This window comes from Streptomyces sp. NPDC002787, assembly GCF_053592095.1.
Genome location: NZ_JBSFVC010000012.1, coordinates 112,944 through 167,382, shown reverse-complemented (window position 1 = coordinate 167,382; position 54,439 = coordinate 112,944). Strand labels below are relative to the sequence as shown.

At 69.9% G+C, this 54,439-nt stretch carries 55 protein-coding genes, 1 tRNA gene and 2 pseudogenes (2 of these 58 only partly in view); 26 read left to right on the top strand and 32 right to left on the bottom strand.

From position 1 onward, the window contains the following. The 9 genes from ACWD26_RS18570 to ACWD26_RS18530 all read right to left on the bottom strand — a co-directional run. On the bottom strand, positions 1–1,244 hold the 5' portion of the coding sequence (locus ACWD26_RS18570; RefSeq protein ID WP_451271480.1) for a replication initiator. 43 nt of this gene lie to the left of the window's left edge; 1,244 of the gene's 1,287 nt are visible here — the first part of the coding sequence; it begins with the start codon at positions 1,242–1,244; its stop codon lies beyond the left edge, outside the window. Between the two features lie 155 nt (positions 1,245–1,399). Then, on the bottom strand, positions 1,400–1,645 hold the full coding sequence (locus ACWD26_RS18565) for a SpdD protein (RefSeq protein WP_451271264.1): 246 nt from the start codon (positions 1,643–1,645) through the stop codon (positions 1,400–1,402). Between the two features lie 25 nt (positions 1,646–1,670). Continuing rightward, the gene (locus ACWD26_RS18560; protein ID WP_451271262.1) at positions 1,671–1,865 is read right to left on the bottom strand and encodes a hypothetical protein; all 195 of its coding nucleotides are present in this window, start codon (positions 1,863–1,865) and stop codon (positions 1,671–1,673) included. Positions 1,866–1,889: 24 nt separating this feature from the next. Then, positions 1,890–2,081: a mobile element transfer protein gene (locus tag ACWD26_RS18555; protein WP_107417542.1), complete on the bottom strand. Its 192-nt coding sequence runs from the start codon at positions 2,079–2,081 to the stop codon at positions 1,890–1,892. Then, entirely contained in the window at positions 2,081–2,266 is a 186-nt protein-coding gene (locus ACWD26_RS18550) for a hypothetical protein (protein WP_451271260.1), read from the bottom strand. Before ACWD26_RS18550 ends, ACWD26_RS18555 begins: the two co-directional genes overlap by 1 nt. A 3-nt stretch (positions 2,267–2,269) precedes the next feature. Further along, complete coding sequence (locus ACWD26_RS18545) at positions 2,270–2,935, bottom strand: DUF2637 domain-containing protein (RefSeq protein WP_451271258.1); 666 nt, start codon at positions 2,933–2,935, stop codon at positions 2,270–2,272. An 87-nt stretch (positions 2,936–3,022) separates the two neighbouring features. Next, a complete protein-coding gene (locus ACWD26_RS18540; protein WP_451271256.1) occupies positions 3,023–4,399 on the bottom strand; it encodes an FtsK/SpoIIIE domain-containing protein in 1,377 nt (458 codons plus the stop codon). Further along, positions 4,399–4,755: an SCO3933 family regulatory protein gene (locus ACWD26_RS18535; RefSeq protein WP_451271254.1), complete on the bottom strand. Its 357-nt coding sequence runs from the start codon at positions 4,753–4,755 to the stop codon at positions 4,399–4,401. The genes ACWD26_RS18540 and ACWD26_RS18535 overlap by 1 nt, the downstream gene beginning before the upstream one ends. Before the next feature lie 168 nt (positions 4,756–4,923). Further along, positions 4,924–5,712 (bottom strand): GntR family transcriptional regulator, encoded by a 789-nt coding sequence (locus ACWD26_RS18530; RefSeq protein WP_451271252.1) that lies wholly within the window; start codon positions 5,710–5,712, stop codon positions 4,924–4,926. A gap of 107 nt (positions 5,713–5,819) precedes the next feature. On the opposite strand from ACWD26_RS18530, the gene ACWD26_RS18525 reads away from it, so the two are divergent. Genes ACWD26_RS18525 through ACWD26_RS18515 form a run of 3 tightly spaced genes read left to right on the top strand, consistent with a single transcriptional unit; the run spans position 5,820 to position 7,082 of the window. Next, complete coding sequence (locus ACWD26_RS18525; RefSeq protein ID WP_451271478.1) at positions 5,820–6,227, top strand: NUDIX hydrolase; 408 nt, start codon at positions 5,820–5,822, stop codon at positions 6,225–6,227. 46 nt (positions 6,228–6,273) lie between these two features. Continuing rightward, positions 6,274–6,702: an ATP-binding protein gene (locus ACWD26_RS18520; RefSeq protein WP_451271250.1), complete on the top strand. Its 429-nt coding sequence runs from the start codon at positions 6,274–6,276 to the stop codon at positions 6,700–6,702. After that, positions 6,696–7,082 (top strand): hypothetical protein, encoded by a 387-nt coding sequence (locus ACWD26_RS18515; RefSeq protein WP_451271248.1) that lies wholly within the window; start codon positions 6,696–6,698, stop codon positions 7,080–7,082. Before ACWD26_RS18520 ends, ACWD26_RS18515 begins: the two co-directional genes overlap by 7 nt. Positions 7,083–7,153: 71 nt before the next feature. Here ACWD26_RS18515 and ACWD26_RS18510 read toward each other — a convergent pair whose 3' ends face one another. Then, entirely contained in the window at positions 7,154–7,549 is a 396-nt protein-coding gene (locus tag ACWD26_RS18510) for a hypothetical protein (protein ID WP_383894424.1), read from the bottom strand. A 1,802-nt stretch (positions 7,550–9,351) separates the two neighbouring features. On the opposite strand from ACWD26_RS18510, the gene ACWD26_RS18505 reads away from it, so the two are divergent. Further along, the gene (locus ACWD26_RS18505) at positions 9,352–10,074 is read left to right on the top strand and encodes a DUF6414 family protein (RefSeq protein WP_451271246.1); all 723 of its coding nucleotides are present in this window, start codon (positions 9,352–9,354) and stop codon (positions 10,072–10,074) included. 59 nt (positions 10,075–10,133) lie between these two features. On the opposite strand, the gene ACWD26_RS18500 is transcribed toward ACWD26_RS18505, so the two are convergent. From ACWD26_RS18500 to ACWD26_RS18490, 3 genes and pseudogenes are all read right to left on the bottom strand, one after another. After that, a complete protein-coding gene (locus tag ACWD26_RS18500; RefSeq protein ID WP_451271244.1) occupies positions 10,134–10,880 on the bottom strand; it encodes a TIR domain-containing protein in 747 nt (248 codons plus the stop codon). A 243-nt stretch (positions 10,881–11,123) separates the two neighbouring features. Beyond that, the gene (locus tag ACWD26_RS18495) at positions 11,124–11,717 is read right to left on the bottom strand and encodes a hypothetical protein (protein WP_451271242.1); all 594 of its coding nucleotides are present in this window, start codon (positions 11,715–11,717) and stop codon (positions 11,124–11,126) included. A gap of 272 nt (positions 11,718–11,989) precedes the next feature. Beyond that, positions 11,990–12,358: pseudogene (locus ACWD26_RS18490) on the bottom strand (site-specific integrase); the annotation flags it as partial. A gap of 215 nt (positions 12,359–12,573) precedes the next feature. On the opposite strand from ACWD26_RS18490, the gene ACWD26_RS18485 reads away from it, so the two are divergent. Continuing rightward, the gene (locus tag ACWD26_RS18485; RefSeq protein WP_451271476.1) at positions 12,574–12,900 is read left to right on the top strand and encodes a GYD domain-containing protein; all 327 of its coding nucleotides are present in this window, start codon (positions 12,574–12,576) and stop codon (positions 12,898–12,900) included. Positions 12,901–13,412: 512 nt separating this feature from the next. Here the strand turns inward: ACWD26_RS18485 and ACWD26_RS18480 are convergent. Then, positions 13,413–13,661 carry an SCO4226 family nickel-binding protein gene (locus tag ACWD26_RS18480; RefSeq protein ID WP_451271240.1) on the bottom strand — a complete coding sequence of 83 codons (249 nt, stop codon included), beginning with the start codon at positions 13,659–13,661 and terminating at the stop codon, positions 13,413–13,415. Between the two features lie 141 nt (positions 13,662–13,802). Between ACWD26_RS18480 and ACWD26_RS18475 the strand changes: the two genes are divergently transcribed. Beyond that, entirely contained in the window at positions 13,803–14,252 is a 450-nt protein-coding gene (locus tag ACWD26_RS18475; protein ID WP_451271238.1) for a hypothetical protein, read from the top strand. Between the two features lie 116 nt (positions 14,253–14,368). On the opposite strand, the gene ACWD26_RS18470 is transcribed toward ACWD26_RS18475, so the two are convergent. Together ACWD26_RS18470 and phoU are read right to left on the bottom strand one after the other, a co-directional pair. Then, a complete protein-coding gene (locus ACWD26_RS18470) occupies positions 14,369–14,530 on the bottom strand; it encodes a hypothetical protein (RefSeq protein WP_451271236.1) in 162 nt (53 codons plus the stop codon). A gap of 301 nt (positions 14,531–14,831) precedes the next feature. Then, complete coding sequence (phoU, locus tag ACWD26_RS18465; protein ID WP_451271234.1) at positions 14,832–15,539, bottom strand: phosphate signaling complex protein PhoU; 708 nt, start codon at positions 15,537–15,539, stop codon at positions 14,832–14,834. Between the two features lie 265 nt (positions 15,540–15,804). Between phoU and ACWD26_RS18460 the strand changes: the two genes are divergently transcribed. Both ACWD26_RS18460 and ACWD26_RS18455 read left to right on the top strand, forming a co-directional pair. Beyond that, positions 15,805–17,112 (top strand): sensor histidine kinase, encoded by a 1,308-nt coding sequence (locus ACWD26_RS18460; RefSeq protein WP_451271232.1) that lies wholly within the window; start codon positions 15,805–15,807, stop codon positions 17,110–17,112. Further along, positions 17,109–17,789, top strand: a complete 681-nt coding sequence (locus ACWD26_RS18455; protein ID WP_009340348.1) for a response regulator transcription factor — start codon at positions 17,109–17,111, stop codon at positions 17,787–17,789. Before ACWD26_RS18460 ends, ACWD26_RS18455 begins: the two co-directional genes overlap by 4 nt. A 348-nt stretch (positions 17,790–18,137) precedes the next feature. On the opposite strand, the gene ACWD26_RS18450 is transcribed toward ACWD26_RS18455, so the two are convergent. After that, the gene (locus ACWD26_RS18450; protein WP_451271230.1) at positions 18,138–18,827 is read right to left on the bottom strand and encodes a copper chaperone PCu(A)C; all 690 of its coding nucleotides are present in this window, start codon (positions 18,825–18,827) and stop codon (positions 18,138–18,140) included. Between the two features lie 621 nt (positions 18,828–19,448). Between ACWD26_RS18450 and ACWD26_RS18445 the strand changes: the two genes are divergently transcribed. The 6 genes from ACWD26_RS18445 (at position 19,449) to ACWD26_RS18420 (ending at position 26,155) form a co-directional block, all read left to right on the top strand. After that, the gene (locus ACWD26_RS18445) at positions 19,449–19,931 is read left to right on the top strand and encodes a CarD family transcriptional regulator (RefSeq protein ID WP_003953493.1); all 483 of its coding nucleotides are present in this window, start codon (positions 19,449–19,451) and stop codon (positions 19,929–19,931) included. Positions 19,932–20,268: 337 nt separating this feature from the next. Beyond that, on the top strand, positions 20,269–21,033 hold the full coding sequence (gene ispD, locus ACWD26_RS18440) for a 2-C-methyl-D-erythritol 4-phosphate cytidylyltransferase (RefSeq protein ID WP_451271228.1): 765 nt from the start codon (positions 20,269–20,271) through the stop codon (positions 21,031–21,033). After that, positions 21,023–21,529 carry a 2-C-methyl-D-erythritol 2,4-cyclodiphosphate synthase gene (gene ispF, locus ACWD26_RS18435; protein ID WP_451271226.1) on the top strand — a complete coding sequence of 169 codons (507 nt, stop codon included), beginning with the start codon at positions 21,023–21,025 and terminating at the stop codon, positions 21,527–21,529. The genes ispD and ispF overlap by 11 nt, the downstream gene beginning before the upstream one ends. A 286-nt stretch (positions 21,530–21,815) precedes the next feature. Next, entirely contained in the window at positions 21,816–23,219 is a 1,404-nt protein-coding gene (gene cysS, locus ACWD26_RS18430) for a cysteine--tRNA ligase (protein WP_451271224.1), read from the top strand. Between the two features lie 99 nt (positions 23,220–23,318). After that, positions 23,319–24,257, top strand: coding sequence for a 23S rRNA (guanosine(2251)-2'-O)-methyltransferase RlmB (rlmB, locus tag ACWD26_RS18425; protein ID WP_451271222.1), 939 nt, complete (start codon positions 23,319–23,321; stop codon positions 24,255–24,257). A 110-nt stretch (positions 24,258–24,367) separates the two neighbouring features. Next, entirely contained in the window at positions 24,368–26,155 is a 1,788-nt protein-coding gene (locus tag ACWD26_RS18420) for a DoxX family membrane protein (protein WP_451271220.1), read from the top strand. A gap of 251 nt (positions 26,156–26,406) precedes the next feature. On the opposite strand, the gene ACWD26_RS18415 is transcribed toward ACWD26_RS18420, so the two are convergent. From ACWD26_RS18415 to ACWD26_RS18405, 3 genes are all read right to left on the bottom strand, one after another. Then, positions 26,407–27,138, bottom strand: a complete 732-nt coding sequence (locus ACWD26_RS18415) for a nucleotidyltransferase family protein (protein WP_451271218.1) — start codon at positions 27,136–27,138, stop codon at positions 26,407–26,409. Between the two features lie 232 nt (positions 27,139–27,370). After that, on the bottom strand, positions 27,371–27,820 hold the full coding sequence (locus ACWD26_RS18410; RefSeq protein WP_451271216.1) for a hypothetical protein: 450 nt from the start codon (positions 27,818–27,820) through the stop codon (positions 27,371–27,373). A 240-nt stretch (positions 27,821–28,060) separates the two neighbouring features. After that, positions 28,061–29,197, bottom strand: coding sequence for an ABC transporter ATP-binding protein (locus tag ACWD26_RS18405; protein ID WP_451271214.1), 1,137 nt, complete (start codon positions 29,195–29,197; stop codon positions 28,061–28,063). A 233-nt stretch (positions 29,198–29,430) separates the two neighbouring features. On the opposite strand from ACWD26_RS18405, the gene ACWD26_RS18400 reads away from it, so the two are divergent. Then, positions 29,431–29,504, top strand: a tRNA-Thr gene (locus ACWD26_RS18400). Between the two features lie 54 nt (positions 29,505–29,558). On the opposite strand, the gene ACWD26_RS18395 is transcribed toward ACWD26_RS18400, so the two are convergent. Next, complete coding sequence (locus ACWD26_RS18395) at positions 29,559–30,446, bottom strand: aminoglycoside phosphotransferase family protein (protein WP_451271212.1); 888 nt, start codon at positions 30,444–30,446, stop codon at positions 29,559–29,561. Positions 30,447–30,563: 117 nt separating this feature from the next. Here ACWD26_RS18395 and ACWD26_RS18390 point away from each other — a divergent pair, with 117 nt between their 5' ends. Next, positions 30,564–31,976: an NAD(P)/FAD-dependent oxidoreductase gene (locus ACWD26_RS18390; protein WP_451271210.1), complete on the top strand. Its 1,413-nt coding sequence runs from the start codon at positions 30,564–30,566 to the stop codon at positions 31,974–31,976. A gap of 90 nt (positions 31,977–32,066) precedes the next feature. Here the strand turns inward: ACWD26_RS18390 and ACWD26_RS18385 are convergent, their stop codons facing one another. Both ACWD26_RS18385 and ACWD26_RS18380 read right to left on the bottom strand, forming a co-directional pair. Continuing rightward, the gene (locus ACWD26_RS18385; RefSeq protein WP_451271208.1) at positions 32,067–33,038 is read right to left on the bottom strand and encodes a zinc-binding dehydrogenase; all 972 of its coding nucleotides are present in this window, start codon (positions 33,036–33,038) and stop codon (positions 32,067–32,069) included. A 126-nt stretch (positions 33,039–33,164) separates the two neighbouring features. After that, positions 33,165–34,424 (bottom strand): FAD-dependent oxidoreductase, encoded by a 1,260-nt coding sequence (locus tag ACWD26_RS18380; RefSeq protein ID WP_451271206.1) that lies wholly within the window; start codon positions 34,422–34,424, stop codon positions 33,165–33,167. Positions 34,425–34,575: 151 nt separating this feature from the next. Between ACWD26_RS18380 and ACWD26_RS18375 the strand changes: the two genes are divergently transcribed. Then, positions 34,576–35,244 (top strand): pentapeptide repeat-containing protein, encoded by a 669-nt coding sequence (locus ACWD26_RS18375; protein WP_451271204.1) that lies wholly within the window; start codon positions 34,576–34,578, stop codon positions 35,242–35,244. 266 nt (positions 35,245–35,510) lie between these two features. Here the strand turns inward: ACWD26_RS18375 and ACWD26_RS18370 are convergent, their stop codons facing one another. Then, on the bottom strand, positions 35,511–36,011 hold the full coding sequence (locus ACWD26_RS18370) for a hypothetical protein (protein WP_451271202.1): 501 nt from the start codon (positions 36,009–36,011) through the stop codon (positions 35,511–35,513). 7 nt (positions 36,012–36,018) lie between these two features. On the opposite strand from ACWD26_RS18370, the gene ACWD26_RS18365 reads away from it, so the two are divergent. Next, on the top strand, positions 36,019–37,539 hold the full coding sequence (locus ACWD26_RS18365; RefSeq protein ID WP_451271200.1) for a M1 family metallopeptidase: 1,521 nt from the start codon (positions 36,019–36,021) through the stop codon (positions 37,537–37,539). A 20-nt stretch (positions 37,540–37,559) separates the two neighbouring features. Here the strand turns inward: ACWD26_RS18365 and ACWD26_RS18360 are convergent, their stop codons facing one another. After that, on the bottom strand, positions 37,560–38,594 hold the full coding sequence (locus ACWD26_RS18360; RefSeq protein WP_451271474.1) for a GNAT family N-acetyltransferase: 1,035 nt from the start codon (positions 38,592–38,594) through the stop codon (positions 37,560–37,562). 110 nt (positions 38,595–38,704) lie between these two features. Between ACWD26_RS18360 and ACWD26_RS18355 the strand changes: the two genes are divergently transcribed. Continuing rightward, positions 38,705–39,514, top strand: a complete 810-nt coding sequence (locus ACWD26_RS18355; protein WP_451271198.1) for a hypothetical protein — start codon at positions 38,705–38,707, stop codon at positions 39,512–39,514. Here ACWD26_RS18355 and ACWD26_RS18350 read toward each other — a convergent pair. After that, positions 39,504–40,079 (bottom strand): TerD family protein, encoded by a 576-nt coding sequence (locus ACWD26_RS18350; RefSeq protein ID WP_451271196.1) that lies wholly within the window; start codon positions 40,077–40,079, stop codon positions 39,504–39,506. The two genes, ACWD26_RS18355 and ACWD26_RS18350, sit on opposite strands and share 11 nt — an antisense overlap. Before the next feature lie 204 nt (positions 40,080–40,283). On the opposite strand from ACWD26_RS18350, the gene arfB reads away from it, so the two are divergent. Both arfB and ACWD26_RS18340 read left to right on the top strand, forming a co-directional pair. Continuing rightward, positions 40,284–40,712, top strand: coding sequence for an alternative ribosome rescue aminoacyl-tRNA hydrolase ArfB (gene arfB, locus ACWD26_RS18345; protein ID WP_451271194.1), 429 nt, complete (start codon positions 40,284–40,286; stop codon positions 40,710–40,712). A 192-nt stretch (positions 40,713–40,904) separates the two neighbouring features. Continuing rightward, positions 40,905–41,805 (top strand): annotated as a pseudogene (locus tag ACWD26_RS18340) (sigma-70 family RNA polymerase sigma factor). A 157-nt stretch (positions 41,806–41,962) separates the two neighbouring features. Here the strand turns inward: ACWD26_RS18340 and ACWD26_RS18335 are convergent. Then, complete coding sequence (locus ACWD26_RS18335) at positions 41,963–42,472, bottom strand: flavin reductase family protein (protein WP_451271192.1); 510 nt, start codon at positions 42,470–42,472, stop codon at positions 41,963–41,965. A gap of 659 nt (positions 42,473–43,131) precedes the next feature. Between ACWD26_RS18335 and cdgB the strand changes: the two genes are divergently transcribed. Further along, positions 43,132–44,904: a diguanylate cyclase CdgB gene (cdgB, locus tag ACWD26_RS18330; RefSeq protein ID WP_451271191.1), complete on the top strand. Its 1,773-nt coding sequence runs from the start codon at positions 43,132–43,134 to the stop codon at positions 44,902–44,904. A 213-nt stretch (positions 44,905–45,117) separates the two neighbouring features. Beyond that, entirely contained in the window at positions 45,118–46,095 is a 978-nt protein-coding gene (locus ACWD26_RS18325) for a CBM35 domain-containing protein (RefSeq protein ID WP_451271189.1), read from the top strand. Between the two features lie 27 nt (positions 46,096–46,122). Here the strand turns inward: ACWD26_RS18325 and ACWD26_RS18320 are convergent, their stop codons facing one another. The 3 genes from ACWD26_RS18320 to ACWD26_RS18310 form a co-directional block, all read right to left on the bottom strand. Continuing rightward, the gene (locus ACWD26_RS18320) at positions 46,123–47,049 is read right to left on the bottom strand and encodes a 1-phosphofructokinase (RefSeq protein ID WP_451271187.1); all 927 of its coding nucleotides are present in this window, start codon (positions 47,047–47,049) and stop codon (positions 46,123–46,125) included. 199 nt (positions 47,050–47,248) lie between these two features. Continuing rightward, complete coding sequence (nagA, locus tag ACWD26_RS18315; RefSeq protein ID WP_451271185.1) at positions 47,249–48,445, bottom strand: N-acetylglucosamine-6-phosphate deacetylase; 1,197 nt, start codon at positions 48,443–48,445, stop codon at positions 47,249–47,251. 71 nt (positions 48,446–48,516) lie between these two features. Beyond that, positions 48,517–49,455 carry an ROK family protein gene (locus ACWD26_RS18310; protein ID WP_451271183.1) on the bottom strand — a complete coding sequence of 313 codons (939 nt, stop codon included), beginning with the start codon at positions 49,453–49,455 and terminating at the stop codon, positions 48,517–48,519. Between the two features lie 237 nt (positions 49,456–49,692). On the opposite strand from ACWD26_RS18310, the gene ACWD26_RS18305 reads away from it, so the two are divergent. The 3 genes from ACWD26_RS18305 (at position 49,693) to otsB (ending at position 52,270) form a co-directional block, all read left to right on the top strand. Next, positions 49,693–50,913 (top strand): extracellular solute-binding protein, encoded by a 1,221-nt coding sequence (locus ACWD26_RS18305; protein ID WP_451271472.1) that lies wholly within the window; start codon positions 49,693–49,695, stop codon positions 50,911–50,913. A 251-nt stretch (positions 50,914–51,164) separates the two neighbouring features. Then, positions 51,165–51,392, top strand: a complete 228-nt coding sequence (locus ACWD26_RS18300) for a DUF3263 domain-containing protein (RefSeq protein ID WP_451271181.1) — start codon at positions 51,165–51,167, stop codon at positions 51,390–51,392. A gap of 17 nt (positions 51,393–51,409) precedes the next feature. Further along, positions 51,410–52,270, top strand: coding sequence for a trehalose-phosphatase (gene otsB, locus ACWD26_RS18295; RefSeq protein WP_451271179.1), 861 nt, complete (start codon positions 51,410–51,412; stop codon positions 52,268–52,270). A gap of 108 nt (positions 52,271–52,378) precedes the next feature. Here otsB and ACWD26_RS18290 read toward each other — a convergent pair whose 3' ends face one another. After that, positions 52,379–53,812: an alpha,alpha-trehalose-phosphate synthase (UDP-forming) gene (locus ACWD26_RS18290; protein WP_451271177.1), complete on the bottom strand. Its 1,434-nt coding sequence runs from the start codon at positions 53,810–53,812 to the stop codon at positions 52,379–52,381. Positions 53,813–54,013: 201 nt separating this feature from the next. Further along, positions 54,014–54,439, bottom strand: the 3' portion of a protein-coding gene (locus tag ACWD26_RS18285) for a glucosyl-3-phosphoglycerate synthase (protein ID WP_451271175.1). 546 nt of this gene lie beyond the right edge of the window; 426 of the gene's 972 nt are visible here — the last part of the coding sequence; its start codon lies off the right edge, out of view — the gene reads right to left on this strand; it ends in the stop codon at positions 54,014–54,016.

Below are 54,439 nucleotides of genomic sequence, written 5' to 3'. Positions count from 1 at the left end.
AGGGATGCGGCAAGCCAGGCTTCGCTGTCGGAGAGTCCGGTTCCGGCGAAGACCCAGTGCGCGAGGACGTACGTCGTAGCTGTCTCGTGTTCTGTTGCCGGGGTGTGGTGTTGTGCGCGGCGCCATTCGGCGCGGGCGTCGCGGAGGGCGCCGAGGGTGGTGGAGTAGCGGCGGGACTTGGTGGAGAAGTGGCCGCGGAAGCCGAGCATGTGGGCCCAGGCGCGGAGGCGGAGGTGTTCGAGGCTCTTGCGTGCGCCGAGGGTCCATGCGGTTCGGATGAGTCGGCGGGCGTGGTCGCTGATGTCGAGCTGAGCGAGTTCGGCGGCGAACTTCAGCGGGCGGTCGAGAGCTCCGGTGGCTGTCTCGGCGCCCTTGGTGGCGTATTTGGCGATGTACGCGGCGACCGTGCGTTCGGTCAGCTCTTGGCCGTCGTTGAAGTCGGCGGAGCGGATGGTGCGGACGTCGAGTTGGCGGCCGAAGGTGAAGGTGTGGGTGCGTCCGTCGATGGCCGGGCCGTCCACGCGGACCTTCGCTGCCGCTGTCTTGATGGCGTCGGTGAGGAGTTCGGCGGTGGCCCAGGCCGGGGGTGGGGTGTCGCCGCCGGTGGGGCCGTCGATGCGGATGACGGCGTGGAAGTGGACGGCGCCGCGTTTCTGGTACTCGGCGACCTTGGCGAAGGAGACGCGTGCGTGGTCGCGGAAGCGGCGTTGTGACAGGCCCGCTCGCTTGGCGACTTCCCGGCGGAGGTAGGTGGAGAAGCGTCGCCAGAGCGGACCGGCGTGGGCGTTCCAGAGAACGGCCGCTTCGTAGTCGTAGGTGTCTGGGTCGAGGGCGGTGCCGAGTTCGGCGTCGTCCTGGTCGTGGCGGGTGCCGCAGCGGCAGGGCCGTCCGCTGGAGGGTCGGTTGTGGACCGGGCCGAAGCTGGGTGCGGTGAAGGTGGCGAAGACGCGGGGGTGTGTGGCGACGTGTTCGGGGGTGCCCTTGCCGCCGCGCAGGCCGGAGGTGATCAGGTGGAAGGTGTCGCGGCGGTAGACCTCGGAGCAGGCCGCGCAGCGGGTGGTGCGGCGGTTGTTGCAGCGGACGAGGAGTTGGCCGGCCGGGAGGTCGGTGGAGTCGAGGTGGTGGAGGACGCGGCCGATCTCGCCGGTCGTGGTGTCGACGTCGTGCTCGGTGCGGTGGCCGTCGAGGCGGATCGGGTTGGTGCAGCCGCCGAGGCCGGAGAGTTGGCGGAGGATACCGGGCAGGGTGCCGTGCTCCGCGAGCTTCGCGAGTTCCGGGAGCGGGGGCGGTGTGGTGCGGGTGAAGATGGCGGTTCTCCTTCTGACTGGCTCGGTCAGGAGTGATGGCCCCGGGGCGGCGGATGCCTGGTCGTGTGCGCCGCCCCGGGTGTCGTGCGCGTTCAGCGCCGGTTCTGCTCGCGGATCAGGGAGCGCAGGACCACGGCCGCGATGGCGACGGAGACGGCCGAGACGGCGACGGCGGCCAGGAGCGCGGTGAGGACGACACCGCCGACGAGCACGGCCGCCACGGCCCCGGGACTGATGTGGACCGCCGGGAGCGAGCGCCGTATGGGCGCCGGATCGGCCGGGGTGTGGGTGTGTGCGGGCGGCGGGGTGGGGCTGTCGGGGTACTTGGGCAGGAACACGGTCGGACTCTCCTCATCTACTCGTCTAGGCATGTTGGCCGTTTATGACGTCCACGCCGGAGCGCGTGCCGGGCTCGATGGCGAGGGCGAGGAAGGTCTGCGAGAGGTAGAAGCCGAAGAGGGCGATCAGTACGACGACCCAGGTGCGGACGCCAAGGAACTTGACCGCTCCCCAGGCGAAGAAGCCGAGGACGACGACGAGCGGCAGGCTGACGGTCACGGTGTACGAGGTCCCTTCGGAGGATCAGCGGACGGGGCAGCGGTGGGTGCGGGCGGCCAACTCGGCGGCGGCGCGGCTGTCGTAGTCGGCGGAGAAGCCGCAGCGCGGAGCCGTACAGGCGGCGGTGTGCTTCTCACGGCCCCGGCCGTCGTAGGACGTGGCGACCTGGACGGGACCGATGCGGGTGCCGTTGCGGAAGCGGCGGTTGGGCATGATCAGTCCTCCTGTCGCAGGCTGGGGCCAGGGAAGTCGTGCAGGATGCGGGCGGCTTCGGCGGGGTCCGTGACGCGGTCGGCGGCTTCTTCGGCGAGGAGCCGGGCCAGCGTGGTCCGGCCGCTGAGGGCCATCTCGCGGGCCGCTTCGAGGTAGTCGGCGGCGGTGTTGAAAGAGAAGAGGGGCACGGGTCAGCTCCCGGTCGGGGCGAGGTGGGCGGCGATGGCTTCGGCCATGGGCGCGGCGACGCCGAGGCGAGCCCGGAGGGTGGGGGTGTCGATGGGTGTTCCGGTGCGGGTGTGGTGTTCGGCGGCGACTTTGCGGGCGTGTTCGACGAGGGCGGCCGGGACGGGCACGGCGGGCCGCTCGGGCGGCGGTGGCTCGATGGCCGGTGGTGTCGGTGGCGGTTCCTCGAGGGCGAGTTCGGGCGCGTGCTCCTGGTCCACGGTGTCGTCCGTGTCCTCGGGGCCCTTGTGGTCTTCGTCGGTTGTCGCGGGGGTGGTGTGGGCGAGGAGTGTTCCGCCGAGGAAGGCGACGGCGGGCCAGCCCGCGACGAGGATGCGCAGCCAGGCCGGTACGTCGTTCAGGTCGAGGAGGCCGGCGGTGGCGACGTTCGCTCCGAGCGAGGCGGCGAGGGCGATGACGAACCAGCACCACCCGGACGCTTTCGCCTCACCGGAGCGCAGTCGGCGCCAGGCGGCGACGAGCAGCAGGTCCACCGAGACCGGGTAGGCCCACGCTTTCCACCCGTCCTGACCGGCAGCCGAGGCGATGTCGTGCAGGTGGGCGAAGGACAGCGCGGCGGCGATGAGCGCCTGGACGAGCACCGCGTCGACACGGGCCAGTTGGGCGCGCATGATGCAGCTCCTTCCGGATTCAGGCATGACAGGGGTAGGAAGTTGGCGCGAGGCGGTCACGCCGACCGGGTGAGGGATGGATGAACGTCAGTCGGTCACCGGGTGCGGCTGCACTGCCGGGGCCGAGGACTCCACGGGCCGTACGGGGGTGTCGGGCTGGAACGGCTTCAGCGCGGGCAGGTCGGGCACCAGGCGGGCCGAGTCCCGGCAGATCTCGGCGGCGGCGCCGAGGGAGAGGTACGGCGTGCGGATGCGGGACCAGCCGCCGGAGGTGTCACCGGCCACGGCCAGGCCGGGCAGTTCGGGAGCGATGGCGCAGGCGGCGGAGACCGCTTCGGGGGCGATGTCGCCGAGGGCCATCTTCGCGGAGGCTTCGTCGTTGACGCGGTGGCAGACGCGTCCGGTGAGCTGGGCGCGGAGCATGGTGGCGCCCTTGCCCAGTTCGGCGCCGAAGCGCTGTCCGCAGACCTCCAGGTAGATGCCGGCGGCGCGGCCGAGCTGGGCGAGGCGGATGAGCTGGGTGACCATCTCGTCTCGGCGTTCCTCGTCCTTCTTCGTGGCGACGAGGAAGAGTTCGGCCACCTCGTCGACGAACAGCACGATCGGCACCGGGCGTTCGCTGTCGGGCAGGCCCCAGATGTCGGAGGTGATCTCTTCGTCGGGGGTGCCGGGGGCGATGCCCTGTCGGGCCTTGATCAGGTCGTAGCGGTCCTCCATTTCCTTAACGAGTACGGGCAGCAGCTCGGCTGCTTCGTCGGGGTCGGTGGCAAGGGCCGAGAGCCGGGAGGCGAACGGCGCCAGCTCCACACCGCGCTTGCAGTCGATACCGACCAAGGCGACGGGTTGCCGGGCAAGTCCGCTGATCAGGTGGCGCAGGTACATGGACTTGCCGGACAGCGTGGCGCCGAGGGTGAGCTGATGGGGAATGGTGCGGTAGTCGCGGACGAACGGGGTCGCGTCTTCCCGCAGCGCCACGGGCACCTTGAGGAGTTCGGCGGTGGCTTTGCGCGGCATCCGCACGTTCCGCAGCACGTCGAAGCCGACAAGGCGCAGTTCGACCACGCCCGGCTTGACCGTCGTCACGTACACGGCATGGACGCCCCAGGCATGCCGCAGCCGTTCGGCCGAGGCAGCGACATCGGCAGGTTCCTGCCCAGGGGCGAGCCGGAGCCGAATCCGCAGCCCGGTCGAGGTAGGTCGGATGATCCCCCGCCGGGGCGGCACCGGCCGGACCTCCCGCCGGGTCGTGGCCTTGACGGCGAGGACTCGCAGCCGGGACGGCGCCACGGTCAGCCCGCACGCCTCCATGACCGAACCGTACGAGCCGAGCAGCCGCGCGGTGGATATCGGCAGACCGACTGTGGACCAGTACACGCGGGGGTGCTTGGCCCGGGTGTAGGCGGCCCCGCCACCGAGCGCGGCGACAGGACCACCCACCTCCAGAAGAGTCACCAGATCGGACATCAGGCGGTGGCTCCCATGGCGGCCGGGAAGGCGGCCGGAGTCACGGCGGCGGCACGGAAGGCGATGCCATGCCGCTGCTGCCCGTTGAACACGCTCTCCCACGGCCGGGCAACCAGCCCCGGCAGCGAGACCGGCGCCCCCAGCGCCAGCCCCTCAGCCACACCGCCCTCAGGAACGGTGATCTTGACCAGCGACGACTCCCCGTCCTCGATGTAGACGACGCCGAGCGTCATCAGCGCCTCACCGCTGACGGCGTCCTTGGCGATCTCGCCCGTCTGCCGGTCCCGGACCTTGGGCTCAGGAGCCTCGGTCAGCAGGATCGTCGCGGCCGAGGTCTCAACACGAATGGTGCGCAAGGCAGTTCACCCATCTACTCGTCTATACATGATGCGGTCTGCGAACCCGATTGCCGGGCTCACGCGGACCACCCTGCCACACCACTTGCCCACTCGTCTATACGAGTATGCCTGTTGGGGTGTACGAGTCGGAGAAGCGCCCCCCGCGCACCACCGCAAATCACCTCATCACGTCGCCGGAAGCTGATACGACAGCACGTACGCATCCGCCGCCATGACCGTGTCGCAGACCTCCACGGCCCGCCCTTCGGCGTCGAAGGCGGTACGGATCAGGTGGATCACCGGCACACCGGAGGCCAGCCGGAGCGTCTTCACCTCAGCGGGCGAGGGCATCCGCGCACGGATCTCCTCCTCGAAGTGGTCAAGGCGGTGACCCAGCTCTTCGAGACGGGCGTAGATGCCACCGGGCCCGGGGTTCGGCTCAGCGATCGGCGTACCGCGCGCGATGTCGAGCGGCAGATACGAGGTGGCGAACTCGACCGGCCGACCGTCGAGCAGATACCGGCGCCGACGAGCCAGCACCCGCCGAACGGACCCGAGCCGTGCCGAGACGTCCTGACTGGCCTTTTCTTCCTTCACCTCAAGGCTGTCGACCTGAGGGTGACTGCCGACGGCATTGGCTTCGACAATGAAGGCCGCCTTGCCCTGCTCGCGGTGGCGCCGGGCGAACCGGTCGGAGGCGAGGCGCCGCACGGGCGGCCGGGGCCGGACGAAGACGCCCTTGCCGTGCTCGGCGTGCACGAGCCCTTCGCCCTGGAGGACGGAGAAGGAGTTGCGGACCGTCATCCGGGATACCCCGTAGTGGTCAACAAGCTCAGCTTCCGAGGGCAGTTTTTCACCCTCCTTGAACCGCCCACGGTCAATGGCCTCGCGCAACTGGTCGGCGATCTGCCGAAAGACCGCACGATCACTCGTGGGATCGAGATCACCGAGGAAGCCGGAAGGAAGAGAGGGCACGTGTACTCCTTTAGATATCTAGACGAGTGGGCGATTGTTGTTGCTACGGTGGAGAGCCTAGCCAGCCGAGAGGGCCGAGGAACGTGAGCACTGACCGTCCGCACTCCGTGAGCGTCGCCGGAGTCATCGTCGACGACCAGGGCCGGGCCCTCTTGATCAAACGCCGCGACAACGGCAAGTGGGAACCCCCGGGCGGAGTCCTCGAACGCGAGGAAACCCTCCCCGAAGCCCTCCAGCGCGAAGTCCTCGAAGAGACCGGCATCAAGATCGCGCTTCCCGCGACCCTGACCGGCGTCTACAAGAACATGACCGGGTTGATCGTCTCGCTGGTCTTCCGGTGCGAGGCGGCCGACGGCACACCGACCACCGGTGACGAGACCCGCGCGCTGCGCTGGGCCACCCGTGAAGAAGTCACCGAGCTTGCCGACGAGGCATACGCGATCCGCGTCCTGGACGCATTGGACGCGCCATCCCCGCCGGCCATCCGCGCCCACGACGGCGTGAAACTCGTCTAGCCCGAACCCGCTGCACATGGCGGCCTACCAGCACGAAGGAACTTGTATGCACGAGTATACGAGCACCGCCCGGGTCTGGGGACTCACTTGCCCAGGATTTCCGGAAGAGGTGAGCCGGGCTCGCCGCTGGACCCGCGACATCCTGCGCGGATCACCCCTGGCCGACGACGCGGAATTGATCGTCAGCGAACTGAGTGCGAACGCGATCCTCCACACGGCCAGCGGCATGGAATCCGGCAGCTTCCACCTGGCCCTCGCGGTCTCCCGGCAGGTGATCGCCCTGTCGGTGACAGACGGCGGAGGAACCGGCACGGCCCCCAAGGCCGAGCACCAGGACGCCGAGGCCGAACACGGCCGGGGCCTGGGCATGGTCACCGCACTCGCCCACCGAGTCATCATCCACGGCAGCAAAGGCGGCTACACGGTCACCGCGGAACTCTTCACCGGCACCCGACCGGGAGACCACCTGTGCTGAAGGACGAAGCCCGCCGAGGCTACTGGTGCGAGTGCTGGACCGAAGAACTCACCGACAACGGCGAGTTGGCACTGCGGGCATCCTTCGACGCCTACTCAGCACCGCAGGCCGACCGATGGGTTGCCGTCGCGCTCCGCACGATCTCACCGGCATTCGACCCGGAAGCATCCGAACAGGCATGGCAGTGGCTGTACGACGGCCGCATAGACACCCGACGAGCCCTCCTACGCTCCGAACCCTGCACCGTGTCCGTCACCTTCTTCACCACCCGCATTACCTGGACGATCCGACCGGTGATCTTCCTGCCGCTCGCACACCGAGACAGAGCTGAACTACCGGCTTGTGCATACGAGTTCAAACCGCAACAGGCCGATATCTAGTCGCGGTTGATCGTCGACGGCTGATGCCTGATGTCGTCCTGAGACGATCAACCACAGATAGCGGAGAGGGCTCACTTGAAGATGAAATCAGCGCACGCGACGATCGCTGAGATGACACCCATAGCTACTCCGAGAGTCGCGGTCATCTGTTGCCGGTCCTGCATGAGGGCGGCATGCGGCCCCTGCGTGCCATCCTCTCCAGCACCACGCAGCGCTTTGAAGCCCTGCCACTTGTGCTCACGGATCCAGCACCCCCGCAGCAAGCCTTGGGCGTTGTTGCGGCACCTTCCTTGCCTACCCAGGGCGATGCACCGAAGCGGCGCCTGTAGAAGGAAGTACAGAATCGCTGCTGCCGCCACGAGGATGAGCACCCCCGGCCCGATGATGTCCGCAGCCCAGGCCAAGATCCCCAGCAGGAGGATCACTACGCCCCAACGCTTCTTTAAGAACTCCCCCAGGCCACCCATGGCAAGGACGGTAGAGCACTCAGACCTGCCCCGGTAGACCGCCTGGCGATCACGGCGACAGCGGCTCAGAAATGCGCGCAGACACGCCTGACAGGGATGGTCAGTGGCACACGCACGCTTGGCAGGGCGGCCTGAGCCAGATGGTGAGCCGACAGCTCTGCACCGGGTGCTCCGGATCTTCCCCTGACAACGCCGTCCGAGCGACTGCGTTACAACTTTCTCTACTGGTTCAAGGCGGCTCGCTCCGCTCCCCGCGCGCGGCCCGGCCCCCGGCCGGGCCTGCGCTCCTGCCTACGTCCCGCTCCAGCCCGGCCGGCGCCCACGCCGCGTGCACAGCAATCAGTCACCTGATGCCAGAGAAGGTGTACGTCGTGGCTGGGGGCTCCACGGCTTTAGCCACCTCCCCGGTCCGGGTCCCGCGTCGAGCAAGACCAGGGGGCCACTCGTGCACATTGCGGGCAGGTCCAAAGCCTGCCCGAGTTGCCACCCAGCGTACGGCCCCCTGATCATGCTCGACCCCAGACCGGGCAGGCCACCGGCCAAACCCGTTCCGCCGACCTCTAACCGTCTGGTCACCCACTACAGAGCCATCAGTGTCAGTAGGGCTACATACGCTAACGGTATGCAACGCGGACGAAGCATCCACCGCCAGGCAGCGGACCACATGGCTGAGATGTGGGCTGAGACAGACTGGGGGGCTCGGCGGCTGGCAAGCATGTACCGGTGGACGCGGGATGAGGACTTGTCAGCTCTCGTCGCGGCACTGGGACAACCTTTCAGCGGCTGGGATATGGGACAGCTTTTCTCCCTCAACTGCCTTGCAGAGTTGTGGACGAAAGGCCTACTCACCGTCGTCGAAGTAGAGGTAGGGGTCACGCCGAAGAGGGATGCCGAGCGCCAAGTGAACCAGGCAATGCTTGATCGCCTCCCCACCGGTGTGTCAGCAACTGTTGACGCTGATCAACGCGGGTCAGATGACGACGGCTTGGTAAGTTGGGAAGTTCCTTTGCGTGGGCATTTTAGCGATCCGGACACCTGGGAGTCGGAGGCTGAAGCGCTCGCTCCGGACTGGGCCCCCCTGGAAATTGGTAACACGGATGCGAGTAACACTTGCTTTCACCTCGCCCGCTACGGAGCTGTGGCGCGCTGGCCATACGGAATTGAGACATTGACGGTGATACAGACCCGACCTCGCACGCTCATTTCAGGGTGGCGCGACGGTCCCCCCGCGCCCAGCCGGATCTTGGATGATCTCGTGCAGTTCAGCAACTGGATAGCGTTTGGTCGGTTGCTCGGCCCGAAGAGGATGCGGGCGATGATGGGCAGAGCAGAGTAAGCCGACGCGCTTCCCTCGCTGGCGGCACTACCGAGCTAACCGTCCGATGGCGCAGACCGACGCAATGCCCGAATCGTACGGACAGCCACTGACAACGCCCGTGCACCACAGGCGCACCAGACCGGGCGGGAACAGCGGGGAATCGCGTAAAACGCGGCCCAGCCCGACGGCGTGGCAGATATGCGGTTCCTCCAGGTCAACGCCCCAACCGCTCTCAAACGCTTGCAACTTCCCAAGCTGAGGGCTCGGACGATCTCGTCAAGGTCCGGCTGTCGCGGCTTACTCTGGTCGACGACGCGCCCCGACAACGAGGCTGGGGCAGGTTGGGGTACAGCGAGGCACACGCGCACCTGATCGGTTGGCGACCCGCCGCTGCCGGCTGACTTTCGTCGGCTGAGGCAGTTGAGGGCTATTCCGGCTCGGTCCTGGAGTTCGACACCATAAATAGATCAACTAGGAGAAGTGCATGCTCAAGCGGTTCTTGTACCTCGATACCGATGCGCTCGCCGACTATGTGAGTGCGCTTGAGGACGGAGTTCGAAATTCCCTTGAGCGCCAGAGTCAAGGCGAAAGGAGCACGTTCACGGATACTCCGCAGGCGCAGTTTGAGCGCCTGTTGTCACTGGCAAATTCCGAACCCGATCTCGCGGGCTGGCTTCCCATTGATGCTGAAACTGACCTGAGCGAAATTAAGGTGGGTCACCTGGTCGATGCCGAATGCGAGATCTATATCCCTGACATCATTAAAGCACTGTCACCCCACGGCGGGCTAATGGAAGCCCTGAGCCAGTTTCAGTCAATCATGCCAGCGATGTCTGCATTTGGTGTCGATGAGGTAGAAGACCTGCCTAGTCGGGAACAGGTTGACGCTATGAAGCTATTTTCTAATACCTTGGGGGGAAAGCAGATCGCGGTCGGCGAGTTCGATGAATCTGAACTGCGACTCACGGGGCAATTGACTCCTGAATATGTGAAGTCCGACGTGGAGGGGCGCGCTCGGCTGATTGGCAAAGTGTCAAATACTTGGCCCGCTGGGCAGTGGAAACCGCTCTTGGCGCTCCCTGGAACTTCTTTGATCCCTCGGGAGCAGCGTAGAAAGATGGAACGAAGTAAGCCAACGGATAGTGAGCGGGGAAATTACCTAGAAGGTCCAGCCGTTATGCTGGACATTCTTGCCATTTATCGATGACTTCGAGGGCGCCCCGAGCCTGCACGCTAGAAGCGCCCAATGTAGCCCTGAAAGCGACACTAAATCGCGGAATCAAAATCACCAACGGAATGCCAGTCGACGCCTGTAGTGCTTGCTGCACAGCCAGCACTCAGTAGCCGCTGGGCCAACTCCTGGCGCCGCTGCGTTGTGTTGTTCATGTGGATTACGTGACGTCCGCCGATGTCGCTAAATGGGCGGAGCACGCCCAGTTCAACCAATACTGTTCTGTCTGCGTCGCGCCCCATTGCCATGCCTGCCTCAAAAAGAACGTTAGGCCTGGCCTGTCCAGTCGGTTCAGTCTCGTAAGGAGGCTCATGGGAGCCGTGGTGTTCCTCCTTGAGAGACGCCACATCATCCGGCGTCATGAGCACCAGAACGGCAGCTGCCTGGCTAAAAGCTGTGTCGAGAATTTCACCCACATACGGTGAAGGCCTACCCGTAGCAAGGCTGGCCTCATTCCACTCGATGGGGTTCAAGGAAAGCGAGCGCAGAAATGAGAACATAGCGTCGCGCGCCTTGAGGTTGCGCCCGTGTACGACGAATACTTTGCGCGGATCCAGCTTTTCATTAGAGGCTTCTACGTTTTGGGACAACGACGCCACTGCTGCTCCAGGGACCGAGGTGATGTATTTGTCAGTTACGTCATCGCCGTATGCCGCAATGTAGTAGTCATCGCTACGGAAGTCGATGATGCCAGACTGCCGACGCTTCTCTCTCACGATAGGAAGAAGCTGATCAGAAGGCAGATCTGTCTTGTTGATCCGAATTCGCTCCAGATCCTCCATTGGCACCACAGTTCCGCCGATGACGATCGGGCGACCTTCTCGGTACGGCTTCAAAAATCTCTCTTCGAGATCAGTCTCGCTAAGATCCAATCTAACTTCGCTGCGTGACCTGTTCGATTTTGCAGTGACGCGAACATGGAGAGGCATTTTGGACTCCAGGATTGAATGGAATCAACGGCGGCGGAGGTGGCGGCACCAGAAATCAGTACGTAGTGAAGTTGGATTTCATCCCTGGTGTCAAGTCTATTGAGGTGCCGCCAGTTCCGGGTCCGCCGGCGTAGAAGTTGGAACCGCGTTCACCTGGGCAAGCACAGTCGTCAAGCTAGCCCGGTCTCTGTGGTAGTTCCTTGCTCGATTCCAGACATAGGTGAAGTAGATGCCCTGCACTGGCGCGGCTAGCTTGGCTAGCAACTCAACCTTGGCTTCCTCGGACCGCTCCGAGATCATCACCATCCTGGACGCAGCTGCATAACGGGCAGCCACGTCACGCAGCTCTCCGAGCGGCCAGCCAGCGGAGTACGTTTCCACGTGGTCGATCAGCCAGCGTGTAGCGTCGTCAAGCTGCTGCATCCAGCGCTCACGCTCGGCGGCCAGTCGCGCCCTGACCACGTCGGTGCAGTCTGGATCGTCAGGGGCTGGAAGCGGCAAGCTCTGAAGCCGTGCGCATGCCGAGATGATCGTCAACAGGCTTGCGCTAAACGTGTCTCGCGCGATGTGCGCCTCTTGGATGCGGCGCTTTCTGGCTTCGAGGCGAGGGCTGACGAGCACACCAGTCGCAACGGTGGTCACCAAGGCAGTCACAGTGGCGACGAGCACTGTCCACACAGTGTTGGGCATGGCGAGGATGATCCGACAGTCACGCCCCAAACGGAAGCGGACGTCCCATGGCGAAGCCTGGCGATCTCCAGCGATCTGGGCCGTCCCTGGGCCGTCCGAGGTCGCTCGACAGTGGCCAATGACGACCAACGATGACCACCAGGCGCACGACCCCACCGCTCCTGACCAGCAAAAACCCAGCTCACCAAGATCCCCGGCAAGACCCAGGGCAAGAAGAAGTAGGTTGTGTGATCATGCCCCCGACCTGTGCATACGGCGCGGGGCGGGGGCGTTTTCAGCGTGAGTCCCGGGTCGGAGTGCCCGAGGTACTCGCTGACGGCCTTGATGCTCTCGCCCGCGTCCAGCAGCACCGACGCGTAGAAGTGCCTCAGGGCGTGCATGCCGTGCTCCCGCGCGGCGGTGTGCTCCCGGCTCTTGGCCTTCGGGATGACACCCACGGACGCCAGAGCGGGCTTCCAGTGGTCCTCATTCAGCGACGTACGCCAGATGTGACCGCCGCGCGGTCCGGCGAAGAACAGCCGCTTGGTCACCGGAGGCCCGTCGGCGACCTTCCAGGGCGAGGTGATCTCGACCGGCGGGAACCGCTTCATGTGCTCCCGGAGCGCATCGGCGATCTGCCCAGGAAGCGGTACATCCCGCCACCTCGGCGGTTCACCCGGGGCAGCGCCCGAACCAGCCACAAATGATCTCAGCTTCCCAAGCTGCGGGCTTCGATGCCGTAGTTCCGGGGCTGTTGGGTCGCTCACCGGGTGGCCATGCCGGTCATCATCCCGGCCGTTCGGGGGATACGCGGGCGGCCTCGGGGGCGTATCCCACCCTGCGGGGGCATCCCTTGCTGGGACGAAAGGGAGACATGATGCCGCTGTATCTATCGAGGTTCAGCTACACCCCGGAGACTTGGGCGAGACTCATCGGCCACCCCGAGGACCGCGCAAAGGCCGCTCAGTCGTACATCGAGTCCGTCGGCGGCAAGCTCCACGGCTTCTGGTACGCGTTCGGCACCCGCGACGGCTACAACTTGTGGGAGGCCCCCGACAACGTCTCCATGGCCGCGGTCGCCCTGGCGATCAGCGGAGGCGGCGCACTCAGCTCGTTTGAGACGACCGTTCTCCTGACCATCGACGAAACTATGGCTGCCCTGCGTAAAGCCGGACAAGTCCAGTACCGGGCCCCCGGCGCGTAGCGGTCCAGGTGGTCGGCAGCGAGGCAAGTCCCAGTTTTCTGGGCCACCCCTGGGCCGCCCGAGGCCGCTCGTCAGTGGCCAACCAAGAAGAAGTAACCAGACCTGAACGAGAGCCCCCTGCCCGTCGACAGGGGGCTCTTTGGTGAGGGTGGTTCGGGGGTGCCTGTGAGGCCGGCTTCTCGAGTGCGGGGGAGAGTCGTTCGGTGAAGAAGGTCTCGAACGCCTGCTGGGATTCCCAGACCTCGGTCACGTGGAAGCCCTGGTCGTCGAACCAGGCCACGTGGATCTGACCGCCGACCGTCGGGATCTCCTCTCAGTCGACCGTCTCTCGCACCGTGTCGTACTGCTCCGGAGTCACCTCTGCCCAGTGCATCGACATCAACGACATCACGCCAGCCACGTGCACCCCCTAGTGCTCTACCGGTATCGGCATGGGGATGCTCGCAGCTCGTGAACTCTGTCGGACGGGGCGTGCGGAGGCGTACCGGCGTCTGCCGGATGTTCTCGCGCGCTCAGACCGTCAGCGGTACCGGGTGGATCTCGTCCGCCTTGTGGCCGGCGCGTTCGTGGATGCGCTGGACGGCGTCGGCGGAGGGGGCCTCGGAGAGGCAGTAGACGGTGCCGGACTCGGGGTCGGCCCAGGCGCGTTCGAAGTGGACGTTCTCGTCCTTCTCTATGTCCAGGTCGGCCTTGTGGGCGGCCTGCAGCTGGTCGGCGGTGATGCCCTTCATCCCGTGGTGGACGTCCATGAACTTGGTCATGGCCCGTACCTCCTCACTTTCCGTCCGGTTCCCTCCCCCGCTTCTCTTCCCTCCCTCCTCTCATGCTGCGCCCGTGCGCCCGTGCGGGCGACCGCGCGGGAACGGACGGCATCGAACGGCCGTGCGCTAGCGTCACCCGTCATGCGCATGGTGAGAGTGGGGCCGGGCGTATGGGCAGCCGCGGTGATGGTCGTGATGGCGCTCATGGCCGCGGGAAGTCCCGTCGGCTACTTCCTCTTCGTGTACGGATGCGGGCAGGAGGAGGAGCGGTTCGGGGACGTCTTGGCCGGGGACCCCGTGCTGGACGACAGCGTGGTGGGGGCGAGGGCCGAGGAGTCGTATCAGGAGTGCGATGACGACGACCTGTTCGTGGTCGTCGGGAAGCGGTACCGGCACGACGGGGACCGGAAGGGTGTTCTCGTGCGCTATCGGGACGCCGCGCAGGCCCATGGGTGGCGGTACCGGACGAGTGACTGCTTCACGAAGTCGATCGACGGGGCCGTGGCGAGTCTGATGCTCGACGCGCCGGCCGACGGTTCGGTGTACGTCGAGATCGTCTCCGCCCGGGGCGACTCCGAGCCCTGGTGCTGAGCGCCCACCCGTCGTCCCCCGTCGTCCCCCGGGTTGAGTGAAGGGAGCCCGTCACGAGCGACAAGCCCCCTTCTCCGGCGTACGGGCTCCCACCTACGACAGCGGCCGCGTGCCGGTCAGCCGCACTGGCACGGGTTGCCGGACTGACACCCGCAGGCGCATCCGGAGCCGCAGCCGCAGGCGCCGACGAGGGGCAGGGTTTTGATGTCGGCGGGCTGATGGGTGTCCCGGACCTGCGTCGGGTCGGGCGTGCTGGGGCTGGCGGGGGATTCGGCCATGGTCCCTCCTGGAAGGCATCGAAGGCTGGTGCCTGTGCCCATTGGATGCCCCATTGCATGCCCGTTCAGCCGGGCGCATCAACGGCGCATGGAGGCGTCCGCACGCCCTGCCGGACCATCAAGCGCCGCAGCCCCGCGACAGCCGAGTCCCAGGAGAACCACGCCCTGCGGCAACACCACTCGCACCGCCCCCGCAGGAAGCGAAACCCTGTGCGAGCCGACCCGGCGGGGCCCGGCGTACACAGCCGGCCGAAGCCCCGCACCCGCCGCAGCCCGGCCAGGAGCCATCCCCCTGGAGGCCCTACGCCTCCTCCACCTCCGCCACCGGCTGAACCGGCTTGACCGGCTGGATGTCCGCCTGCAGATCGTCCGCGTGCTCACCCGTCACCAGGTACACCACACGCTTGGCGACGGACACCGCGTGGTCGGCGAAGCGCTCGTAGTAGCGGCCGAGGAGGGTGACGTCGACGGCCGTCTCGATGCCGTGCTTCCAGCGGTCGTCCATGAGGTGCTGGAAGAGCGTGCGGTGGAGGAGGTCCATCGCGTCGTCGTCCTGCTCCAGCTGGAGCGCGAGGTCGACGTCCTTGGTGATGATGACCTCGGCGGCCTTGGCCATCAGACGCTGCGCGAGCTGGCCCATCTCCAGGATCGTGGCGTGCAGGTCGCGCGGGACCGTGCGGTCGGGGAAGCGCAGCCGGGTCAGCTTGGCCACGTGCTGGGCGAGGTCGCCGGAGCGCTCCAGGTCGGCGGACATGCGCAGCGAGGTCACGACGATACGCAGGTCCGTCGCCACCGGCTGCTGCCGCGCCAGCAGGGCTATCGCGCGGGCCTCCAGGTCGTGCTGCAGGTCGTCGACCTTCTTGTCGGCCTCGATCACGCTCTCGGCCAGCTTCAGGTCGGCGTCGAGCATCGCCGTGGTGGCGCGTCCGATAGCCGACCCCACCAGTCGGGCCATCTCGACCAGGCCCTCACCGATCGAGTCAAGTTCCTCGTGGTACGCGTCCCGCATCAGGGTGTCCCTCTCTTACGTGCGTCTGCTCGTGGGTATCCAGAAAAGCCCTGCCGAAAGCCGTTCCGCCAGGCCAGGGCAGCCGAAAGAACGGCGACCGGAAGCCCGGACGAACCCCACGCTCCCACGTTCCGGCCCGTACGCGTCCGTTTCCGCCACCCCAAATGAACCAATACTGGCTCCAAGGTGAACTCTGGGCGACGAGTGTTCGAGGTCGCCCTCCGACCGCTGTGGGGATGTCCGACCTCGTGCCTAACCTGGATGCATGGACGTGAACGCGGCTGTCGCCGCAGCGGCAGCGATCGCCGGAGTGCTCACCGGCGTCATCGCCATGCTGGCGTTCCGCATCAGCGAGCGCGAGCAGAAGCGTCCCACCAGGACCTCCCTGCACACCGACCCGGTGCTTCCGCCCGGCGTCGACACCGTGCTGTCCGTGCTGCGCTCCTCCGCGGTCGTGCTCGACGAGGCCGACGCCGTCGTCAAGGCCAGCTCGGCCGCGTACGCCCTCGGGCTCGTCCGGGGCGGAAAGCTCTCCATCGAGCCGATGCTCAAGATGGCCCGCGACACCCGCCGGGACGGCGAGATACGCCAGGTCGAGCTGGACCTGCCCCGGCGCGGCACCGGACGCGGCGAGGCCCTCGCCGTCTCCGCGCGCGTCGCGCCGCTGGGCTCCCGGCTGGTGCTGCTGCTCGTCGAGGACCTCACCGAGGCCCGCCGCATAGAGGCCGTACGACGGGACTTCGTGGCCAACGTCAGTCATGAGCTGAAGACACCCGTCGGGGCCCTCTCGCTCCTCTCCGAGGCCGTCATGGGGGCGTCGGACGACCCCGAGGCGGTGGAACGGTTCGCCGGGCGCATGCAGATCGAGGCCACCCGGCTCACCAACCTCGTGCAGGAGCTCATCGACCTCTCCCGGGTGCAGAACGACGACCCGCTGGAGGATGCCGAGCCCGTACGGGTGGATGAGCTGGTCGCCGAGGCCGTCGACCGCTGCCGCCACCAGGCCGGCACCAAGCAGATCACGATGGCCTCGAACATGGGGGCGCCCGAAGGGCTCGAGCAGGGTGGTGGCGGGCGACGGGCGGGCGGCACCGCCGAGCTGCGTGTCTGGGGCAACCGCGGCCAGCTCGCCGCCGCCCTCGGCAACCTCGTCGAGAACGCCGTCAACTACTCCCCGGCCCGCACCCGCGTCGGCATAGCCGCACGCCGCGTGAACGCGCCCGGTGGGGACCACATCGAGATCGCCGTGACCGACCAGGGCATCGGCATCTCGGACAAGGACAAGGAGCGCATCTTCGAGCGCTTCTACCGCGTGGACCCGGCCCGTTCCCGCCAGACCGGCGGTACGGGTCTCGGTCTCGCGATCGTCAAACACGTGGCCGCCTCGCACGGCGGGGAGGTCACGGTGTGGAGCTCGGAGGGACAGGGCTCCACGTTCACCCTCAGGCTGCCGGAGGCGGGCGCGTCCCGCGACCGCGCGGCCCAGCACCCGGACCTCGACGCCGAGGACGGACAGCCTCACACCGATCCATCCCCGTACGAACCGCTTCCCGCCCCGGAGGTCCTTCCGTGACCCGAGTGCTCGTCGTCGAGGACGAGGAGTCCTTCTCCGACGCCCTGTCCTACATGCTCCGCAAAGAGGGCTTCGAGGTCGCCATCGCGACCACCGGGCCCGACGGTCTCGACGAGTTCGAGCGCAACGGAGCCGACCTCGTCCTCCTCGACCTGATGCTGCCCGGTCTGCCGGGCACCGAGGTCTGCCGTCAGCTGCGCGGCCGTTCCAATGTCCCGGTGATCATGGTGACCGCCAAGGACAGCGAGATCGACAAGGTCGTGGGCCTGGAAATAGGAGCCGATGACTATGTCACCAAGCCCTTCTCCTCCCGCGAGCTCGTCGCCCGTATCCGGGCCGTACTGCGCCGCCGCGGCGAGCCCGAGGAGGTCACCCCGGCCGCGCTGGAGGCCGGCCCCGTCCGTATGGACGTCGACCGTCACGTGGTCACTGTCTCGGGCTCCAAGGTCGACCTTCCCCTCAAGGAGTTCGACCTGCTCGAGATGCTGCTGCGAAACGCGGGCCGCGTCCTGACCCGTATGCAGCTCATCGACCGCGTCTGGGGCGCCGACTACGTGGGCGACACCAAGACCCTCGACGTCCACGTCAAGCGCCTCCGCGCCAAGATCGAGCCGGACCCGGGGGCGCCCCGGTATCTGGTGACGGTCCGGGGTCTCGGCTACAAGTTCGAGCCGTAAACACCGGGTGGGTGTCGGTCGCCGATCGGAGGTCGGCGCAGCACCGCGAAGCCCGCGCAGCGGTGCGAGGGGTGCGTCGGGGACGGTGTTCGAGCCGGACCCGGGGGCGCCCCGGTACCTGGTGACGGTCCGGGGCCTCGGCTACAAGTTCGAGCCGTAAGCCGGCAACCACACGGCCGTCGTGCGCCGATGAGCCAGCGACGCACGGCCGTCGTGCGCCGATGAGCCGGCGACCGCACGGCCGTATACGACAATGAGCTGGCGACCGCCACAGCCGTCACACGCCGAAGGGCGGCACCCCCTGCGAGGGGGTGCCGCCCTTCGGTCGTGTGTACGGGTGTCCGGCGCTCAGTGGCCGGAGGTCTCCTCGGACGCCGAGGTGGACGGGGAGGCCGTCGAGCCGGCGGCGGTGCCCTCCTCCTCCGTGGCGCCCTCGCCGGCGGCCGGCGAGCCCGTGCCGGACGGGGACGGGGAGCCGGAGGTCTCCTCGGACGGGGAGGCGGTGGGGGCCTGGGGGACCTCGGTCGGGCCCCACTTCTCGAAGTAGTGCTCGGCGGGCACGACGAAGGCACGCAGGCCGACCTCGCCGGTCTCGCTGAAGGTGAAGGTGACCTGCTGGGCGTTGCCGTCCTTGACCGCGTCGGTGACGTCCGCCAGGACCGCGGAGGCGTTGCCCTCGCCGCCGAGGGTCACGGAGCCACCGGCCGGGACGACGACCTTGCCGCCCTCGCCCTCACCCTTGACCGGCGTGAGCTCGGCTTCGCCGGCGCCCTCCACCGTGATGGAGTCCAGCGTCTGGTCGGTGGTGGCGCCGTTGAACACGGTGGCGGAGACCACGGCGGGACCCTCGGTCTCGGTGCCGGGCTGGGTGACCACGATCGCGTTCTGGATCTTGATGTCGCCGACACTGGTGGCGGCGTTGTCCGGCCTGATCTCCAGCGTCTGGGCGTTGTTGCCGGCGGCGCACGCGGCGAGTGAGGCGATCGAGAACGCGAGGGCGGCGGCGGCGAGAGCGCCGCGTCGAAGGCTGCTGCTCACGGCGGCGGCAACTCCTTGAACGTCGGGCGGTACGTGGTCTGTAGCGGGCTCAGGTTACCGAGCCCGCCCACCGCCGCCGCACCCGACCCTCCCCAAGTCCCCGACATGTCACGGGAAGCGATTTTGTCGACGCCCCACCCACACGCCCGTCCGGCATTCACATAACCGCCATCGATACCGCCGCCGATCCCTTCACCGCCCTCCCGGATTTTCGGTAAGGAATGCGGGGCGTCACAGAAAATGGATCACCCGGCAGAACGGGGCAGGAACACGGTCCGGTAACGGCCGAACATCCCCCGTGGATCGAACTCCTTGATCAATTCCGGATTCGTCCGGTACCCGACTCCGCTCACCGAACGGAGTAGCGGAAGTCGCACACTTGGAGTCGGACAAAGCGGGACGTTCGGACGCTGTTGAAGCCCTCCGGATGCGTGTAACGTACGCGTTTCACTCCGCCCGGAGAGCCGCTCCGACCTGCGGATACCCACTTCCGTTCGGCCCCCGCAGCACGTTCCTGTTGCTGTTGTCAAGCCCCGAGATATGCCCTGACCTGCGAAAACGCCATTCAGAACCCGCCGTTTCCGTGTTACCCTGGATAGCCACGGAAGGGGTACCTGTCACATGACGTTCAAGGTTGGCGACACCGTGGTCTATCCCCATCACGGGGCCGCGCTGATCGAGGCCATCGAAACTCGCCAGATCAAAGGCGTGGACAAGACCTACTTGGTGCTCAAGGTCGCTCAAGGCGACCTGACGGTGCGTGTGCCAGCGGACAATGCGGAGTTCGTCGGCGTACGTGATGTGGTCGGTCAAGACGGCCTGGACCGGGTCTTCGAGGTGCTGCGCGCACCGTACGCCGAGGAGCCCACGAACTGGTCGCGTCGCTACAAGGCAAACCTGGAGAAGCTCGCCTCCGGCGATGTCATCAAGGTCGCGGAAGTCGTGCGTGACCTGTGGCGTCGTGAGCGCGAGCGCGGACTGTCCGCCGGTGAGAAGCGCATGCTCGCCAAGGCCCGCCAGATCCTGGTGAGCGAGCTCGCCCTCGCGGAGAACACGAACGAGGACAAGGCCGAGGCCCTGCTCGACGAGGTCCTCGCGTCCTGAACTGACTCCTGAGGCAGGCAGCCAGCCCGCTCAGCCGTTCAGCGCAGCACATTGCAGCAAGTGAAATGCCGCGGTGCCCGATGACGTAGTGATGTCGCCGGGCGCTGCGGCATGTTCGTACCCAGATGCCGTACGCCGGAATGGGTCCCCGATACTTGGCGACAACTGGCGTGCCCCGGTACTCGTCAGTGCGGGTGTCCCACGTACTCGTACTTGGCGTGCCGGGCCCGGGCAGCTGGCTCGACCAGATGTCACGGAAGGGTCCGGTCAAGGTGTCGCGCCCGGCACGCTGTGGCCATACCCACGTAGGCCGAGCACACAAACCTGACAGGAACCGATGTCTGACGATTCGCGCCCTTCGCCTTCCGGAACCGGTACGGGAGCCCGTACGGCGGCCGTGATCCCGGCCGCCGGCCGGGGCGTACGCCTCGGCCCGGGCGCCCCCAAAGCGCTACGCGCGCTGAACGGCACTCCGATGCTGATCCACGCGGTGCGGGCCATGGCCGCCTCCCGTGCCGTCTCCCTGGTGATCGTCGTGGCGCCGCCCGACGGTGCCGCCGAGGTCAAGACCCTGCTCGACGCGCACGCGCTGCCCGAGCGGACCGACTTCCTCGTCGTACCCGGGGGTGAGTCGCGGCAGGAATCGGTGAAGCACGGCCTCGACGCGCTGCCCCCCGGCTACGACATCGTCCTCGTCCACGACGCGGCGCGTCCGCTCGTGCCCGTCGACACGGTCGACGCGGTCATCGAGGCCGTACGGGACGGCGCGCCGGCCGTGGTGCCCGCGCTGCCGCTCGCCGACACGGTCAAGGAGGTCGAGCCGGCTGACGCGCCGGGTGCGCCGGAGCCGGTCGTCGCCACGCCGGAGCGGGCGCGGCTGCGGGCGGTGCAGACACCGCAGGGGTTCGACCGGGAGACGCTGGTCCGGGCGCACGAGACGGTCACCGGGGAGGTGACCGACGACGCGAGCATGGTGGAACGGCTCGGGCTGGGGGTCGTGGTCGTGCCCGGGCACGAGGAGGCGTTCAAGGTGACACGGCCGTTGGATCTGGTGCTCGCGGAGGCGGTACTGGCACGCAGGAGGCTCAACGATGGGTTCTGAGACACCCCGGGTCCCCGTGGTGCTTCCCCAGGTCGGGATCGGTACCGACATCCACGCCTTCGAGGAGGGGCGGGAGCTGTGGTGCGCCGGGCTGAAGTGGGAGGGGGAGGGGCCCGGGCTGGCCGGGCACTCCGACGCGGACGTCGTGGCGCACGCGGCCTGCAACGCGTTGTTCTCCGCGGCGGGAATGGGTGACCTCGGGCAGCACTTCGGTACGGGGCGGCCCGAGTGGTCAGGCGCGTCCGGGGTGACGTTGCTGGCGGAGGCCGCGCGGATCGTGCGGGACGCCGGGTTCACCATCGGCAACGTGGCCGTGCAGGTCGTGGGGCCCAGGCCGAAGATCGGCAAGCGGCGGGACGAGGCGCAGAAGGTGTTGTCCGAGGTCGTGGGGGCGCCGGTGTCGGTGTCGGGTGCGACGACCGACGGGCTGGGGTTTCCCGGCCGGGGTGAGGGGTTGATGGCGGTGGCCACGGCGCTGGTCGTGCGGGTGGGGTGACCCCGGGGGGTGTCGCCCCCGCCGCCCCTACCCGTCCCTCCCCCACTCTCGGCTTCGCTCGAGCGGGAGGTGCCCCCATCCAGGGGCTGCGCCCCTTCGACCCCGGGCTCGAATTCAGACGTCCGCCCGGTGGGGGTTCTCGCGCAGTTCGCCGCGCCCCTTTTCGGCCTGCGGCCATCAAAGGGGCGCGGTTCGGCAAGGCCGCCCGGCGGGCATACGTCACGAATCTGTCGTCCTTGGGGTGAAGGGCTCGGGGCATGGGCGCTGGCCCACTACCCTGGGAGCCGTGACTATTCGCCTGTACGACACCAGCGCCCGGCAGATTCGTGACTTCGCCCCGCTCACGCCGGGTTGTGTCTCGATCTACCTGTGTGGCGCCACGGTGCAGGCGGCCCCGCACATCGGGCACATCCGGTCGGGGCTCAACTTCGACATCATGCGCCGGTGGTTCGAGTACCGCGGGTACGACGTGACGTTCATCCGGAATGTCACCGACATCGACGACAAGATCATCGCGAAGGCGGCCGACCAGGGGCGCCCGTGGTGGTCGATCGGGTACGAGAACGAGCGCGCGTTCAACGACGGCTACGGCGTGCTCGGTTGCCTGCCGCCGACCTACGAGCCGCGTGCCACCGGGCATGTGACCGAGATGGTCGAGATGATGCGCGGCCTGATCGAGCGCGGGCACGCGTACGAGGCCGACGGGAACGTGTACTTCGACGTGCGGTCGTTCCCGGAGTACCTGCGGCTGTCCAACCAGGAGCTCGACAACCTCCTCCAGCCCTCCGGGGAGGGCGAGACCGGCAAGCGCGATCCGCGTGACTTCGCCATGTGGAAGTCGGCGAAGCCGGGCGAGCCGACCTGGGAGACGCCCTGGGGACGGGGGCGGCCGGGCTGGCACCTGGAGTGCTCCGCCATGGCGCACAAGTACCTGGGCAGCGCCTTCGACATCCACGGCGGCGGCCTCGACCTGATCTTCCCGCACCACGAGAACGAGATCGCGCAGGCCAAGGCCTTCGGCGACGAGTTCGCCAGGTACTGGGTGCACAACGCCTGGGTCACCATGAGCGGCGAGAAGATGTCCAAGTCCCTGGGCAACTCGGTGCTCGTCAGCGAGATGGTCAAGCACTGGCGGCCCATCGTGCTGCGCTACTACCTGGGCACCCCGCACTACCGGTCGATGATCGAGTACAGCGAGGACGCCCTGCGCGAGGCCGAGTCTGCGTTCGCCCGTATCGAGGGGTTCGTGCAGCGCGTCGTCGAGAAGGCGGGCGGGGTCGTCGAGCCCGCCGCCGAGGTGCCGCCCGCGTTCGCCGAGGCGATGGACGACGACCTCGGGGTGCCGCAGGCGCTCGCCGTCGTGCACACCACGGTCCGGCAGGGCAACAGCGCACTGGCCGCCGACGACAAGGAAGAGGCCGTGGCGCGGCTCGCCGAGGTGCGGGCCATGCTCGGCGTACTCGGCCTCGACCCGCTGGCCCCGCACTGGGCCGGTGACGGCGGTAACCGCGGTGACGACCTGCACGGCGTCGTCGACAGCCTCGTCGGGCTGGTCCTCCAGCAGCGCGAGGCGGCCCGCGCCCGCAAGGACTGGGCCACCGCGGACGCCATCCGCGACCAGCTCAACCAGTCGGGTCTGGTGATCGAGGACAGCCCGGACGGCCCACGCTGGACGCTCGGCCCGCGCTGACCTTTTCTTGATCGATTGTGCCGCCCGGCTGTCCGGGCGGCACACTGCATTGAGCACACACATACGTACACACGCACGCTTCTCACAGATGGGTAGGTCATGGCCGCTAACAACCGCCGCATGTCCGGCAAGAAGGGCGCGCAGGTCGGCAGTGGCGGCCAGCGGCGCAAGGGGCTCGAGGGCAGGGGCCCGACACCGCCCGCCGAGATGCGCAAGAAGCACAAGGCGAACCGCATCGCGAACGCCAAGGCGAAGCAGGCCGCGCGCCGCCCGGTGGCGCGCCGCGGCGGCAAGGGCACGTCCGAGATGGTCGTCGGACGCAACCCCGTCGTCGAGGCGCTGCGCGAGGGCGTGCCCGCCTCGACGCTCTACGTCCAGCAGTTCATCGACAACGACGAGCGCGTGCGCGAGGCGCTGCAGCTCGCGGCCGAGCGCGGCGGCATCAACCTCATGGAGGCGCCGCGCCCCGAGCTGGACCGCATGACCAACGGCCTCAACCACCAGGGGCTCGTCCTCCAGGTCCCGCCGTACGAGTACGCGCACCCCGAGGACCTGGTGGCCGCCGCGTTCGACGAGGGCGAGGACCCGCTGATCGTCGCCCTCGACGGGGTGACCGACCCGCGCAACCTCGGCGCCGTCGTCCGGTCCGTCTCCGCGTTCGGCGGCCACGGCGTCGTCGTGCCCGAGCGGCGCGCGGCCGGTATGACCGCCGGTGCCTGGAAGACGTCCGCCGGTACGGCCGCCCGCACGCCCGTCGCCCGCGCCACCAACCTCACGCGCGCGCTGGAGGCGTACAAGAAGGCCGGTGTCGTCGTGGTCGGTCTCGCCGCCGACGGCGAGGCCGAGGTCGGCGAGCTGGAGGCCCTCGACGGCCCCGTCGTCATCGTCGTCGGCAGCGAGGGCAAGGGGCTCTCGCGGCTCGTCGGTGAGACCTGTGACTTCCGGGTGCGGATCCCGATGCCCGGTGGGGCGGAGTCGTTGAATGCCGGTGTGGCGGCGGGAGTTGTGCTGTACGAGGCGGCGCGGCGCAGGGCGTGAACGGGGCCCTGACCGGGGCTTCGGGGCGTTCTGGATCACCTTGACGCGGTCCGGACAGATCGGGGCGGTCAAAGCAGTGTCCTAACGACACGTCACGCGGTTAGAAGAGTGTGGACACCAGAACACCCCGCACACCCACGGGGGACCGTTCGTCGGGATTCGACTCGGGATTCGACGACGCTCCCGCGCTGAGCATGGTGAAGGTGCCGAGCGATCCGGCGCAGGTCATCGTCAACCACGCGAGTTTCCGGGTGCAGTTGGGCACCTCCACGCGGGCGTCCCCGCGTATCGCACGGCACCTGAGCACCAGCGAGAACACCACGCGCATCCCCGTCGTGGGCACGGCGGACCGTACCGGCGTGCCTGCCGCCGGGCGCCGGCGCGCGCCCGTCGTCTGGAGCGGGAAGTCCGCGCCGGACGACACCGGAGCCCACCGACTCCTCCAGGCGGTCCGCGGCGCGGGCGTCGGCTTCGGTACCCCCGACCCGCTGAGCGACACCGGCTCGACCCAGGTCATCCCCCGCGTCGACGGCCCGGGCAGCGGTGGCTACGACACCGGCGGCGGACGCTACGACACCGGCGGTGGCCGCTACGGCGCCGACCTGACCGTCGAGACGGTCGAAACACCCACCGTCGGCAGCCAGCGCACCCACGGCGACCACGCTTCCCCCGAGGGCACCCGCCTGCTCCCGGCCATGCGTACGGTCGGCAGCGCGTACGACGAGCCCCGGTACGACCAGGGGCCGTACGACCAGGAGCGGCACGGCCAAGACCCCTACGCGGACGGGGACCTCGCGGAGTCGTACGACGACGCCGGCGACGACGACGGCGAGGACGGGCGGAGCGGGCGGCGGACCGGCAACGAGCCCGTCCGCCACGCCTACTACCCCGGCCGCCGGATGAACCTGGGCGTGGTGCTGCTGCCGCTGCGCGTCTTCCTCGGCTTCATCTCCATCTACGCCGGCATGGGCAAGCTCTGCGACCCGCACTACTTCGACGGCGGCAAGCGCGGCTCCATGGTGAAGTGGCTGAACACGCTGCACCCGTGGGAAGTCGCCGAGCCGCTGCGGCAGTTCGCACTCGAGCACCCGGTCGGTTCCGGACTCGTCATCGCCTTCGCCCAGGTCGTCGTCGGTGTGCTGACCGTCCTCGGACTGTGGCAGCGGGTCGCCGCCGCCGTGGGCGCGCTGCTGTCGGCCGCGCTGCTCGTCACCGTCAGCTGGAAGACCGTCCCCGTCTACGAGACGCCCGACATCATCTACCTCGCCGCCTGGTCCCCGCTGGTCATCGCGGGCGCGCCGGTGTACTCCGTCGACGGGAGGCTCGCGGGCGGCGCCTGGCGCACGCTCGGACCGCGCGCCGACATCTGGGAGCTGCGGCGCCATGTGCTGCGCCGGGGCGCGCTCGTGACCGCGCTCGTCGTCGGGCTGACGCTGCTGATCGGGGCCGTGCTCGGCGGTGCCGTGCGGGACGCCGACCGGATCGTCGTCCCCGGTCCCGGGGAGGCGCCGCGCAACGAACTGCCGGGGTCGCCGCTCCCGGGTGAGCCCACGAAGCGGCGCGAGGACATCCCCTCCGCGTCCAACTCGCCCACCGCGGGCGCCACTTCGGCGAGTCCTTCGCAGGAGGCGACGACGCCGGGGGCCACGCGGGACACCGGGGCGGTCACCGCGGGGCAGCCGAGTCAGACACAGGGGACGGCGGGGCAGGCGCCGCCGCAGCAGTCCTCGCCGGTCGAGCAGGTGCCGAGTACGACCGCCGGGCCCAGCTCCAGCGGGGGTTCGGGTGCGGGTGCCTCCGGCGGGGCGACCGGTGGGGCCACGGGGTCCTCCGGAGGGTCGACCGGGGGGAGCTCCTCCGGTGGGCAGCCTGGGCTGGTGGGGGGACTGCTCGGGTAGGTCTTTGTCGGCTGCGCCGATCGGTAGGCCGACCGATAGGGAGATGGGCCCCGCGGGTTTTTCCGCGGGGCCCATTGTCGTGGTGTGCGGGGCGCCTGGGAGCTCGAGAGGGGCTGTGGTCGGGCGGCTGCGGGCCGTTCGTGGCTGGTCGCGCAGGTCCCCGCGCCCCTTGAGTGGCCGGCGGTTACCTGGCGTCCTTGAGGGCACGGCGCCTCGGTGAATCAGCGCCCTGCAACGACTTGGTGTGCCCTCTAACGGCCCAGCGCCGCCAGCTCCTTCGCGGCCTCCGTCAGATCCTTGGCCGTGTCGATGGCTCGCCAGTAGGCGCCCTGGGGGATGGGGAAGCCCGCCAGGCGGCGTTCGCGGGCGAGGCGGGGGAAGGTGGTGCGTTCGTGGTCGCCCCGGGCGGGGAGGAGGTCGGTGAACTCCGGGGAGAAGACGTAGACGCCGGCGTTGATCTCGTACGTCGTGGGCGGGGCCTCGATGAAGTCCGTCACCCGGCCGAAGCCGTCCGTCTTCACCGCGCCCCAGGGGATGCGGGGGCGGGCCAGGGCGAGGGTGGCGAGGGCGTCGCGTTCGGTGTGGAAGTCCGCCATGTCGCGGAGCGAGAAGCGGGTCCAGATGTCGCCGTTGGTGGCGTACCAGGGCTGGTCGGGGTGGGGGAGGTGGGAGGCGGCGTACTTGAGGCCTCCGCCTCGGCCGAGGGGTTCCGTCTCGACGACCGTGGTGACGCGGCAGGGCAGGTCGGCCGAGTCCAGCCACTTCTGCAGGACGTCGGCGAGGTGGCCGCAGGAGACGACCACGTCGGTCACACCCTCGTCGGCGAGCCAGGCGAGCTGATGGCCGATGATCGGGGTGCCCGTCCCGGGGATCTCGACCATGGGCTTGGGCCGGTCGTCGGTGTACGGACGCAGCCGGGAGCCCTGGCCACCGGCGAGGACCACGGCTTGAACGGGGCGCGACGCGGCGTTCGGATCGGTCATGACCGAACTGTACGTGGCGCCCCGTTCGCGGGAGCACGGCCCTGGGGTCGGTATACGAGGAGGCAACGGGTCGGTATACGGGGGGTGCGAGCCCTGGAGCCCCTTGGGGGTCCTGCGGAGCCGCGGAGCCGGTACGAGCCCTGCCGGGGCCTTGGCCGTGCCTGCGGGGCCGTCGGATGTGCCCTGCCTGCGCGGCCGTGCCCTGCCGGCTCGGCTGTGTCCTGCCGGGGTCTCAGCTGTGCTGGGCGGCCACTCCTGTCGCGAAGGACGTGTCGCAGACCGGGCGGGCGTAGGACTGGGCCCGGGTGGGCCCGTAGGCGCGGACGGCGGCGCGGCCGAGGGCGCGGGCGATGGCGGTGCAGTGCTTCGCCAGCGCCGGGCGGCCGTTCACCGCCTGCTGGAGGTGGGTGAGGGCGACGCCCGGGTCCTGCTCCTGGAGCTCCACGAGGAGCTTGTCGCGCAGCACCTCGTGCGGGGCGCGGGCCTTGGCGCGCTGGGAGACCTCCGAGGCGGCGAGGACCGAGTCGGCGGGGTCGGAGCCCGACCAGTTGACCCGGGTGACCGCGAGGGTGCCGGAGAGGACCAGGACGACGGGCAGGACCAAGGCCAGGGAGCGGCCGATCCGGCGGGCGGGGCCGCGGCCGCGCCGCGTCCGTTGGGTGTAGGTGTGGGTGTGCTTCACGCGAGTGAGGGTAGCGCGGGGTAGTGATATGGCGACATTAGGTCACCGAAACGAGGGATGTTGAAGCGCTGTTTTCTGGGTAGTGCGTTGACGCACGGTGGTCGAAATCGATGGGTCTGCCGGGGTAGTTGCGGGCAGCGAAGAGGGCCCCGCAGATGTTTGCGGGGCCCTCTTCGTCAACCTGGGTGATTTGTCCCGGTCCGGTGGTTTCGCGAACGCCTCGCGCCCACGGTGTCCGGATCAGTCGGTGAGGCGCTCGCCCGTGGAGGTCGAGAACACGTGGGTCTCGCCCGGACGCGGGACGACGTGCAGCTGGGCGCCCTTCTCCGGGACCTGGCGGCCGTTGACGCGGACCACGAGGTCCTTGGTCTCGCCGCCGACCTCGGCGGTGCCGTAGACGTAACCGTCGGCGCCGAGCTCCTCGACGACGTTGACGGTGACGGCGAGGCCGGCCGGGGCGTCGTCGGTGTCCTTCGACAGGGCGGAGGCGGCGGCGCCGTTGTGCTCCACGATGTCGAAGTGCTCGGGACGGACGCCGACGGTGACGGTGGTGTCGCCCTTGTCGGAGGCGGCCTTCAGGGCGTCACGGTTGACCGGGACGACGCTGTTGCCGAACTTCACGCCGCCGTCGGTGATCGGGACCGCGACCAGGTTCATGGCGGGGGAGCCGATGAAGCCGGCGACGAAGAGGTTGGCCGGGCGGTCGTACATGTTGCGCGGGGTGTCGACCTGCTGGAGCAGACCGTCCTTGAGGACCGCCACACGGTCGCCCATCGTCATGGCCTCGACCTGGTCGTGGGTGACGTAGACGGTGGTGATGCCGAGGCGGCGCTGCAGCGACGCGATCTGCGTACGGGTCGAGACACGGAGCTTGGCGTCGAGGTTCGACAGCGGCTCGTCCATGAGGAAGACCTGGGGCTCACGCACGATGGCGCGACCCATGGCGACACGCTGGCGCTGACCACCGGAGAGGGCCTTCGGCTTGCGGTCCAGGTACTCGGTGAGGTCGAGGATCTTCGCGGCCTCCTCGACCTTCTGCCGGATCTCCGCCTTGTTGACGCCGGCGATCTTGAGCGCGAAGCCCATGTTGTCGGCGACGGTCATGTGCGGGTAGAGCGCGTAGTTCTGGAACACCATGGCGATGTCCCGGTCCTTCGGCGGCAGGTGCGTGACGTCGCGGTCACCGATGCGGATGGCGCCGCCGTTGACGTCCTCGAGCCCCGCGAGCATGCGGAGCGAGGTGGACTTGCCGCAACCGGACGGGCCGACCAGGACGAGGAACTCGCCGTCCTCGATCTCGATGTCGAGACCGTCCACGGCGGGCTTCGTGGAACCCGGGTAGATCCGGGTCGCCTTGTCGAACGTAACTGTGGCCATGGGTCGTAGGCCCCCTTCACCGGCAGGAACGTGCCGGACGATCCGAGTAAAGGTGGTGATCCACCACGGACGGTTCCGCGGTGGTGTAGTCCACGGGAGTGGATTGGGTCAGGACGGTACCTGGCGTTCACCTGGTCTGTCAGTACCTGGACGGCTGTGAACTTCGCGGAAATTTTCGACGAGGGTGCCCCGCGACGTGGGTACACTGCACGGGCGCCCCCGCGAGGGGCCACGCCTCCTTAGCTCAGCTGGCCAGAGCAACGCACTTGTAATGCGTAGGTCGTCGGTTCGAATCCGACAGGGGGCTCCGGGGATCCCGGGTCGCGTTCGTGGCCCGGGATTTTTTGTCGGAGGGTGGGGGTCAGCGGAGGCGGCGGGCGAGTTCCAGGTCGTCGGGGTCGAGTGGGCGGTTCTCCTCGATTTCCCAGATGGCGTTCTGGAGGAGGCGGGCCAGGGTCCAGGCGCGGGCTCGTTCGCGGTTGAGGCCGAGGGTGTTTGTCATCGCGTCGAAGCGCCAGCGGACCTCGGTGGGGTCGAAGCGGTTGTTCAGGGCCGGCCAGAGTTCGAAGGCGGGGTCGCCGGCGAGGGGCTTGGGGTCGATGGCGAGCCAGGGGGCGCGGTCGGCGCCGAGGACGTTGTCGAAGTGGAGGTCCCAGTGGAGGAGGCGGTCACCGGGTTCGGCGATGACCTCGCGCAGGGCCGCCGCGCAGTCGGCGATCAGACGGCGGTCGGCCGGGTCCGGGATGCGGGTCAGGACCGGTGGGGTGCGGTCCAGCATGTTCGCCGCGATGTCGGCGAGGCGGCGCACGGTCGGTGGGGCCGGGGTCGCCGTCAGGTGGGCCAGAAGGTCGGCGATGACCTGGACGGCCTTGCGGGTGTCGGGCTCGTGGGACAGCATGCGGGCCGGGTCGAGGCGTTCGAGCAGCATGGTGCCCGTGCCGGGGTCGTGGTCCAGGAGTCGTACCGCGCCGTCACCGTCCCAGGTGCGCAGGGCGACCGGTTCGCCCTCGCTCTCGTCGTCGAGGATCTGGAGTTTGAGGACCGCCGGGGTGTCGTCGGTCGTCCGGACCACCGGGAGGACCAGGGCGCACATGCCGTGCATGGGCCGGCCGTCGAGGCGTAGGTCCCAGCGGTCCAGGAAGTCGGCCGCCAGGGCGGGGAGGGCCGCCGCGAAGGCCAGGCCCTTCTCCTCGTAGAACATCTCCAGGGTGGCGGCCAGTTCTTCCGGGACGGAGATGTCATCGGTCATGCGGGTGACACTACGTGCGTGCCGTCCTGAGGTCCTTGGGATTTCGGGCCGGGTGAGGGCTCGTGCGCGACGAATTCCGAAGGGGACAGGGCGCGGTGGCGCGGGTACCGTCCGGCCATGAGCAGCACGGACGTGGTCGCGGGCACGGTCAACGGTGGGATCTCCTTCTGGTACGCGCAGGCCGGTGTTCCCGTACCGAGGGAGCCGCTGGCCGGGGACGCGTCCGCCGATGTGGTGATCGTGGGGGGTGGGTACACCGGGCTGTGGACGGCCTATTACCTGAAGAAGGCCGCCCCTTTTCTGCGGATCGTGGTTCTGGAGCAGAAGTTCTGTGGGTACGGGGCTTCGGGGCGTAACGGGGGCTGGCTCTACAACGGGGTCGCGGGGCGGGACCGGTATGCGCGGCTGCACGGGCGGGAGGCCGCCGTGCGGCTGCAGCGGGCCATGAACGACACGGTCGGTGAGGTCGTGCGGGTGGCGGCGGAGGAGGGTGTGGAGGCCGGTGTCCATCGGGGCGGGGTGCTCGAAGTCGCTTGCACGCCCGCGCAGTTGGGGCGGCTGAAGGCCTTTCACGAGCACGAGCTGGCGTACGGGGAGGACGACCGTGAGCTGTACGGGGCGCGGGAGACGGCGGAGCGGATCAGGGTCGCGGACGCGGTGGGGTCGACGTGGACGCCGCACGGGGCGCGGCTGAATCCGGTGAAGCTGGTGACGGGGCTGGCGGCCGTCGTCGAGGGGCTCGGGGTGACCCTTCACGAGCTGACGCCGGTCACCGAGATCCGGCCGGGGCACGCGGTCACGCCGTATGGCACGGTCCGGGCGCCCTATGTGCTGCGCTGCACGGAGGGCTTCACGGCGAGCCTCAAGGGGCAGCGGCGGACCTGGCTGCCGATGAACTCCTCGATGATCGCGACCGAGCCGCTGACCGCCGAGCAGTGGGCGCGGATCGGCTGGGAGGGGCGCGAGACGCTCGGGGACATGGCGCACGCGTACATGTACGCCCAGCGCACCGCCGACGACCGCATCGCCCTCGGCGGGCGCGGGGTGCCGTACCGCTTCGGGTCGCGGACGGACAACGACGGGCGTACGCAGGCGGCGACGATCGAGGCGTTGTACGGGATCCTCGTGCGGTTCTTCCCCTCGCTGACCGGGGTGAAGGTCGAGCATGCGTGGTCGGGGGTGCTCGGCGTGCCGCGTGACTGGTGTGCCTCGGTCACCCTGGACCGGTCGACAGGGCTGGGCTGGGCGGGCGGCTATGTCGGCTCCGGTGTGGCGACCGCCAACCTGGCCGCCCGCACGTTGCGGGATCTCGTCCAGCAGGACTCGGGGCAGGCCGGGGCGACGGAGCTGACCTCGCTGCCGTGGGTGAACCACCGGGTGCGCAAGTGGGAGCCGGAGCCGTTGCGTTGGGTGGGGGTGCGGGGGATGTACGCCACGTACCGCGCGGCCGACCGGCGGGAGACGGCCTCGCGGCGCGGGGAGTCGTCGCGGTTGGCGCGGCTGGCGGATCGGGTGGCGGGGCGGCACTGAGGGGCGCTGACGGAGGACGGCGGCGAGGACGCCCTGGAGAGCGCGGGTGGGGCACGGCGTCCCGGGGCCTCCGGCCGGACGGCGGGGGTGTCATGGCTCCAGGACCACCTTTCCGGTTGTGCCCCGGTTCTCCAGGGCGCGGTGGGCGGCGGCCGCCTCGGCGAGGGGGAAGCGGTGGACGGCTGGGGTGAGGTGGCCGGCGGCGGCTTCGGCCAGGGCGCGGAGTTCGAGGGTGCGGATGGGGTCGGGGCCGCCTGCCCGGCGCCGCATCTCCTCGCCCAGGACCGTCTCCGAGACGCCCTCGACGAGGTACGGTCCGCCCTCCTTGATCCCGTCCGCCGACCAGCCGAAGACGAGGTGTCTGCCGCCGGGGGCGAGCAGGGCGACGGACTCCCGTGCCACCGCCCCGCCGACCCCGTCGTAGACGACCGTGACCTTCCCCCGGTACGCCGTGACCTGCTCCGGCCACGCCGGGTCCGTGTAGTCGACGGCGAGGTCGGCGCCGTTCGCGGCCACCCGGGCCGTCTTCTCGGGCCCGCCGGCGAGGCCGACGACCGTGGCGCCCGCGTTCTTCGCGTACTGCACGAGGAGTGTGCCGAGACCGCCGGCCGCGGCCGGGACGACGACCACGTCGTGGGGGCCCGGTTCGGCGAAGAGCAGGATTCCCATGGCCGTACGGCCCGTGCCGATCATCGCCACGGCCTCGGCGTGGTCGAGGTTCTCCGGGGTCTCGTGCAGTCGTCCGACCTCTGTGACGGCCAGCTCGGCGTAACCGCCGGGGACGAAGCCGAGGTGGGCGGTGACCCGCTTGCCGAGCCAGCTCTCCGGGACGCCCTCGCCCAGCGCGTCGACGACTCCGGCGACCTCACGGCCGGGGATGGTGGGCAGTTCCGGCGCCGGACCGGGCCCCGGGTGGCCCTCGCGGAGGGCCGCGTCCAGCAGGTGTACGCCCGCCGCGGCGACGGCGATACGCACCTGGCCCGGGGCGGGGTGGGGGTCCTCGACCTTCTCGTAGGTGAGGTTCTCGGCCGGGCCGAAGGTGTGCAGACGGATGGCGTGCATGAAGGGCTCCCCCTCGGGTGTACGGGAAACGGACGGGCTCACGGGAGAACGGGTTCTCGGGAGCTGGTTTTCGGGAAACGGGTTCTCGGGAAACGGGTTCTCGTTCCGTGAGGTCAGCTTCCGACCTCAAGCGTGCTTGAGGTCAAGGGAGTTCTTCGACCTCCTGCCCAGCGCCAGCGAGACGGCCGTGAGCGCGCTGTTGAACGAGACCTCCGAGAGCACGCCCGGCGCCGCGACCTGGTCGCCCGCGAGGTACACGCCGTCGCCCCGGTCCACGGCCGGGCGGTCGCGCCAGCTGGTGCCGGGCAGGTCGACCGCGCCCGTACGGCCGTTCGCGGTCGCCTCGCGCCGCCAGGTGACCCGGTCCCGCCAGTCGGTGAAGGCCAGGCCGAGCAGATGCTCGGCCCGGGCGACACCGTCGGCCCGCGACTCCCGCGGCCCGATCGGGAACTGCCCCTGCAGCAGCTGCTCGCCCGCCGGGGCCAGCGAGCGGTCCTGTGTGGTGAACCGCTCGATCCAGCCGGGCGCGTCCAGGTCGGACACCGCGAACGGGTCGCCGCGGCGGGTGCGCAGGGCGAGGTCGACGAGGGCCGTACGGCCGCTCGGCCAGGTCAGCGAGTCGTCCTCGAGCAGGCGGCGGGCGGCGTCGAGGGAGGTCGCGACGATGACCGGGCCGTGGTCGCCCGTAGGGAGGGCGTCGAGGCTGTCCACCCGGCTGAGGGTCTCCATCCGTACGCCGAGGTTCCATGCGCGGGCCGCCATCCGGTCGATGACGCTCGCCCAGCCGCCGCGCGGGTAGTGCGCCTCCGGGGGCAGCTTCGTGGCCCGCCGCAGCCGTTCCCGCACGAACGCGGCGGACAGGGAGCCCGGGTCGTGGTGGAACAGCGCCACCGCCGAGTAGTTGGCGGCGGCCCGCGCGGCCTCCTCGCCCGCCTGTTCGGTCGCCCAGGTGAGGAAGTCGACGTCGACGGGCGCCTGTTGGCCCGTACGGCGGGGGCGGATGAGCTTGAGCATCCCGAACGGCGGGGTCCGGCGCAGGGCGCCCCTGTGGTGCAGGCGCAGCCGGGTGGCCTCCAGGGGCGGGAGGGGCGCGAGCGGTCCGATCAGGTCCCGCCGGCCGAGCCAGGTCCAGTGCGGGCCGCCGCTGTACAGGGCGTGCGGGCCCTCGTTCGTGCGGTACGGGCCCTCCGTGGTCCGCGCCCGGCCGCCGAGGGTGTGGTGCGCCTCGTAGACCGTGACCCTCGCGCCCGCCTCGGCGGCGGTGATCGCCGCGGTGAGGCCGGCGAAACCGCCGCCGATGACGGTGAGGGGGGTGGGGGCGGGGCGGGTTCGGGTGCGTGTGTCCGTGCGGGGACTGGTGGTCGTGCGGGAAGAGGGGCGGTGCATGGCTGGGGCTCCCTCGGGTCGGTGGGCTTCGCGTCCGGAAGTACGACGCCTTGAGGGAGGCGGAATGTGACATGGGGCTGTCGGAGAGGGCTCGGTTTGTGTGTTTTCGCAGGTCAGGGGGATTGTCGGTGGTGGGGTGCACGATGGGGGGATGGTGAGGGCGAGGTCGGTGGTGAAGGCGGCGCGGCGGCCGGAGGTGCGGTTGCCGGTGCTGGAGGCGTACGCGGGTGGGGTGCTGGAGCCCGATGGGGACTACGACGGGCTGGAGTTCCGGGAGGAGGACTTCGTCGGGCAGGACGGTTCGGGTGCCCGTTTCATGGACTGCGCGTTGACGGGGTGCGCGCTGGACGAGACGCGACTGCGGCGGGCGCGGGTCCTCGACTCGGTCCTCACGGGGATACGGGGTGTGGGTACGGATCTGGGCGAGGCGAGCTTGCGTGATGTCGAGCTGGTCGATGCGCGGCTCGGTGGGGTGCAGCTGTATGGGGCCGTACTGGAGCGGGTCCTTGTCCGGGGCGGCAAGATCGACTACCTGAATCTGCGTGAGGCGCGGCTCAAGGATGTCGTTTTCGAGGACTGTGTGCTGGTCGAGCCGGATTTCGGGGGTGCGCGGTTGGAGCGGGTGGGGTTTGTGGGGTGTGCGGTGAAGGGGGCCGATCTGAGTGGGGTGACCTTGGTGGATGTGGATCTGCGGGAGGCGGCGTCGGTGGAGATCGCTCGGGGGGTGGATCGGCTGTCGGGGGCGGTGATCAGTGCGGCTCAGTTGGTGGAGTTGGCGCCTGTGCTGGCGGGGGAGATGGGGATTCGGGTGGAGGGGTGACCTTTGGGGGGCGGGGTGTTTTCTCGCCCCCGCCGCCCCTACCCGTCCCATCCCAGGGGCTGTGCCCCTTTGACCCCCAGCCGCGGGTCCGGTGGGGGTTCTCGCGCAGTTCCCCGCGCCCCTGAGAAGCAGGGGCTGTGCCCCTTTGACCCCCAGGTGTGGGTTCGTCGTGGTTGCTCGCGCAGTTCCTCGCGCCCCTGAGAAGCAGGGGCTGTGCCCCGTGCTTTTCAGGCCCGCAGAGCCGGTCTTTTGTCTTGTCTCGCCAATTAACGGACTCGGGGGAAGCGGGCCTGGAGGGTCCAGATGGCTGGGTTTTCGGACAGGGCTTCGTGTAGGTCGCACAGGTCGGCTACGACATCGTGCAGGAAGTCCCTCGCCTCTCTGCGGAGCTCGGCGTGGGAGAAGGTCAGCGGTGGCTCTTCCGCCGGCATCCAGTCGGCCTCGATGTCCACCCACCCGAAGCGCCGCTCGAAGAGCATGCGGTCGGTGGACTCGGTGAAGTCGAGTTCCGCGCGCTGGGGCCGGGAGGCACGGGAGCCCGCGGGGTCCTGGTCCAGCAGCTCCACGATGTCGCACAGCGCCCACGCGAAGTCCAGCACCGGCACCCATCCCCAGGCTGTGGACAGCTCCCGGTCCGCCTTGGTGTCGGCGAGGTAGACGTCACCGCAGAACAGGTCGTGCCGCAGCGCGTACACGTCCGCGCGGCGGTAGTCCGCCTGTGGCGGGTCCGGGAACCGGTTGGAGAGGGCGTAGCCGATGTCGAGCACGTAGGCGATGGTGTCATGTCCTCATAGGATCGCCGACGTGTCCCGATCCGGATCGGTGGTCCCGGCCGCCCTGCTCACCGTCACGCTGGCACTCACCCTCACCTCGTGCACCGGGGGCGGCGGCACCGCCGAGCGCGGCGCCGGGACCGACGGCACCAAAGGTTCCGCCGGCCTGCGGGACCCGTACTTCCCGAGGCTCGGCAACGGCGGCTACGACGTCACGCACTACGCCCTCGACCTCACATACGAACCCCCCTCCGAAACCAGGAACGAGGGCGAGGGCGGCCGGCTGCGCGGTACCGCCGTCATCACCGCACGGGCGGCGCGCGATCTCGACACCTTCAACCTCGATCTGAAGGGGACGGACGTGGAGTCGGTCGCCGTCGACGGCTCGGCGGCGCGTTGGAAGCGGTCGGGGCAGGAGCTGACCGTCACCCCGGGGGGCGAGGGGCTCGCCAAGGGGGAGACGTTCCGCACGACGGTGCGCTACTCGGGCGCCCCGGAGACGATCACCGACCCGGACGGCTCCCGGGAGGGCTGGCTGCCGACCGCAGACGGCGTTCTCGCCCTCGGTGAGCCGACGGGCTCGATGACCTGGTTCCCCGGCAACCACCATCCCTCCGACAAGGCCGCCTACGACATCGAGGTCACCGTCCCCGAGGGCCTGCGAGCCGTCTCCAACGGGGAGTTGAGGAGCGAGTCCACCAGGAACGGCCGTACGACCTACTCCTGGCACACCGCCGAACCGATGGCGAGCTATGTCGCCACGATCGCGATCGGCGCGTACGAGATCCGGACGAGCAGGGGTGGGCCTTTCCCGGTGTACGTCGCCGTGGATCCCTCGCAGGTCGAGGACAGCCGTGCGGTGCTCGGGCGGATTCCGGAGGTCATGGAGTGGGCGGAGGCGAACTTCGGCCCGTACCCCTTCTCCTCCACCGGCGCGATCGTCGACCGGCCGGAGGACGTCGCCTACGCGCTGGAGACCCAGAACCGCCCCGTCTTCCCCGGCGCCCCCCACATCTCGCTGCTCGTCCATGAACTGGCCCACCAGTGGTACGGCAACTCCGTCAGTCCGAAGAGCTGGCGGGACATGTGGCTCAACGAGGGCTTCGCCACGTACGCCGAGTGGCTGTGGCAGGAGGACCACGGTGGAGACAGCGCCCAGGAGATCTTCGACGCGCTGTACGAGGGCGACCCCTTCGCGGACGGCGCCTCCGCTGACGCCGCCTCGAACGAGGCTCTCTGGGGCTTCCCGCCCGCGAAGCCCCCGAGCGCCGCGCGTATCTCCGACCAACCGGTGTACGACCGTGGCGCCATGGTCCTGCACAAGATCCGCCAGGCCGTCGGCGACGACGCCTTCCCCGGCCTCCTCCGGGGCTGGGCGACCGCTCACCGTCACGGCAACGCGGACACGGCCGACTTCACGGCGTACGTCGAGAAGTACGCGGGCAGGGTCGCCCCGGACGCCGACTTCACCTCGATCTGGGAGGAGTGGCTGTACGGGGAGGGGAAGCCGCCGAGGGCCTGACGGCTGACGGCTGTCGGCGGTCAGGTGGTCGCGTTCCGCTGTCTTGAGCTCTCGAACTCCGTGAGCAGGCGGGACAGTTCGGGTGGCCAGACGGCCTCCGGCGACCTGGTGAGGTCCTGGCGGGTCCACCAGCGCCAGGTCAGGATGCCGTCCTGGGCGTGGGCGGCGCTGAGGTGGTCGCCGGTGGGTTCGCGGCGGGGGCCCCGGGCCACGTAGATGTGCTCGTGCTGGTGGACGGGGGTGCCGGAGTGGGTGAAGTCGTGTTCCCAGGTGCACAGCAGGGGGCCCGGCTCCAGGTCCGTCCAGCCCGTCTCCTCGCGCAGTTCGCGCAGGGCGCCCTCGCGGGGTGTCTCGTCCGCCTCCAGGCCGCCGCCGGGCATGGCCCAGTGGACGCCCACCTCGACGTTGTCGTACCGGAAGAGGAAGACGGCGCCGTCCGGGTCGAGTACGGCGACCCGTGCGGCCCGGCGCGGCGTACGCAGTGTCTTGCGCAACACCGCGCAGGGGCGGCCGAGTTGGCGGTCCCGGCGGTGATCGATGACCTCGTAGCCGAGGGACGTCCAGAAGGCGAGGGCGCCGGGGTTGTTGTCGAGCGCGGCCAGCCGTACGGCGGTGCGCCCCGCCCGCCGGAACCGTTCCTCGACCAGTGTCGCCAACTGCCGTCCGTAGCCCTGCCGTTGCGCCGCCGCGTCAACGAGCAGCAGGCCGATCCAGGGGTCGGGGTCGGCCGGATCGGGATGACGCGCGAGGGTGATGGCGATGCCTACGAGCCGCCCGGCGGCAGGGGTAGGGGCAGGGGCACCGCTGCCCCTACCGCCGCTGCCGTCGCCGTCCCCGCCGCCGCCGTCGCGTGCGAGCAGGATCTCCACGTGTGGGTCGGCCAGGTCCGCCGCCAGGGCCGCGCTCACCTGTTCGGGGCGGATGTCGTTCGCGTCCGGGAAGTCGCCGCTCAGTGCGTAGAAGTCGCGGTTGGAGGCGTGCAGGGCGGTGAGTTCGGCGAGGAGGGGGCCGGGGATGGTGCCGTCCTCGGCCGTGCGGAGGGTTTCCAGCAGCAGCATGCCCCGCACGCTATCGATCAGGTGCGCCACCGGCTTCCGGCCTAGAGTTCATCCGGCGGTTCGGCGGTTCGGCGGTTCGGCCGGGCGTACGGGATGCGAGGAGGCGTGTGGAACAGCGGGTGCGTGTGCACAGGGTGCGGCTCGGGGGCGACGAGTTCCGCGTGGTGCGGCCGGCTTCGTCGCCGGTGCGGGTGGCGTTGCGCGACGACCATCACTGGCTGTCGATGTATGTCGACCGGGGTGGCGCGGAGCAGCTCGTCGCGATGTGGGCGCTGGCCGCCCGGTCCGCCCGTTCGCTGGTCCATCTGCCGATCCGGGCCAACGCCGTTCCCGAAGGTGTCGTGGGTGAGGGCGAACCCGTCTCGCTGGATCTGGTCCCGGTCCACCACAGCCTGGCGTTCCCGACGGCCTCATGGAAGCGGGTGCGGTCACGACTCGGCGCGGGCACGCCCCACACGACGGCCACTCCGGATCAGGATTTCCCGGACGAGGCCGCTATCGACCACCGGAGGCGGGAGTACCGGTCGTACCGCGACCACCTCGCCTTCGACATCGCCGCGCACACGCTGTTCGTCGTGGGCAGTGCCACGGCCTTCCGCGAGCAAGGCACCATGCTGCGCGGCCTCGTCGAGCAGGCCCCGTCGTACCCGCACGAGTACCCGAACGCCGCGCACTTCTGTGTCGAAGTCAGCCCGGGCCCCTGGTCACGGGCCCGGACCCGGCGACACGTACCCGGCCGGCTGCACATCCAGTACTCCGCCGACTGGCGGGTGCGAGGGGAAACTCACGGGGAGGGAACGGCGGCCGTGACGGCCGAAGGCCCCGCCGCGACGGTGGGTGCCTGGGTTCTGGCGGTCGTCGCGGCGAGGCCTTCGTGGAGTGGGGCGGGGCCGGTGGGCCCGGGCGTCAGACGCTGACGCCGAAGTCCTGGGCGATGCCGACGAGGCCCGAGGCGTAGCCCTGGCCGACCGCGCGGAACTTCCACTCGGCGCCGTTGCGGTACAGCTCGCCGAAGACCATGGCCGTCTCGGTGGCGGCGTCCTCGGACAGGTCGTAACGGGCGATCTCGGCGCCGCCGGCCTGGTTGATGATGCGGATGTAGGCGTTGCGGACCTGGCCGAAGTTCTGCGAGCGGTTCTCGGCGTCGTAGATGGAGACCGGGAAGACGATCTTGTCGACGTCGGCGGGGAGGCCCGCGAGGTTGACGTTGATCGCCTCGTCGTCGCCCGCGCCCTCGCCCGTGCGGTTGTCGCCGGTGTGGACGATCGTCTGGTCCGGGGTCTGCTTGTTGTTGAAGAAGACGAAGTGTCCGTCCGAGTAGACCTTGCCCTGCGGGTTGACCGCGATCGCGGAGGCGTCGAGGTCGAAGTCCGTGCCGGTGGTGGTGCGGACGTCCCAGCCGAGGCCCACGGTGACGGCGGTCAGGCCCGGAGCCTCCTTGGTGAGCGAGACGTTGCCACCCTTGGACAGGCTTACAGCCATGGTTGGGAGTCCTTCCCTCGTTACGTACGTGCCTTACGGGCTTCGTGCCGGGGACGAAGCTACCTGTACCCCTATGAACGTCGGGAGGGGCGCCAGAGGTTCCAGCGGTTTTTACTTTCTTTACCCGCGGCTCTTGTGGCGAGTGTCGCCGCGTGCGGTGAAAAGGGCGTGACGCGGACCGGACATTCGCGCGACCATGGGGGCATGTCCGGTCCTTACGTCATCCGCGGCTCCGTCTCCCTCCCGGAGGCCGAGCTCATGTGGCGTTTCTCCCGGTCCTCCGGCCCCGGCGGACAGCACGTCAACACCAGTGACTCGCAGGTCGAGCTGCGGTTCGACCTCGCCAACACCGAGGCGCTGCCCGAGGTGTGGAAGGCGCGGGCGCTGGAGCGGCTCGCCGGGCGGCTCGTCGACGGGGTCGTCAGTGTGCGGGCCTCCGAGCACCGTTCCCAGTGGCGGAACCGGGAGACCGCGGCCGTACGGCTCGCCGCGCTGCTCGCGGAGGCGACCGCGCCGCCGCCCAAGCCGCGGCGGGCGACCCGTATCCCGAGGGGGATCAACGAGCGGCGGTTGCGGGAGAAGAAGCAGCGGTCCGACACCAAGCGGGGGCGGTCGGGGCGGGACTGGGGCTGAGTCCCTCGTTCTGTCTCATGGGCCTGCCCCACATGTCTGTCTCATGGGCTGTCCCACATGCCTGTCCCACATGTTTGTCTCGTGGGCTGTCCCACATGCCTGTCCCACCTCCTGTCTCATCGGGTGTCACATCTGTGGGTCGTTCTGCGTCATAGCGAGTGACGGCGCATCACGACTACGGGGAGCCATGCGATGAGTGACGGCGGAGTGCGTGAGGACCATGAGTTTCTTGCCCGGCGGTTCGAGTCGTACCGGCCTCAGCTGCGGGCCGTCGCCTACCGCATGCTCGGGTCGCTCGCGGAGGCGGACGACGCGGTGCAGGAGGCATGGCTGAAGCTGAACCGGGTGGACGCGGACGAGGTGCAGAATCTGGGCGGTTGGCTCACCACCGTGGTCGGCCGGGTGTGCCTCGACATGTTGCGTACGCGGCGGTCGCGGGCCGAGGAGGAGTACGCGGGGTATGAGGGTGAGGCGCTGCGGATGCCCGAGCCCGTCCTCAGTCCCGTGAGTGGGGTCGATCCCGAGCAGGAGGCGCTGCTCGCCGACTCCGTCGGGCTGGCACTGCTCGTCGTGCTGGAGAACCTGGGGCCCGCCGAACGGCTCGCCTTCGTGCTGCACGACCTCTTCGGCGTTCCCTTCGACGACATCGGGCCCATCGTCGGCCGTACGCCCGCCGCGGCGCGGCAGCTCGCGAGTCGTGCGCGGCGGCGGGTGCGGGGCGGGGCGCCGGTGCCGGACGCGGATGTAGCGGCAGCGGGAGGTTGTCGACGCGTTTCTCGGGGCGGCGCGCGAGGGGGATTTCGAGGGGCTGGTGGCCGTGCTCGCGCCGGATGTGGTGGCTCGGTCGGCCGCCGGGGTGATCCGGGGGGCGGTGGCGGTGGCCTCGCAGGCCAGGATGTACGGGCGGCCCGGCGGGGGCGCGGCTGTTCGGGCGGCGCTGGTGAACGGGGCGGCGGGGGTTGTCGTGGTGCGGGACGGGAAGGTCGAGCGGGTGTTGGCGTTCACGGTGGTGGAGGGGCGGATCGCGGCGATCGATGCGGTGACCGAGGCGGAGTTGTTGGGGGCGTTGGATGTGACGGTGCTCGGAGGGTGACCTCGAGGGGGCTCGCCCCCGCCGGTGGGGAGAGGGTGGCTTGGGCGGGTGGGGAGCTGTCGCAGCGTGGGGGCTTGTCGCGCACTTCCCCGCGCCCCTGAGGGCGGGCGCGGCCCCGTCTACGGAGGCGGCCCCCTCTACGGAGGCGCCCCGCCCCTCAGCCCAACTGCCGGTACCGGCCCCGGAAGTACGTCAGCGGGCCGCTGTCCGAACCCGGCACCGTCGCGGTGAGGACTCGGCCGATCACCAGGGTGTGGTCGCCGGCGGTCACCCGTTGTTCGGTGCGGCATTCGAGGGTGGCCAGGGCGCCGTCGATCAGGGGGGCGCCGGAGACCGGGCCGTGGGTGTGGGGGAGGGAGTCGAAGAGGAGGCGGTCGCTCACCCGGCCCTTCATGGCGAAGCGGCCGGCGGTGGTGCGTTGGTGGTCGGCGAGGAGGGAGACGGCCCAGAGGGGCTGCTCGGCGAGGAGGTCGTCCATGCGGGAGCCCTCGCGGAGGCTGACCAGGACGAGGGGCGGGTCGAGGGACACGGACATGAACGAGGTGGCGGTCATGCCGACGTCATCGCCGGGTGGTCCCTCCGGATCCAGTGCCGGCTCGTGCGCGGTCACCAGGACCACACCGGCCGCCAGCCGGGACATCGCGGCACGGAACTCGTCTTCACTCACCCCCTCAGCATGCCCGCCGGGGGCGGAACCGGGGGTGACCGGGGTGCCCTCGGCGGCGATCGCCGAATTTGCGGGAGGAACGAGGGCGGGCGTCACCGTGAGGGCGACTGCGGCCGACGCCAGGGCCACGGCCGCAGGTGGGGCCGCCGCCTGGGGTGAGCGCGGTGCGGGTCCCGCGGGCGATGGCACCGGCGGAGCTGAGGCTGGAGTCTTCGGCACGCCCGCACGCTATTTCGCGCGGGCCGTCCCCCACATCGGGCGGGCGCCCGACCCGCTACCCGGACCTCCGACCTAGGACGGCCGGCATGTCCCCGCACGCTCCGCCATCCCGCGCCCGCCCGCGCATCCCGCGCCACGCCCGCGCACGCCCCCGACCACGCCGTTCCGCCCCGCGCACAGTGCCTACACAGAGTTCTGAATTCTGTTCAGGAAGCGCACGAGAGAAACGCATAAACTCCACTCAATTGCTCATCTTCTGTTGTGACTTGAGTCACAGGAGCCATATTTTGTTGACCCTGTGTACCGAGTGGGCTTCGCGCTGTGATTCAGTGGCGGGGACGCTGCAAGCTGTAAGCGGGAACTGTAAGCGGTAGTAAGCCCGCGAGTTAAGCAGGTTACCTGGAGCCTGGAGCTGCCACGAGATCTCGGGGGGAGGGCGAATGGAAACCGAGTCGGAGCCTTACGTCCGTCTGACGACGCTGCGGCAGCTGCACCAGGTGATGGCGGACATGAACACCGCGCGCAGCCTGGCCGACACGCTGCAGACCGTCGCCGACGGTGTGGTCAACGGTCTGGGCTACGAACTGGCCTGCGTGAACCTCGTGCGCCCCGACGGCGACCTGGTCGTCGCCGCCCTCTCCGGGAACTCCGCCGCCGAGGCCCTGATCACCGGCCGCGTCGGCTCCCGCGCCTCCTGGGACCGCCGGCTGAGCATGGGCGAGTCCTGGGGCGACCTGCGGTTCATACCGCACACCGAGGGCTGGGTGCTCGACGAGGACGATGTGCCCCAGTGGTACACCGACGGGCCCGCGCCCCGCTTCGAGGACGAGTGGCACCCCTCCGACCGGCTCTTCGCGCCCATGTACACCCCGGGGGCACAGGGTGCCTCCTGCGGTGAGCTGCTCGGTGTCATCTCCGTGGACCGGCCGCGAAACGGTCGGCGACCGGGCGCATGGGGGCGGGAAGCGCTCCAGATGTACGCCTTCCAGGCCGCCATCGCGATCAGCAACGCGCGTCTACGAGCAAACATGCAGCGTGCACTGGTCAGGCTCGAAAGGGAGCAGCAGGCGCTGCGCGCCAGCGAGGAATCCTTCCGGCAGGCCTTCGAGTACGCCCCGAGCGGTATGGCCATCGCGGAGATGGGCGGCGACCAGCACGGCCGGATCCTGCGGACCAACGACGCCCTGTGCCGGCTCCTCGGGCGGCCCGCCTCCGCCATGCGGCGGTACGCGTTCTCCGACCTCGTCCATCCCGAGGACATCGGCACACTCCTGCGGACCTCCGCCGAGGGCGGGCGCGCGGAGCTGCGGCTCGGGCGACGTGACGGGACGTACGTGTGGGTCTCGCTGCGCAACAGCGTGGTCGCGGACGCCGCCGACGGGCCCCGCTTCCTGCTGACCCACGTCGAGGACATCGAGGAGCGCAAGCGGCGTGAGCTGCAGCTCGCGCACCGCGCCTCGCACGACGCCCTCACGGGCCTGCCGAACTCCGCCGAGCTGCGCTCGCGCCTGTCCGCCCGTATCTGCCAGCGCCCCCAGTCGCTCCCGGCGGGCGCGGCGGCCGACTCGGCCGACTCGATGAACGCGGCCTTCGCACAGTTCGGGCAGTTCGGGGAGCAGGGCGAGTTCGGCGGCGAGCACGGCGACTTCGGGGAGTACGGCGCGGGTGAGCAGCCGGCGAGGCTGCCGCACCCGTCGTTCGACGCCTACGAGGCCGGCGGGCACACCTTCGACTTCCACGCGGCCAAAGGGCCGTACGACGCCTTCGACCACCATGTGCACGCCGTCGCGCCCGAGGACGAGCGGGACGACGGTACGAAGGGGCTCGCGGTGCTCTTCTGCGACCTCGACGGGTTCAAGTCGATCAACGACCGGTTCGGGCACAACGCGGGCGACGCCGTCCTCATCGAGGTGGCCCGGCGGCTCAGCCGGGGCGTGCGCGACGGTGACACCGTGGCCCGGCTCGGCGGTGACGAGTTCGTCGTCCTCGCCGACGGCCTCGGCCGCGCGGACGCCCAGGACCTCGCCGTTCGCCTCCGCAACGAGATCATCCAGCCGATCCGGGTGGACGGGCGCACGATGCGCGTCGGCGCCAGTTTCGGCATCGGATGGGCGCACTGCGGAATGACGGCGGACGAGGTGTTGAAATCAGCTGACGAGCGGATGTACGTCGAGAAACGATCTCGTCCCAGACAGCACCGGCGGGCCGGGTAGCGGCCGGAGTGACAGCCGTGACATCCGGAGAGAAGCCCAGGTCAGAGGCGGGCCGCCGGGGAAGAACAGCTGGTGGGCGGGGGGTCGGTCCGGCGATGAGGTCCGAGTCACCCGTTTGGGCCATCGCGAGCGGGTAGGCTCGCTCTCCTACACCCCGACGCAACAACCCGCCACCTGTACGCGCATGTACCGCACCGCTGAGGAGACCTAGGGATGACGCCCGGCAACAACGGCGCGAGCACGCCCGAGGACGACGACCCGTTCGGCTACCTCTACGCCGACGGGCAGGCCCGAGGAGCCCAGCCGCCCACCGGGAGCTACGGCTACCCCAACGCGGTCAACCGGGTGCGACCGGTCGGCGAACGCCAGTACGGGCAGCAGACCCAGCAGGCTCCGCAGGCGCCCACCGCGCAGTACGGGCAGGTCCCGCAGCAGCAGTACGGCCAGCAGCAGGGCGGCTACGGCCAGCCGAACGCGCACTACCAGGCGCCCGAGAACATCCCCGGCGGCCCTCAGCCGACCCGTCAGCAGGGGCACGGCAACGGGGGCGGCGGCCGTGGCCGTGGCCCCAACACCAAGGGCCTCCTCATCGGCGCGATCGCCGTGGTCGCCGCCGTGGTGATCGGCATCGGCGTGGCCATGCTCGGCGGTGACGACGGCGACAACAACGCGGGCAACGACACCGGGGCGTCCACCACGCCGACCACCCAGGAGAGCACCGACCCCAGCCCGTCGGCCAGCAAGTCGAAGGACGCCGAGCCCACCGAACTCCCCAAGGCGGAGGCCAAGACCCTCCTCCTCGGCGGCACCGCGGCCATCGCCTCGGACGTCCCCGGCGCGGAGTCGGAGGGCGGGTTCTACGTCAGTAACTTCAACTCGGTCGGCTCGTCCATCACCTGGAAGATGGAGGACGTCCCGGCGAGCGGTAAGTACACGCTCTACGTCCTCTACGGCGTTCCGGGCAAGGACGCCAACGCCACCCTCACGGTCAACGGCACGGCCCAGGGCCGCGCGCTCAACCTGGCCAACTTCGCGAAGGGCCCCGAGGGCGACTACGAGAAGGGCTGGACGAACACCTACGCGTCCATCCAGCTCAACAAGGGCACTAACGAGATCAAGATCTCCTGCGAACAGGGCAATAACTGCGACGTCAACTTCGACCAGCTGTACCTGGAGAAGGGCTGGAAGTGAGGCCCCGCCCTCAAGGGCTGAGCCCGCTCACGCCGCCGTGACCTCCCCCGTCACCGCCACCTGCCCCACCAGTTCCTCGTAAGTCTGACGGTCGAACTCGCCTGCCGCCGGCGCCAGTACGGTCGCCGCTGACAGGGCCACGGCGCGGGCCAGGCGGTCCGGCCAGGGGAGGCGGTCGACCAGGCCCGACAGCAGGCCCGCGACCGCCGAGTCGCCCGCGCCGGTCGGGTTGCCGCGGAAGCGGCGGGGTGGGACGGCGCGCCACTGTCCCTCGGGGGTGTGGGCGAGGAGTCCGTCGGGGCCGAGGGAGGCGACGACCGCCTGGGCGCCACGGCGGCGGGCGTCCCGGGTGGCCCGGGACGGCTCGTGGGAGCCGGTCAGTTCCGCCAGCTCGTCGGCGTTCGGCTTCACCAGGTCCGGGCGTGCCGCCACACCGCGCCGGAGCGGCTCGCCGCTGGTGTCCAGCAGGACCGGCACGGACAGGGTGCGGGCCGTACGGACCAGTCCCGCGTATGCGCCCACCGGCACCCCCGGCGGCAGGCTGCCGCACAGGGCCACCGCCGAGGCGGAGCGCAGCAGATCGACGTACGCCTCCTGGAAGGCGGACCACTCGGCGGGGGCGATGAGCGGGCCGGGCTCGTTGAGCTGAGTCGTGTCACCGCTCGCGTCGGCCACGGCGATCGTCCGGCGCGTGGCGCCCTCCACCGGGACCAGCGCGTCCACCACACCCGGTGTGTGCGTGAGCCGGTCCCGCAGGGCCCGGCCGGTCGCGCCGCCGACGAAACCGGTGACCGTCACCTCGTGGCCGAGCGCCGCGAGGACACGGGCCACGTTCAGGCCCTTGCCGCCGGGGCGTTCGGTCACGTCGGTCACCCGGTGGGTGGCGTGGGGCCTGAGGTCCCGTACGCGGTAGGTGATGTCGAGAGCGGTGTTCAGCGTGACCGTGAGGATCACCTGGTCCTACCCCCTTGGGACTCGACAGCGCGCGTTCGGTCTTCCTCGACCAGAGTGCGAGCGCCGGAAGCTGTTGCGGAGGCTCGATCATGCCAAATGAGCGGCGGTCGGCCCAGTCCTCCCGGGCCAACCACCGCACACCGCACCGCATGTCAACAAACGGGCGGAAGGCGTCAGTTGGGGATCGATCGGCCGAGGGTCAGCCGCCGAACGGGTCCACCACCCACTCGCCCTTGCGCAGCACTCCCTTGAGCTCGAAGTCCGCGTCGAGGAGTACGAGATCGGCGTCCTTGCCCGGTTCCAGGGAGCCCACGCGGTCGTAGAGGCCGAGGAGTTTCGCGGGGTTGGCGCAGAGGGCGGCGACCGTGTCCTCGACCGAGAGGCCGTCGAGGGTGACCGCGCGTTTGAAGGCGCGGTCCTGGGTGAGGGTCGAGCCCGCGATCGAGCCTCCCTCCACGAGGCGGGCCACACCGTCGGAGACCTCCACCTCCAGCGGGCCGAGCATGTACCGGCCGTCGCCGAAGCCGGCCGCGTCCATGGCGTCCGTGATGAACGCGACCCGGTCGGCGCCCGCGTGACGGAACGCCAGCTGGAGGGAGGCCGGGTGGAGGTGGGTGCCGTCGTTGATCAGCTCGACCGTGATCCGCTCGTCCTCCAGGAGCGCGGCGATCGGGCCGGGCTCGCGGTGGCCGAGCTGGGGCATCGCGTTGAAGAGGTGGGTCGCCACGGTCGCGCCCGCGTCGATGGCCTGAACCGTCTGCTCGTACGTCGCGTCCGTGTGGCCGATCGCGGCGATGACGCCGTGTTCGGTGAGGAGGCGTACGGAGTCGAGGCCGCCGGGGAGTTCGGTGGCCAGCGTGACCATGGCCGCCCGGCCGCGGGCCGCGTCGATCAGCTTGCGGACCTCCGCGGGGTCGGGGTCGCGGAGGAGTTCCTCGGAGTGCGCGCCCTTGCGGCAGGGGGAGATGAACGGGCCCTCGAAGTGGATGCCGGCGAGGTCGCCCTGCTCGGCGAGTTCGGAGAGGAGGCCGGCGCGGTGGGCGAGGCCGTCCATGTCGCCGGTGACGGTGGAGGCGACGAGGGTGGTGGTGCCGTGGAGGCGGTGGGTGTGGATGCCGCGCAGTACGTCGTCCACCGTGCCGGAGGTGAAGGAGGCTCCGCCGCCGCCGTGGTTGTGGAGGTCGACGAAGCCGGGGACCACCCAGTGGTTGTCCACGGCGATGGTGTGGGCGTTCCCTGGGGCGCTCGCGGTGATTTTGGTGCCGTCGATGGTCACTCGGCCGTCTTTGACTGTGCCGGTGGGGAGGACGACGTTGGCGCCTTCGAGGACGTAGGGGCCCTTGCGCGGCGGCTGCGGGTTGGTGGGGGCTTGTCGCGCCCCGCGGCGGAGCCGCATGTCGGCACTGTCCCGCGCCCCTGAAGGCGCGCTGCTCGTACCGGAGTCGGGAAGTTGCTGTTGGGGTGGCATCAGGTGCGTACCTCCGAAGGGTGGGGGGTGATGAGGTCCCAGGCCATGAGGCCGGCGCCCAGGGAGCCGGCGGTGTCGCCGAGGGTGGCGGGGACGATGGCCGGCACCTTCTGGAAGGTGACGCGGTGGCGGATGGCGGCCCGCAGGGGGGTGAACAGGGTTTCACCGGCCTCGGCCAGGCCGCCACCGATGACGAGGGTGCGGGGATCCAGCAGGGTGAGGGCGGTGACGAGGCCGTCGGCGAGCGCGTCGACGGCGTGCTGCCAGACGGCCTTCGCGCGGGGGTCACCCGACTCGACGGCCTTGGCGCAGTCCGCCGCGTCGGCCCCGGGATCGCCGGTGGCCTCCGCCCAGGCCTGGCTGACGGCCGCCGCGGAGGCGAACCGTTCCAGACAGCCGTGCTGGCCGCAGGGACAGGGGGTGCCCCCGGGCCGTACGACGATGTGGCCGATCTCGCCCGCGAAGCCGTGGGCGCCCGCCTCCACCCGGCCCTCGACGCCGATCGCGCCGGCGATCCCGGTGCCGAGCGCGACGAAGAGGAAGCGGTCCGCGCCCCGGCCCGCGCCCACGCGCCCCTCGGCGAGCCCGCCGGTGCGCACGTCGTGGCCGAGGGCGACCGGGACGCCGAGGCGCTCCGCGAGCAGCGCGCGCAGCGGGACGTCGCGCCAGCCGAGGTTGGCGGCGTAGACGGCGATGCCCCGGTCGGAGTCGACGATGCCGGGCACGGCGACACCGGCGGCGGCCGCGGGCTCGCCGAAGCGCCGCTCGCCGAGGGCGCGCAGCTCGGCGGCGAAGTCGAGGATCGACGCGACGACGGCGTCCGGCCCGCGCTCGCGCCCGGTGGCCAGGCGTGCTTGATGCAACAGCTCGCCGTCGGCCCCGACCAGCGCGGCCTTCATCCCGGTGCCGCCCACATCGAGGGCGATGACATGTCTCACGGGTGACAGTGTGACCCGTCGACCCGCGAGAGGTCTAGTCCACTTACGTGGTGTAGACCTTATGGAGAAGTTCGAGAAGTTAAGAGATTGACGGGCTTGGACGCTGAGCCTGTGATCCAGGCTGTTGCGTGCGGGGCCGGGCGACAGGTTGGGGCAGTACGAGTGCGACACGGGCAGCGGCGGACGAAGACCGGCGTCAGGAACAGCGGGACGGCGGCACTGGCCGCGCTGGGGCTGATGGCGACGCTTGCGGGCTGCGGAGGCTCGGCGTCCGACGGGCCGGGGGTCACCCTGAAGCTGGTCGCCGCCGACTACGGCGACTCCGAGTCGAACGGCTCCCAGAAGTACTGGGACAAGCTCGTGAAGGCGTACGAGAAGAAGAACCCCGGCGTCACGGTCGACGTCAGCGTCTACTCGTGGAACGACGTCGACCGCAAGGTCAGGGAGCTGGTCGCCGCCGGTGAGGCGCCCGACATGGCGCAGGTGGGCACGTATGCCGACTACGCCTCGACCGGCAAGCTCTACGAGGTCGACGACCTGCTCTCCATCCCCGTCCAGGCGGGCTTCCTGCCCCAGCTCGCCGACGCGGGCAAGGTGCGCAGGGTCGCGTACGGGATGCCGTTCGCCGCGTCCACCCGCGTCCTCTTCTACAACAAGAAGCTCTTCGCCGAGGCGGGCATCGACAGCGCCCCGCGCAGCTGGAGCGAGCTGGCGGCGGACGCCGAGGCCCTCGGCGAGGCCGGTGTCGAGACCCCGTACGCGCTGCCGCTCGGGCCCGAGGAGGCCCAGGCCGAGACGATGCAGTGGCTGCTCAGCGGCGGCGCCGGCTACACCGACAACGTCGGCACCTACCGGATCGACTCCGAGGAGAACGTGCGGACCTTCACCTGGCTCAAGGACGAACTCGTCGACAAGGGCCTCACCGGGCCCACCGCCCCCGCCGAGCTCAACCGCGCCGACGCGTTCGCCGCGTTCGCACGCGGTGAGGTCGGGATGCTCAACGGGCACCCCAGCCTGATGCGGATGGCCGCCGAGCGGGGTGTCGCATACGGGACGGCCGTCATGCCCGGGCGGGACGACCGGGACCATCCCACGATGGGGGTCACCGACTGGATGATGGCGTTCAAGCAGAACGGGCACGGCGAGGAGATCGGGGACTTCCTCGACTTCGTTTACAGCGACGAGAACGTGCTCGCGTTCTCCCGTGAGTACGACCTGCTGCCGGTGACCGCGTCGGCGTCGGAGGCGATGGCCGCGTCCGAGGACGACGCGGATCTCGGGCCGTTCCTGGACGCGCTTCCCAGCGCGGAGCTGTACCCCGTGGGCAAGACCTCCTGGGCGGATGTCAGCGCGGCGGTCAAGGAGCAGATCGGGCGGGCGGTGCGGCCGGACGCGAAGCCGGGGGTCGTGTTGGAGCAACTGCAGCAGACGGCGACCGTCGCGGACAGGGAGGACTAGGGCGCGGCGGGGCGCCTCATAGCTCGGGGGTGCGGGTGCGTCGGCGGGTGCGGGTGAGTGGGGGCTGGTCGCGCAGTTCCCCGCGCCCCTGAAAAGCAGGGGCTGCGCCCCGCTTTTCATCGGCCCGCAGGGCCGTCTTTCAGGGGCGCGGGGAACTGCGCGAGCAACCACGAACCACCCGCACCCGCCGACGCACCGCACCCCCGCGAACCCCCCGGCGCGATGTCACACCCCTCCGCTACGGTCGTCCCATGGACGAGCTCGACCCCCGTGAACAGGCCATCCTCGCCCTGGAGCGCCAGGGCTGGCCCCGCCCCGGCGCCAAGGAGCGGGCCATACGGGAGCGGCTCGGCCTCGCCCCCGTGCGGTACTACCAGCTGCTCAACGCCCTGCTCGACGACCCACGCGCCCTCGCCCACGACCCGGTCACCGTGAACCGGCTGCGGAGAGTGCGAGAGGCCCGCCGGGCCGAGCGATGACGGATAGGGTCGGAGACATGGGCAGCCACAAGGACGCAGAGAACCCCAAGGCCACCTTGCCGACACCCGTGACCCCGGCCGGGCGGGACGCGCTGGACGCGATCCTCGCCGACCCCGGCCGTACGGTGATCGCGCTCGACTTCGACGGCACCCTCGCCCCCATCGTCCCCGACCCCGAACAGGCCCGCGCCCACCCCGACGCGGTCGCCGCGCTGGCCGCACTCGCCCCCAAGGTCTCCTCCGTCGCCGTGGTGACCGGCCGCCCCGCCGCTGTCGCCGTACGCCACGGCGGCTTCGCCGGTGTCCCAGGCCTGGAACACCTCGTCGTCCTCGGCCACTACGGCGCCGAACGCTGGGACGCCGCCACCGGCACCGTCACCGCCCCCGCCCCGCACCCCGGCGTCGCCGCCGTCCGCGCCGAACTGCCCGCCTTCCTCGACGGCGTCGGCGCCCGGCAGGGCACCTGGATCGAGGAGAAGGGCCGCGCGCTGGCCGTCCACACCCGCCGCGCCACCGACCCCCAGGCCGCCTTCGAAGCCCTCTGCTCGCCCCTGACCGACCTGGCCACCCGCCACGGCCTCATCGTCGAACCCGGCCGCCTCGTCCTCGAACTCCGCCCCCCGGGCATGGACAAGGGCGTGGCCCTGCGCGAGTACCTGACGGAGACCGCCGCCGAGTCCGTCCTCTACGCCGGCGACGACCTGGGCGACCTCCCCGCCTTCGCCACCATCGAAAAGCTACGCACCGAAGGCACCCCCGGTCTGCTGGTCTGCAGCGGCAGCGCGGAGGTCACGGAACTGTCGGAGCGGGCGGACGTGGTGGTGGAGGGCCCGGAGGGAGTGGTGCGCTTGCTGGCAGCAATCGCCGAGCACGTATAACGAGGGGGTGCGCGCGGTTCTTTTCAGGGGCGCGGGGAACTGCGCGGGCAACCACACACCACCCGCACTCGCCCGATGCACAGGAACCCCCGAGCTGTTAGGCGCCCCTCACTCCTCCAACGCCCGCAACTGATCCAGGAACCACCGCGTCGGCGGCAACGCCGTAGCCGCGGCGGCGAGCCGTTTCGTACGCTCACCCCGCTCAGCCGCCGGCAGGCACAACGCCTCGTGCAACGCCTCCGCCGTACCGACCACGTCATAGGGGTTCACCCCCACCGCGTCGTCCCCCAGCTCCTCGTACGCCCCGGCCTCCCGCGACAGCACCAGCGCACACCCCTCGTCGGAGACCACCGGCACCTCCTTGGCGACCAGGTTCATACCGTCCCGGATGGGGTTCACCAGCGCCACGTCCGCCAGCCGGTACGCCGCCAGCGACCGCGCGAAGTCGTCCTTCAGATGGAGGATGACCGGGGTCCAGTCCGGCGTGCCGTACCGCTCGTTGATGTCGTCCGCGACCCGCTGGACCTCGGTCATGTAGTCCCGGTACACCGCGAGGTCCTGCCGCGACGGGTACGCGAGGGCGACGTGGACGACGCGCTCGCGCCAGGACGGCTGGTCGTCGAGGAGCTGCCGGTAGGCGTGCAGGCCCCGCACGATGTTCTTGGACAGCTCCGTGCGGTCGACGCGGACGATCGTGCGGCGCGGGGTGCCGTCGGGGGCCGTACCGATCTGCTCCCGCAGCGCGGCCATGCGTGCGTCGACGTCCGCCTCGTGGGCGCGGGCCCGCAGGAAGTCCGCGTCGGCGCCCAGGCCGTGCACGCCGATCCGGGTGCCGGAGGAGATGCCGGGGCCCAGCACGGCGTGACAGCACTCGGTGAACGCGTCCGCCCAGCGCTGTGTGAGGAACGCGGCCCGGTCGGCGCCGAGGATGCCGCCGAGCACCTTCGCGGCGATGTCGTCGGGGAGCAGCCGGAAGTACTCCACCGGCGCCCACGGGGTGTGTGAGAAGTGGCCGATGCGCAGGTCGGGGCGGAGTTCGCGCAGCATGCGGGGGACCAGGGTCAGGTGGTAGTCCTGCACGAGCACGGCCGCGCCGTCCGCCGCCTCCTGCGCGAGCGCCTCGGCGAAGGCGTGGTTGTACGTCTCGTACGAGGCCCACTGGCGCCGGAACTCCGCGTCGAAGGACGGCTCCAGCGGGGTCTGGTAGAGCATGTGGTGCACGAACCACAGCGTGGAGTTGGCCACGCCGTTGTAGGCGTCGTGGTGCACGTCGGCGGGGATGTCGAGCATGCGGACGCGCTGCCCTCCGGTCGCGTCCACGGAGAGGTGGGCGCCGGAGGAGCGCCGTACCGCCTCGCGGTCGCCGTCGCCCAGCGCCGAGCAGACCCACACCGCGCCGACGTCCGGTCCGATGGCCGACAGGCCCGAGACGAGCCCGCCTCCGCCGCGCTTGGCGGTGAGTGCGCCGGTTTCGTCGAGCGAGAAGGAGACCGGGCCGCGGTTGGACGCGACCAGGACTTCCGCGCCGTGCGTTGATGCCATACGGCTCAACCTAGCCAGCGGTGGAACCGGTCAAACGTACGGTTCGGCCGTATACAGGAGCGCCCCGGGGGGTGGGGGGTGCCTGTGGGACGGCGAGTGCGGGTCCGGTGGGGGCTTGTCGCGCAGTTCCCCGCGCCCCTGAAGACCAGGCCCTGCGGGCCTGAAAAGCACGGCCCGCCACTCGACCGCTCGACCCCTCGCTCAAGCGGCCCTCCGCCGCGCGTACTCCGTGATCTCGATCATCGGCGGCCTCTCCTCCAGGTCCACCGAGTACGTCCGCGGCTCGAAGCCCTCCGCACCCCGCTCGAACTGGGTCAGGACGGGCCGGACCAGGTGGCCCCGGGCCAGCCGGAGCTGAGCCGTTCGATAGATCGCCGCGGACATGCGGCCGAGCGCCGCGCCGTCCTGGTGGCGGTGCTTGCGGACGCCCACGTCGACCTGCGCGAGCGCGTCGAGGCCGACCAGGTGGAGCGCGTCGATCAGCATGCCCAGCTCCACGCCGTAGCCCACCGGGAAGGGGAGCTGTTCCAGCAGGGATCGGCGGGCCGCGTACTCGCCGCCGAGGGGCTGGACGAAGCCGGCCAGCTGGGGCCAGTGCATGTTGAGGAGGGGGCGGGCCATGAGTTC

Bases quoted from the DNA above. Each gene is read 5' to 3' on its own strand.
- ACWD26_RS18365 (WP_451271200.1), top strand. From the start codon at position 36,019: ATGGTGTCATGTCCTCATAGGATCGCCGACGTGTCCCGATCCGGATCG.
- ACWD26_RS18510 (WP_383894424.1), bottom strand. From the start codon at position 7,549: ATGGGTGGCCTGGGGGAGTTCTTAAAGAAGCGTTGGGGCGTAGTGATC.
- rlmB (WP_451271222.1), top strand. From the start codon at position 23,319: ATGGCCGCTAACAACCGCCGCATGTCCGGCAAGAAGGGCGCGCAGGTC.
- ACWD26_RS18415 (WP_451271218.1), bottom strand. From the start codon at position 27,138: ATGACCGATCCGAACGCCGCGTCGCGCCCCGTTCAAGCCGTGGTCCTC.
- ACWD26_RS18385 (WP_451271208.1), bottom strand. From the start codon at position 33,038: ATGCACGCCATCCGTCTGCACACCTTCGGCCCGGCCGAGAACCTCACC.
- arfB (WP_451271194.1), top strand. From the start codon at position 40,284: ATGTCCGGTCCTTACGTCATCCGCGGCTCCGTCTCCCTCCCGGAGGCC.
- ACWD26_RS18290 (WP_451271177.1), bottom strand. From the start codon at position 53,812: ATGGCATCAACGCACGGCGCGGAAGTCCTGGTCGCGTCCAACCGCGGC.
- ACWD26_RS18500 (WP_451271244.1), bottom strand. From the start codon at position 10,880: ATGGAGGATCTGGAGCGAATTCGGATCAACAAGACAGATCTGCCTTCT.
- ACWD26_RS18540 (WP_451271256.1), bottom strand. From the start codon at position 4,399: ATGTCCGATCTGGTGACTCTTCTGGAGGTGGGTGGTCCTGTCGCCGCG.
- ispD (WP_451271228.1), top strand. From the start codon at position 20,269: ATGTCTGACGATTCGCGCCCTTCGCCTTCCGGAACCGGTACGGGAGCC.
- cdgB (WP_451271191.1), top strand. From the start codon at position 43,132: ATGGAAACCGAGTCGGAGCCTTACGTCCGTCTGACGACGCTGCGGCAG.
- ACWD26_RS18480 (WP_451271240.1), bottom strand. From the start codon at position 13,661: ATGACCAAGTTCATGGACGTCCACCACGGGATGAAGGGCATCACCGCC.
- ACWD26_RS18505 (WP_451271246.1), top strand. From the start codon at position 9,352: ATGCTCAAGCGGTTCTTGTACCTCGATACCGATGCGCTCGCCGACTAT.
- ACWD26_RS18495 (WP_451271242.1), bottom strand. From the start codon at position 11,717: ATGCCCAACACTGTGTGGACAGTGCTCGTCGCCACTGTGACTGCCTTG.
- otsB (WP_451271179.1), top strand. From the start codon at position 51,410: ATGGGCAGCCACAAGGACGCAGAGAACCCCAAGGCCACCTTGCCGACA.
- phoU (WP_451271234.1), bottom strand. From the start codon at position 15,539: ATGCGGGACGCGTACCACGAGGAACTTGACTCGATCGGTGAGGGCCTG.
- ACWD26_RS18350 (WP_451271196.1), bottom strand. From the start codon at position 40,079: ATGGCTGTAAGCCTGTCCAAGGGTGGCAACGTCTCGCTCACCAAGGAG.
- ACWD26_RS18545 (WP_451271258.1), bottom strand. From the start codon at position 2,935: ATGCGCGCCCAACTGGCCCGTGTCGACGCGGTGCTCGTCCAGGCGCTC.
- nagA (WP_451271185.1), bottom strand. From the start codon at position 48,445: ATGCGGCTCCGCCGCGGGGCGCGACAAGCCCCCACCAACCCGCAGCCG.
- ACWD26_RS18445 (WP_003953493.1), top strand. From the start codon at position 19,449: ATGACGTTCAAGGTTGGCGACACCGTGGTCTATCCCCATCACGGGGCC.
- ACWD26_RS18460 (WP_451271232.1), top strand. From the start codon at position 15,805: ATGGACGTGAACGCGGCTGTCGCCGCAGCGGCAGCGATCGCCGGAGTG.
- ACWD26_RS18405 (WP_451271214.1), bottom strand. From the start codon at position 29,197: ATGGCCACAGTTACGTTCGACAAGGCGACCCGGATCTACCCGGGTTCC.
- ACWD26_RS18380 (WP_451271206.1), bottom strand. From the start codon at position 34,424: ATGCACCGCCCCTCTTCCCGCACGACCACCAGTCCCCGCACGGACACA.
- ACWD26_RS18395 (WP_451271212.1), bottom strand. From the start codon at position 30,446: ATGACCGATGACATCTCCGTCCCGGAAGAACTGGCCGCCACCCTGGAG.
- ACWD26_RS18470 (WP_451271236.1), bottom strand. From the start codon at position 14,530: ATGGCCGAATCCCCCGCCAGCCCCAGCACGCCCGACCCGACGCAGGTC.
- ACWD26_RS18300 (WP_451271181.1), top strand. From the start codon at position 51,165: ATGGACGAGCTCGACCCCCGTGAACAGGCCATCCTCGCCCTGGAGCGC.
- ACWD26_RS18475 (WP_451271238.1), top strand. From the start codon at position 13,803: ATGCGCATGGTGAGAGTGGGGCCGGGCGTATGGGCAGCCGCGGTGATG.
- ACWD26_RS18520 (WP_451271250.1), top strand. From the start codon at position 6,274: ATGCACGAGTATACGAGCACCGCCCGGGTCTGGGGACTCACTTGCCCA.
- ispF (WP_451271226.1), top strand. From the start codon at position 21,023: ATGGGTTCTGAGACACCCCGGGTCCCCGTGGTGCTTCCCCAGGTCGGG.
- ACWD26_RS18325 (WP_451271189.1), top strand. From the start codon at position 45,118: ATGACGCCCGGCAACAACGGCGCGAGCACGCCCGAGGACGACGACCCG.
- ACWD26_RS18305 (WP_451271472.1), top strand. From the start codon at position 49,693: ATGGCGACGCTTGCGGGCTGCGGAGGCTCGGCGTCCGACGGGCCGGGG.
- ACWD26_RS18485 (WP_451271476.1), top strand. From the start codon at position 12,574: ATGCCGCTGTATCTATCGAGGTTCAGCTACACCCCGGAGACTTGGGCG.
- ACWD26_RS18375 (WP_451271204.1), top strand. From the start codon at position 34,576: ATGGTGAGGGCGAGGTCGGTGGTGAAGGCGGCGCGGCGGCCGGAGGTG.
- ACWD26_RS18390 (WP_451271210.1), top strand. From the start codon at position 30,564: ATGAGCAGCACGGACGTGGTCGCGGGCACGGTCAACGGTGGGATCTCC.